Origin of the sequence: Chenggangzhangella methanolivorans (genome assembly GCF_042648545.1) — a bacterium.
In the GTDB taxonomy this organism is placed as follows: domain Bacteria; phylum Pseudomonadota; class Alphaproteobacteria; order Rhizobiales; family Methylopilaceae; genus Methylopila; species Methylopila methanolivorans.
In genome coordinates this window covers 1-53,707 of record NZ_JBHRXS010000018.1, presented here as the reverse complement: position 1 = coordinate 53,707, position 53,707 = coordinate 1, and the positions used below count along the sequence as shown (strand labels likewise).

General features: G+C 61.8%; 63 protein-coding genes, 1 tRNA gene and 2 pseudogenes (1 of these 66 cut by a window edge). 44 read left to right on the top strand and 22 right to left on the bottom strand.

Annotation, left to right across the window (positions count from 1 at the left end; all coding sequences use genetic code 11):
- The 5 genes from ACFOWB_RS25300 to ACFOWB_RS25280 all read left to right on the top strand — a co-directional run.
- Positions 1-147, top strand: the 3' portion of a protein-coding gene (locus tag ACFOWB_RS25300) for a DUF2188 domain-containing protein (RefSeq protein ID WP_378150102.1). It extends 93 nt beyond the left edge of the window; 147 of the gene's 240 nt are visible here — the last part of the coding sequence; its start codon lies off the left edge, out of view; it ends in the stop codon at positions 145-147.
- Positions 148-219: 72 nt separating this feature from the next.
- Complete coding sequence (locus ACFOWB_RS25295) at positions 220-1,500, top strand: nucleotidyltransferase domain-containing protein (protein ID WP_378150100.1); 1,281 nt, start codon at positions 220-222, stop codon at positions 1,498-1,500.
- A gap of 50 nt (positions 1,501-1,550) precedes the next feature.
- The gene (locus tag ACFOWB_RS25290) at positions 1,551-1,982 is read left to right on the top strand and encodes a hypothetical protein (RefSeq protein WP_378150098.1); all 432 of its coding nucleotides are present in this window, start codon (positions 1,551-1,553) and stop codon (positions 1,980-1,982) included.
- Positions 1,972-3,003: a CBASS cGAMP-activated phospholipase gene (locus tag ACFOWB_RS25285; RefSeq protein WP_378150116.1), complete on the top strand. Its 1,032-nt coding sequence runs from the start codon at positions 1,972-1,974 to the stop codon at positions 3,001-3,003. The genes ACFOWB_RS25290 and ACFOWB_RS25285 overlap by 11 nt, the downstream gene beginning before the upstream one ends.
- Positions 3,004-3,035: 32 nt before the next feature.
- Positions 3,036-3,416, top strand: a complete 381-nt coding sequence (locus tag ACFOWB_RS25280) for a hypothetical protein (RefSeq protein WP_378150096.1) — start codon at positions 3,036-3,038, stop codon at positions 3,414-3,416.
- A gap of 3 nt (positions 3,417-3,419) precedes the next feature.
- Here the strand turns inward: ACFOWB_RS25280 and ACFOWB_RS25275 are convergent, their stop codons facing one another.
- Complete coding sequence (locus tag ACFOWB_RS25275) at positions 3,420-3,986, bottom strand: DUF1612 domain-containing protein (RefSeq protein WP_378150114.1); 567 nt, start codon at positions 3,984-3,986, stop codon at positions 3,420-3,422.
- A 127-nt stretch (positions 3,987-4,113) separates the two neighbouring features.
- On the opposite strand from ACFOWB_RS25275, the gene ACFOWB_RS25270 reads away from it, so the two are divergent.
- From ACFOWB_RS25270 to ACFOWB_RS25220, 10 genes and pseudogenes are all read left to right on the top strand, one after another.
- The gene (locus ACFOWB_RS25270; protein ID WP_378150094.1) at positions 4,114-4,350 is read left to right on the top strand and encodes an IclR family transcriptional regulator domain-containing protein; all 237 of its coding nucleotides are present in this window, start codon (positions 4,114-4,116) and stop codon (positions 4,348-4,350) included.
- Positions 4,349-4,540 (top strand): annotated as a pseudogene (locus ACFOWB_RS25265) (SOS response-associated peptidase); the annotation flags it as partial. The gene ACFOWB_RS25270 and the pseudogene ACFOWB_RS25265, both read left to right, overlap by 2 nt.
- A gap of 517 nt (positions 4,541-5,057) precedes the next feature.
- Positions 5,058-5,717 (top strand): hypothetical protein, encoded by a 660-nt coding sequence (locus ACFOWB_RS25255; protein ID WP_261405446.1) that lies wholly within the window; start codon positions 5,058-5,060, stop codon positions 5,715-5,717.
- 2 nt (positions 5,718-5,719) lie between these two features.
- Positions 5,720-7,672, top strand: a complete 1,953-nt coding sequence (locus ACFOWB_RS25250) for an AAA family ATPase (RefSeq protein ID WP_261405447.1) — start codon at positions 5,720-5,722, stop codon at positions 7,670-7,672.
- Positions 7,669-8,115 carry a hypothetical protein gene (locus ACFOWB_RS25245; RefSeq protein WP_261405448.1) on the top strand — a complete coding sequence of 149 codons (447 nt, stop codon included), beginning with the start codon at positions 7,669-7,671 and terminating at the stop codon, positions 8,113-8,115. Before ACFOWB_RS25250 ends, ACFOWB_RS25245 begins: the two co-directional genes overlap by 4 nt.
- 167 nt (positions 8,116-8,282) lie before the next feature.
- Positions 8,283-8,783 (top strand): hypothetical protein, encoded by a 501-nt coding sequence (locus tag ACFOWB_RS25240; protein ID WP_261405449.1) that lies wholly within the window; start codon positions 8,283-8,285, stop codon positions 8,781-8,783.
- Positions 8,780-9,559: a TnsA endonuclease N-terminal domain-containing protein gene (locus tag ACFOWB_RS25235; RefSeq protein ID WP_261405450.1), complete on the top strand. Its 780-nt coding sequence runs from the start codon at positions 8,780-8,782 to the stop codon at positions 9,557-9,559. Before ACFOWB_RS25240 ends, ACFOWB_RS25235 begins: the two co-directional genes overlap by 4 nt.
- Before the next feature lie 59 nt (positions 9,560-9,618).
- A complete protein-coding gene (locus tag ACFOWB_RS25230) occupies positions 9,619-11,802 on the top strand; it encodes a Mu transposase C-terminal domain-containing protein (protein WP_378150091.1) in 2,184 nt (727 codons plus the stop codon).
- Positions 11,795-12,796 (top strand): TniB family NTP-binding protein, encoded by a 1,002-nt coding sequence (locus tag ACFOWB_RS25225; RefSeq protein WP_378150090.1) that lies wholly within the window; start codon positions 11,795-11,797, stop codon positions 12,794-12,796. Before ACFOWB_RS25230 ends, ACFOWB_RS25225 begins: the two co-directional genes overlap by 8 nt.
- On the top strand, positions 12,789-15,692 hold the full coding sequence (locus ACFOWB_RS25220; protein WP_378150088.1) for a hypothetical protein: 2,904 nt from the start codon (positions 12,789-12,791) through the stop codon (positions 15,690-15,692). The genes ACFOWB_RS25225 and ACFOWB_RS25220 overlap by 8 nt, the downstream gene beginning before the upstream one ends.
- A gap of 935 nt (positions 15,693-16,627) precedes the next feature.
- Here the strand turns inward: ACFOWB_RS25220 and ACFOWB_RS25215 are convergent.
- A complete protein-coding gene (locus ACFOWB_RS25215) occupies positions 16,628-17,008 on the bottom strand; it encodes a GSU2403 family nucleotidyltransferase fold protein (protein ID WP_378150112.1) in 381 nt (126 codons plus the stop codon).
- A gap of 22 nt (positions 17,009-17,030) precedes the next feature.
- On the opposite strand from ACFOWB_RS25215, the gene ACFOWB_RS25210 reads away from it, so the two are divergent.
- Complete coding sequence (locus tag ACFOWB_RS25210) at positions 17,031-17,978, top strand: toll/interleukin-1 receptor domain-containing protein (RefSeq protein ID WP_378150086.1); 948 nt, start codon at positions 17,031-17,033, stop codon at positions 17,976-17,978.
- Positions 17,979-18,234: 256 nt separating this feature from the next.
- Here ACFOWB_RS25210 and ACFOWB_RS25205 read toward each other — a convergent pair whose 3' ends face one another.
- The 4 genes from ACFOWB_RS25205 to ACFOWB_RS25190 form a co-directional block, all read right to left on the bottom strand.
- The gene (locus ACFOWB_RS25205; RefSeq protein ID WP_261405457.1) at positions 18,235-18,675 is read right to left on the bottom strand and encodes an FAD-dependent monooxygenase; all 441 of its coding nucleotides are present in this window, start codon (positions 18,673-18,675) and stop codon (positions 18,235-18,237) included.
- A 437-nt stretch (positions 18,676-19,112) separates the two neighbouring features.
- Entirely contained in the window at positions 19,113-19,409 is a 297-nt protein-coding gene (locus tag ACFOWB_RS25200; protein WP_261405458.1) for a PRC-barrel domain-containing protein, read from the bottom strand.
- A gap of 81 nt (positions 19,410-19,490) precedes the next feature.
- On the bottom strand, positions 19,491-19,820 hold the full coding sequence (locus tag ACFOWB_RS25195; RefSeq protein WP_378150084.1) for a hypothetical protein: 330 nt from the start codon (positions 19,818-19,820) through the stop codon (positions 19,491-19,493).
- A 114-nt stretch (positions 19,821-19,934) separates the two neighbouring features.
- Positions 19,935-20,237 (bottom strand): hypothetical protein, encoded by a 303-nt coding sequence (locus tag ACFOWB_RS25190; RefSeq protein WP_261405460.1) that lies wholly within the window; start codon positions 20,235-20,237, stop codon positions 19,935-19,937.
- 747 nt (positions 20,238-20,984) lie between these two features.
- Between ACFOWB_RS25190 and ACFOWB_RS25185 the strand changes: the two genes are divergently transcribed.
- Positions 20,985-22,178 (top strand): DUF2252 family protein, encoded by a 1,194-nt coding sequence (locus ACFOWB_RS25185; protein WP_378150081.1) that lies wholly within the window; start codon positions 20,985-20,987, stop codon positions 22,176-22,178.
- 160 nt (positions 22,179-22,338) lie between these two features.
- Positions 22,339-22,411 (top strand) — tRNA-OTHER (locus tag ACFOWB_RS25180).
- A 12-nt stretch (positions 22,412-22,423) separates the two neighbouring features.
- Here the strand turns inward: ACFOWB_RS25180 and ACFOWB_RS25175 are convergent.
- The gene (locus ACFOWB_RS25175; protein ID WP_261405461.1) at positions 22,424-22,636 is read right to left on the bottom strand and encodes a hypothetical protein; all 213 of its coding nucleotides are present in this window, start codon (positions 22,634-22,636) and stop codon (positions 22,424-22,426) included.
- A 601-nt stretch (positions 22,637-23,237) separates the two neighbouring features.
- Here ACFOWB_RS25175 and ACFOWB_RS25170 point away from each other — a divergent pair.
- From ACFOWB_RS25170 to ACFOWB_RS25130, 9 genes and pseudogenes are all read left to right on the top strand, one after another.
- Positions 23,238-23,543 (top strand): annotated as a pseudogene (locus ACFOWB_RS25170) (lysozyme); the annotation flags it as partial.
- Positions 23,544-23,582: 39 nt separating this feature from the next.
- Positions 23,583-23,927 carry a peptidoglycan-binding domain-containing protein gene (locus ACFOWB_RS25165; protein ID WP_261405463.1) on the top strand — a complete coding sequence of 115 codons (345 nt, stop codon included), beginning with the start codon at positions 23,583-23,585 and terminating at the stop codon, positions 23,925-23,927.
- A 57-nt stretch (positions 23,928-23,984) separates the two neighbouring features.
- Entirely contained in the window at positions 23,985-24,161 is a 177-nt protein-coding gene (locus ACFOWB_RS25160) for a hypothetical protein (RefSeq protein ID WP_378150079.1), read from the top strand.
- 177 nt (positions 24,162-24,338) lie between these two features.
- Positions 24,339-24,512, top strand: a complete 174-nt coding sequence (locus ACFOWB_RS25155; RefSeq protein WP_378150077.1) for a hypothetical protein — start codon at positions 24,339-24,341, stop codon at positions 24,510-24,512.
- 4 nt (positions 24,513-24,516) lie between these two features.
- Positions 24,517-24,936 (top strand): hypothetical protein, encoded by a 420-nt coding sequence (locus tag ACFOWB_RS25150; RefSeq protein WP_378150075.1) that lies wholly within the window; start codon positions 24,517-24,519, stop codon positions 24,934-24,936.
- A 33-nt stretch (positions 24,937-24,969) separates the two neighbouring features.
- The gene (locus ACFOWB_RS25145) at positions 24,970-25,092 is read left to right on the top strand and encodes a hypothetical protein (protein WP_261405466.1); all 123 of its coding nucleotides are present in this window, start codon (positions 24,970-24,972) and stop codon (positions 25,090-25,092) included.
- A 93-nt stretch (positions 25,093-25,185) separates the two neighbouring features.
- Positions 25,186-25,617 (top strand): hypothetical protein, encoded by a 432-nt coding sequence (locus ACFOWB_RS25140; protein ID WP_378150074.1) that lies wholly within the window; start codon positions 25,186-25,188, stop codon positions 25,615-25,617.
- Between the two features lie 1,392 nt (positions 25,618-27,009).
- Positions 27,010-27,201 carry a hypothetical protein gene (locus ACFOWB_RS25135; protein ID WP_261405468.1) on the top strand — a complete coding sequence of 64 codons (192 nt, stop codon included), beginning with the start codon at positions 27,010-27,012 and terminating at the stop codon, positions 27,199-27,201.
- A gap of 70 nt (positions 27,202-27,271) precedes the next feature.
- Complete coding sequence (locus ACFOWB_RS25130) at positions 27,272-27,421, top strand: hypothetical protein (protein ID WP_261405469.1); 150 nt, start codon at positions 27,272-27,274, stop codon at positions 27,419-27,421.
- 3 nt (positions 27,422-27,424) lie between these two features.
- On the opposite strand, the gene ACFOWB_RS25125 is transcribed toward ACFOWB_RS25130, so the two are convergent.
- Positions 27,425-27,655 carry a DUF2934 domain-containing protein gene (locus ACFOWB_RS25125; RefSeq protein WP_261405470.1) on the bottom strand — a complete coding sequence of 77 codons (231 nt, stop codon included), beginning with the start codon at positions 27,653-27,655 and terminating at the stop codon, positions 27,425-27,427.
- 184 nt (positions 27,656-27,839) lie between these two features.
- On the opposite strand from ACFOWB_RS25125, the gene ACFOWB_RS25120 reads away from it, so the two are divergent.
- A complete protein-coding gene (locus ACFOWB_RS25120) occupies positions 27,840-28,040 on the top strand; it encodes a hypothetical protein (protein WP_261405471.1) in 201 nt (66 codons plus the stop codon).
- A gap of 14 nt (positions 28,041-28,054) precedes the next feature.
- Here the strand turns inward: ACFOWB_RS25120 and ACFOWB_RS25115 are convergent, their stop codons facing one another.
- Entirely contained in the window at positions 28,055-28,279 is a 225-nt protein-coding gene (locus tag ACFOWB_RS25115) for a hypothetical protein (RefSeq protein WP_261405472.1), read from the bottom strand.
- Positions 28,280-28,398: 119 nt separating this feature from the next.
- Between ACFOWB_RS25115 and ACFOWB_RS25110 the strand changes: the two genes are divergently transcribed.
- Complete coding sequence (locus ACFOWB_RS25110; RefSeq protein WP_378150069.1) at positions 28,399-28,614, top strand: hypothetical protein; 216 nt, start codon at positions 28,399-28,401, stop codon at positions 28,612-28,614.
- A 73-nt stretch (positions 28,615-28,687) separates the two neighbouring features.
- Here the strand turns inward: ACFOWB_RS25110 and ACFOWB_RS25105 are convergent, their stop codons facing one another.
- Positions 28,688-28,876 carry a hypothetical protein gene (locus ACFOWB_RS25105; RefSeq protein WP_261405473.1) on the bottom strand — a complete coding sequence of 63 codons (189 nt, stop codon included), beginning with the start codon at positions 28,874-28,876 and terminating at the stop codon, positions 28,688-28,690.
- 1,092 nt (positions 28,877-29,968) lie between these two features.
- Between ACFOWB_RS25105 and ACFOWB_RS25100 the strand changes: the two genes are divergently transcribed.
- Positions 29,969-30,637: an outer membrane protein gene (locus tag ACFOWB_RS25100; protein ID WP_378150066.1), complete on the top strand. Its 669-nt coding sequence runs from the start codon at positions 29,969-29,971 to the stop codon at positions 30,635-30,637.
- A 402-nt stretch (positions 30,638-31,039) separates the two neighbouring features.
- Here the strand turns inward: ACFOWB_RS25100 and ACFOWB_RS25095 are convergent.
- Positions 31,040-32,229, bottom strand: a protein-coding gene (locus ACFOWB_RS25095) for an IS3 family transposase (RefSeq protein WP_378150064.1) whose coding sequence is annotated in 2 segments (ribosomal slippage) — positions 31,040-31,977 and positions 31,977-32,229 — 1,191 coding nt in all. Because the reading frame shifts where the segments join, the coding sequence is not laid out codon by codon here.
- A gap of 126 nt (positions 32,230-32,355) precedes the next feature.
- Between ACFOWB_RS25095 and ACFOWB_RS25090 the strand changes: the two genes are divergently transcribed.
- Positions 32,356-32,604, top strand: coding sequence for a hypothetical protein (locus ACFOWB_RS25090; protein WP_261405476.1), 249 nt, complete (start codon positions 32,356-32,358; stop codon positions 32,602-32,604).
- Between the two features lie 417 nt (positions 32,605-33,021).
- Here ACFOWB_RS25090 and ACFOWB_RS25085 read toward each other — a convergent pair whose 3' ends face one another.
- The 5 genes from ACFOWB_RS25085 to ACFOWB_RS25065 form a co-directional block, all read right to left on the bottom strand.
- Positions 33,022-33,228: a hypothetical protein gene (locus tag ACFOWB_RS25085; protein WP_261405477.1), complete on the bottom strand. Its 207-nt coding sequence runs from the start codon at positions 33,226-33,228 to the stop codon at positions 33,022-33,024.
- A 674-nt stretch (positions 33,229-33,902) separates the two neighbouring features.
- The gene (locus tag ACFOWB_RS25080) at positions 33,903-34,175 is read right to left on the bottom strand and encodes a hypothetical protein (RefSeq protein WP_261405478.1); all 273 of its coding nucleotides are present in this window, start codon (positions 34,173-34,175) and stop codon (positions 33,903-33,905) included.
- Between the two features lie 98 nt (positions 34,176-34,273).
- On the bottom strand, positions 34,274-34,765 hold the full coding sequence (locus ACFOWB_RS25075; RefSeq protein WP_261405479.1) for a hypothetical protein: 492 nt from the start codon (positions 34,763-34,765) through the stop codon (positions 34,274-34,276).
- 103 nt (positions 34,766-34,868) lie between these two features.
- A complete protein-coding gene (locus ACFOWB_RS25070) occupies positions 34,869-35,084 on the bottom strand; it encodes a hypothetical protein (protein WP_261405480.1) in 216 nt (71 codons plus the stop codon).
- Between the two features lie 86 nt (positions 35,085-35,170).
- Positions 35,171-35,359 carry a hypothetical protein gene (locus ACFOWB_RS25065; RefSeq protein WP_261405481.1) on the bottom strand — a complete coding sequence of 63 codons (189 nt, stop codon included), beginning with the start codon at positions 35,357-35,359 and terminating at the stop codon, positions 35,171-35,173.
- A 309-nt stretch (positions 35,360-35,668) separates the two neighbouring features.
- On the opposite strand from ACFOWB_RS25065, the gene ACFOWB_RS25060 reads away from it, so the two are divergent.
- The 5 genes from ACFOWB_RS25060 to ACFOWB_RS25040 all read left to right on the top strand — a co-directional run bounded on the left by ACFOWB_RS25060 (position 35,669) and on the right by ACFOWB_RS25040 (position 39,767).
- Positions 35,669-36,055, top strand: a complete 387-nt coding sequence (locus ACFOWB_RS25060) for a hypothetical protein (protein ID WP_378150060.1) — start codon at positions 35,669-35,671, stop codon at positions 36,053-36,055.
- Between the two features lie 613 nt (positions 36,056-36,668).
- Positions 36,669-36,914 carry a hypothetical protein gene (locus ACFOWB_RS25055; protein WP_261405483.1) on the top strand — a complete coding sequence of 82 codons (246 nt, stop codon included), beginning with the start codon at positions 36,669-36,671 and terminating at the stop codon, positions 36,912-36,914.
- Positions 36,915-37,005: 91 nt separating this feature from the next.
- Entirely contained in the window at positions 37,006-37,260 is a 255-nt protein-coding gene (locus tag ACFOWB_RS25050) for a hypothetical protein (protein ID WP_378150058.1), read from the top strand.
- Between the two features lie 50 nt (positions 37,261-37,310).
- Positions 37,311-37,766 (top strand): response regulator, encoded by a 456-nt coding sequence (locus ACFOWB_RS25045; protein WP_261405485.1) that lies wholly within the window; start codon positions 37,311-37,313, stop codon positions 37,764-37,766.
- Between the two features lie 1,335 nt (positions 37,767-39,101).
- Positions 39,102-39,767, top strand: coding sequence for a helix-turn-helix domain-containing protein (locus tag ACFOWB_RS25040; RefSeq protein ID WP_261405486.1), 666 nt, complete (start codon positions 39,102-39,104; stop codon positions 39,765-39,767).
- Positions 39,768-39,773: 6 nt separating this feature from the next.
- On the opposite strand, the gene ACFOWB_RS25035 is transcribed toward ACFOWB_RS25040, so the two are convergent.
- Positions 39,774-40,166: a Rid family hydrolase gene (locus tag ACFOWB_RS25035; RefSeq protein WP_261405487.1), complete on the bottom strand. Its 393-nt coding sequence runs from the start codon at positions 40,164-40,166 to the stop codon at positions 39,774-39,776.
- A gap of 12 nt (positions 40,167-40,178) precedes the next feature.
- Positions 40,179-41,522, bottom strand: a complete 1,344-nt coding sequence (locus ACFOWB_RS25030) for an NAD(P)/FAD-dependent oxidoreductase (protein WP_378150055.1) — start codon at positions 41,520-41,522, stop codon at positions 40,179-40,181.
- Between ACFOWB_RS25030 and glnT the strand changes: the two genes are divergently transcribed.
- From glnT to ACFOWB_RS25005, 5 genes are all read left to right on the top strand, one after another.
- Entirely contained in the window at positions 41,521-43,056 is a 1,536-nt protein-coding gene (gene glnT / locus ACFOWB_RS25025; protein ID WP_378150053.1) for a type III glutamate--ammonia ligase, read from the top strand. The two genes, ACFOWB_RS25030 and glnT, sit on opposite strands and share 2 nt — an antisense overlap.
- 27 nt (positions 43,057-43,083) lie before the next feature.
- Positions 43,084-43,983: a class II glutamine amidotransferase gene (locus tag ACFOWB_RS25020; RefSeq protein WP_378150051.1), complete on the top strand. Its 900-nt coding sequence runs from the start codon at positions 43,084-43,086 to the stop codon at positions 43,981-43,983.
- Positions 43,980-44,669, top strand: a complete 690-nt coding sequence (locus ACFOWB_RS25015; protein WP_378150048.1) for a GltB/FmdC/FwdC-like GXGXG domain-containing protein — start codon at positions 43,980-43,982, stop codon at positions 44,667-44,669. Before ACFOWB_RS25020 ends, ACFOWB_RS25015 begins: the two co-directional genes overlap by 4 nt.
- Positions 44,669-46,003, top strand: a complete 1,335-nt coding sequence (locus tag ACFOWB_RS25010; RefSeq protein ID WP_378150046.1) for an FMN-binding glutamate synthase family protein — start codon at positions 44,669-44,671, stop codon at positions 46,001-46,003. The genes ACFOWB_RS25015 and ACFOWB_RS25010 overlap by 1 nt, the downstream gene beginning before the upstream one ends.
- A gap of 208 nt (positions 46,004-46,211) precedes the next feature.
- Positions 46,212-47,834: an APC family permease gene (locus tag ACFOWB_RS25005; protein WP_261405490.1), complete on the top strand. Its 1,623-nt coding sequence runs from the start codon at positions 46,212-46,214 to the stop codon at positions 47,832-47,834.
- A gap of 447 nt (positions 47,835-48,281) precedes the next feature.
- Here ACFOWB_RS25005 and ACFOWB_RS25000 read toward each other — a convergent pair whose 3' ends face one another.
- Both ACFOWB_RS25000 and ACFOWB_RS24995 read right to left on the bottom strand, forming a co-directional pair.
- Positions 48,282-48,920, bottom strand: coding sequence for an NrsF family protein (locus tag ACFOWB_RS25000; protein ID WP_261405491.1), 639 nt, complete (start codon positions 48,918-48,920; stop codon positions 48,282-48,284).
- Entirely contained in the window at positions 48,917-49,477 is a 561-nt protein-coding gene (locus tag ACFOWB_RS24995) for a sigma-70 family RNA polymerase sigma factor (protein WP_315855194.1), read from the bottom strand. The genes ACFOWB_RS25000 and ACFOWB_RS24995 overlap by 4 nt, the downstream gene beginning before the upstream one ends.
- A 190-nt stretch (positions 49,478-49,667) precedes the next feature.
- Here ACFOWB_RS24995 and ACFOWB_RS24990 point away from each other — a divergent pair, with 190 nt between their 5' ends.
- The 3 genes from ACFOWB_RS24990 to ACFOWB_RS24980 all read left to right on the top strand — a co-directional run bounded on the left by ACFOWB_RS24990 (position 49,668) and on the right by ACFOWB_RS24980 (position 51,846).
- On the top strand, positions 49,668-50,225 hold the full coding sequence (locus ACFOWB_RS24990; RefSeq protein WP_261405493.1) for a chlorite dismutase family protein: 558 nt from the start codon (positions 49,668-49,670) through the stop codon (positions 50,223-50,225).
- A gap of 261 nt (positions 50,226-50,486) precedes the next feature.
- On the top strand, positions 50,487-51,092 hold the full coding sequence (locus ACFOWB_RS24985) for a DUF1223 domain-containing protein (RefSeq protein ID WP_261405494.1): 606 nt from the start codon (positions 50,487-50,489) through the stop codon (positions 51,090-51,092).
- A gap of 43 nt (positions 51,093-51,135) precedes the next feature.
- Positions 51,136-51,846 carry a DUF1353 domain-containing protein gene (locus tag ACFOWB_RS24980; protein ID WP_261405495.1) on the top strand — a complete coding sequence of 237 codons (711 nt, stop codon included), beginning with the start codon at positions 51,136-51,138 and terminating at the stop codon, positions 51,844-51,846.
- Between the two features lie 9 nt (positions 51,847-51,855).
- On the opposite strand, the gene ACFOWB_RS24975 is transcribed toward ACFOWB_RS24980, so the two are convergent.
- The gene (locus tag ACFOWB_RS24975) at positions 51,856-52,494 is read right to left on the bottom strand and encodes an NrsF family protein (RefSeq protein ID WP_261405496.1); all 639 of its coding nucleotides are present in this window, start codon (positions 52,492-52,494) and stop codon (positions 51,856-51,858) included.
- Positions 52,495-52,547: 53 nt separating this feature from the next.
- A complete protein-coding gene (locus ACFOWB_RS24970; RefSeq protein WP_261405497.1) occupies positions 52,548-53,648 on the bottom strand; it encodes a hypothetical protein in 1,101 nt (366 codons plus the stop codon).
- Between the last annotated feature and the right edge of the window lie 59 nt (positions 53,649-53,707).

Here is a 53,707-nt window from a genome sequence, read left to right as displayed (position 1 = left end):
GGTCACTTCGATGTCAAACAGACCGCGGTGGATTACGGACGCCAGGTCAGCCGCAACCAGGGCACCGAGCTCCGCATCCACAATCGCGACGGCAGGATCGGCCAGAGCGACAGCCACGGAAACGATCCAAACCCGCCCAAGGGTTGACGATCAGGACCGCGTCCGCCCGACGCGGTCCTTCTTTTTTCAGCCACGACGCCCAGCTTTGAGGAGATTGCGATGACCGAGCCCAACCCGCTCCTGAAGCCGGACACCGCGGACGAGGTGCTGCTGGACGTCGCGGCGCTGATCGAGCTCAGCCCGCGCGACCGTCGGGTAGCGGACAATCGCTATCGACTGCTGAAAACGCATCTGGAGCGTGAGCGCAGCAAGCTGCGCCCCTACCTGGTCGACGGCGAGAGCCGGATCTACTCCCAGGGGTCGATCGCGACGAGCACCACCATCGTCAGCGGAACCGATGACGACAGGTTCGACGTCGATGCGATCGTCGAGATCGACGTGCCGGCTGACTGGGACGACGATCATGCGCTCGACCTTCTCGAGGAGTCGCTCCAGGGGTTCCCCGGCGCGGCCGCGATCGTGCGCCGGACTCGCTGCGTCCAGATCCAGTTTCCCTTCATGCACATGGACGTGGCGATCCTCGACCGTCGAGCCCGGCTTGCCATCCCTCGCGCCGGCGAGATCTTCCATTCGCCCGACACCGGAGCGTCGATGCGTGTGTCGTCCAATCCTTGGGGTTTTACGGGCTGGTTCCGGCTCACTGTCGGCGTCGGCGACGCGCCGTTCACCGAAGCTCTGCGCCGTCACCGCCAGGACGTGGGGAGGGACCGCCTGCCGGTGCTCGACGCGAGCGAAGCGGTTGTCGTCGCCAAGGCCGAGCAGGACGACCTACCGCCGATGATCCCGAGCCGCCTCGACGCCCAGCAGGCCGTCGCGCTCAAGCTCCTAAAGCGCAATCTGAACATCAGCTATGCCGGAGCGGCGACGCCGCGTCCGCCGTCGATCTACGTCACCAAGAGGGCCGCCGATATCGGCTACATTCCGCAGGGGCTGACCGCGCAGCTCTATGTGCTGGCCAGTGACACCGCCAAGATCATGCGGGACCACCTCGATGCCGGGACGCAGCCCGAAGACCTCAACCCCTCCTATCCGCCTGATCGGATCACCGACCGCTGGCCGCGCGCGGGCAAGCCGGGCGAGACCGACATGAGGACGCTTGCCGAGGCGCTCGAACATCTCGGCGAACGACTTGCAGAGATGGCCACGGCGCCCCTGGCCGAAATCGCCGCCATCGTGGACGAACTGTTCGGCGAGCGCATCGGCAAACAGCAGCGCGCGGTTCTGGCCAAGCGCTACGACCGACGCGACACCGGCGCGCCCATCCTCTCGGCGCCGCGCACGGGCGGCATTTATGCGCCGGCGATTGCTCCGGCGTCGGCGCCGCTGGTCGAGGTGCCGCGGCACAACTTCCATGCCGGGCGGGCCGTCAAGATCAGATGAGTCGAGACCCGATTTCCCCAAAACGGTCGCCGCATGCGCAGTTGGGCGCCATGGCGTCGCTCTGGCCGGATTTCGCAGCGACGAAGCTCGGCGACGGAACGCTGATCTGGATCGGGCCCCTGCGGCCCAAGGCGCAGCCCTACACGGTAGGGATCGTCTGGCGGCCGTCGCTTGGCCTGCCCTATGTCACGCTCGAGGCGCCGAAGCTGACGCCGCGGCCGGGCGTGACCTTCTCGGCGATCCCGCATCTCCTCTACAACGGCGACAACCCCGAGCGCTCGGGCCTCTGTCTATTCGACCCGAAGGTCCGCGAATGGTCGGCCGGAGATCTCATCGCCGAGACCACCGTGAGATGGACGGCGGAATGGCTCACCTATTATGAACTTTGGCACATGACCGGCGAGTGGTTGGCGCCGAGCGTCGGTCCTGAAAGCGTGGCGCAGGCGGAGGCCGCGGGCGGCGATATTGGCGATGTTCACTGATCGACGCGCCAACACCCTACCGACGCAACGGGTTCGCCAGCCGTGGCCGACCGGCAAACCGTTCAAGATCCTGGCGCTCGACGGCGGGGGTATCAAAGGCGTTTACACCGCCGAATTGCTGCGCCTGGCGGAGGAGAGATTTGCGGGCGGACGACCGCTGGCCAGCTATTTCGACATGGTCGCCGGCACCTCGACCGGAGGGATCATCGGTCTCGGCCTGGGTCTTGGCCTGACGGTTCAGGATATCGCCGAATTTTACCGCGTAGACGGCCGACAGATATTTCCGCCCATGCCAAGCGGGCGCCTCGCGCGCTGGTTTCGATTCTGTCGCGCGATGCTGCGGACCAAGCTCGATCATCGGGAACTGGAGTCCGCCTTGAGGCGCCGGTTCGGCGATCGACTGCTGGGCGAGTCGAGCTGCCGCCTGGTCCTCCCGGCCTTCATGGTGCCGAAGACCGAGATCGCCGTCTTCAAGACCGACCATCACGCGGATTTCCGCAACGACCACGCGACGCCCGCCTGGAAGGTCGCGCGCGCTACGTCCGCAGCCCCCACCTATCTCAAGGGGATGGAGCATGAGGAGAGCGGGCGAATCTTCGTCGACGGCGGCGTCTGGGCGAACAACCCGGTGATGGTCGCTCTGGTCGATGCGCTGTCCGCCTATGAGCTCGGGTTCGATCAGATCGATGTCCTGAGTATCGGCACGGGCAACCCACCCTTCAGTTTGAGTCGGCGCCAGGCCGTCAGAGGCCTTATCGCGTGGCGGGAGGCCATCAGGGCCGCGATGTTTCTCACGACCGACAATGCGACGGCCCAGGCCAAGCTTCTTCTCGGTCCGCAACGCTGTCTGCGGATCGAACCCTCGGGATCGGACGCGGACGTCGAGATGGACGATTATGACGACGCCTTCGACAGGTTGCCGTCATGCGCCGCCAGAGATCTTGACGAGGCGGCGTCCGATATCGCCCGGTTTTTTGTAGATGTCGCCGAGCCGCGAGAGCGTCATCATACGCGGGCATGACATTGGGTGAGGCGGCGCAGGCCAAGGATCTGATGGTACCGAATGTCGACCTGTTCGCCGACGTCGCCGCGGCGCTTTTGATCAAACTCCATGCGGCGTTCCCGATCCCGCTCGACATCGAGATCGACGTTCTGGCCGATAAAGGCCTGCCGGACGCCGATCCGTCGGGCGCGACCCGCGAAGCGTTTGTCGAGGCCTCGCTGCTGTGGCTCGCCTCCGCCGGCCTGATCGCCTTCGAGCCGGGCCAGTTGGGCGCGCGCATGGTCGAGCGGGTCGGCCTGACGGCTCGCGGCTTTCTCGCGCTCCAGGCGTCTGACAGGGGCGACGACGCGATCGGCCTTTCGCTCGGCGCGGCGTTCTCGGCCGAGCACCGTCGCGACCTTATTGGGCTTGCGCTCGCCGCTGCGCGATGAGGCTCAGGCCGCGGCCCAGGCACGGTAGCGCTTGCGTCCTGTCGACTCGCGCAGCCCGAGCTCCTGCGCGAGGCCGAGCGCGGCCCGCGGCGTGACCGTGAGGCGCGCGGCGATCAGGGCCGCGGTGACCACCGGTGTCTCGATCGCGAGCTCGATCAGGCCCGGCAGGCTGGAGTTCGAACGGCGATCGCCGGCGCGCCGTGTGAGTCGCTCTCGGATGCTCGAGAGCCGGTAATGCTCCTTGAGACCGGCTTCTGCCCCGTCCCTAAGCGCCTCGATTGTGACATCGAGCCGGGTCGCTGGATCGCGCTTCCAGCGCCTCTGCTGGGGCGGCGCCTTGAGGCCCAGTGAAAGAGAGCCAAGGTGGGCGCGGGTCTTGCCGCGTCCGCGCAGCAGCTCGGCGGCCAACAAGCGGCCAAGGCAGCTTTGCGACTGCAGCGGCGCGATCTCGTTCCAGGCGTCGAGCGCGATCGCGCTCGCGAGCGTAGGCGGCAAGACCTTGGTCTCCCCGGCCACGCCCCGCCACGCGGCGAGGCGCGCGTCCTCGTTCCAGTCGAGATCGTAGACCAGGCTCGGTCGGTCTTGCAGAGAGCGGCGTCCGACCGGTGAAGACCATCGCGGACCTGGAGCAGCTTCGCGAGGATCTCGCGCTTGCGCGTTTGACCGAGGTTACGCCGTCGATGATCAGAAACGTACAATGGGCATGCGTTGCGTCGCGGCGCCGATAATGGCCGCTCAGGGAGAAGTTGTGGCGGGTATCTCGATGTCTGGACCGACGCATCGCTTCTCCGACGAGAAGATCAAGATTTTCGTAGACCTTGTTCGGTTGGGAGCGTTGGCGGTCTCTCGCTCGATCGGCGCACATGATGGCCGCCGCCGAAGACCACTTGGTCGTGCGTCCGAAAAGCGACCTAGGGTTGGGAAGCGAAATTGAACTCTACGGCTTTCTCACGACCGGGCAGAACGCAGTGGTGGCGCCAGTGCACCCCAAGGCCATGCCGATCATCCTCAGGACAGCGGACGAGATCGACGTATGGATGCGCGCCGACTGGGACGAGGCTAAAGCGCTACAGCGCCCTCTATCTGCCGCAGCGCTTGTCGTCGTGGCGAAGGGTGCCAAGAAATATCCGGAACGACAGATGCCTTGGATCTCGGGCGGTGACGGGTGGCTTCGCTTCAAAGGCACCCTACCGGCCCAAACGCCGTCTCGAGCTGCATCAACGTTTCGCCGAGACGCCTATATGGCCTTCGGCTTCGAAGAAGGTGACGCCACCCTTCTCCAGCGCATCGACGATCTTGGCGACCGTCGCCTCTTGGGGACGAGCGTCCCCGGACTCGATTTTGATCAGCGTAAAGCGCGCAACTCCTGCGCGCTCAGCGAGCTCATGTTGCGACCAGTCCAGAAGGCTTCGGGCCGCCTTGATTTGCCGTTCGTTTACCATGCCTTCGCTTCAGTTGACATATTGTCAACTTGGCTCTTCTCCACTCTCGGCAGTTGATGTAATAAGATCTTACCCGGCTCCAAGACCGGAACGACGTAGAGCGCGCACCCGACGATACCGGCAGTCCGCTCAGACTCATTCGCGTGTGGATCGGCCGTCCCGAGTTCCGTCACGACGCCCCCAATCGAACTTTCCGGCCATGCAGACCGAGGAAGAGGGCGCCGTGCTTCTCGACACACCCATCATACGTCCAATCCCTGATTACGATGGAAAACGGTCCTTCCGCGAGCGCCAAAGGCGCCGCCAGAAGGATTTGAATCGTCTGTCGTATGAGGTTCACGCCGTAATCCAAGCGCTGCCCCAGTACCAGCTGAGGGACTGCGATTTTGAGAGCGCCGCCGAGCGCTTGAAATCCTTGCTCGGCACGACGGAGATAATTCCGATTCCCGTCCGCGGCCCCCAGGGCGTCATGGTCGTAATCTTGGCCCCGATGCGGATATGGTACGACGCAAAAATCCGCAAACGTCTGTGGAATTTCAGGAAATCCTCGGCCATCAATGGGGATAAGCCCGTTCGCCTACTCAGCCAGAGATGGATCCGCCGAAGGCCCTTCCTGGACAACTGCAAGCTTGTTGCCCGCTGCGCCAACATGTCCGTCGCCGCCCGCGACCGGTTCTCGGTCCTGACTCTGGTGCGCGAAGACCCTCTCGCCACACTCGAGGACTGCGCTGCCGTCGTCCGGGCACCGGATCCGGTCGGGGTCGTGTTCGCCCTCATCGCGGGCGGGCTGCTGACCATCAACTTCGAAACGGCGATCACGCCGATGTCCTCGATCTCTGAACGCCAAGTGGAGCGGTGACCATGCGTCCTGCCGAGAACGACGAGCTTGATGAAGCGAATGAAAAGGAGCTCGGAGAAACGTCGTTCGCCAAGCGCCTGGTCCAGCACGCCATAGCTGAAGCGACGGAGGCCGAGTCTTTCGAGCGGCTTCTGAAGCAACCGCTTGCATGGGTGATCGAGGCGCCCTCGGAAAGCTGGGTCGATCCCATCGTCGAGGTTATCCGCGAACTCATCACTCGGCGTATTTCGGACACGTCCCGCTCGGACCCGCACCTTTTCCGCTCCGAGGCGAAAACCTCAACTCGCCGATCGACCTTCCTCGACGACAAGGCCCAGGTTATCGCCGGCGAGATTGCGCGGGGCAGATCCGTGATCGCGGTAGCGGCAGATCCGGAACGGCAACTGCCGGGGATCTTGGTACGGAACTGCGATCGCTGGATCGTGGTGCCGAAACCGACGCCTGCCGACGTCGCTCGCGCCCTGGGTGAATTCTACGAAGAAGCCGCTCCCATTGATGCAATAGGCGCTCCTGACGTCCTCAATCTGGCAGCGATCGCATTCGCCGTGAGACCGGGCGCGTCTCTGGCCGAAACTATAAAGCGGCTGAAAGGAACTGCAGCGGCCCGGACGGCGCAGACCTCGGACGGCATTCCCGAGCTTTCCGAGCTCGCCGGCTATGGAGCGGCCAAATCCTGGGGCTTGGCGCTCGCGCGCGACATACAGCGGCTCCGCCGGGGAGATCCCGGGATTTCGCTGAAGGATCTTCCCAAGGGCATCCTCCTAGAAGGCCCTCCTGGGGTCGGCAAGAGCATCTTTGCCATGGCCCTGGCCAAGACCACCCAGCTGCCTCTGGAGACCACCTCAGTCTCACGTTGGCTTTCTTCGGGTGAAGGTCACCTCGACGACGCGCTGAAGGCCGCGCGTGCGGCCATCGAAGCCGCTCGAGCGCATCGCCCCGGGCTCCTGATGATCGATGAGATCGACAGCATCGTCGATCGAGACAGCCAGGAGGGAAGGTACGCCGCTTGGTGGATCAACTTCGTCAACGGCGTCCTTGATCTGATCGACGGCACGCTGAGGTACCCCGGCCTAATCACAATCGGAGCATGCAACAACGCCAGCCGGGTGGACCCGGCGCTGAGGCGCGCCGGTCGCCTCGACAAGGTCGTCAGAATACAGCTGCCGAACAAGGCCGACCGTGAGGTGATCTTCCGGTGCTATCTCGGACGAGATCTCGCGTCGGACGATCTTGAGCCGTTCGCTCAGATGACCGAGGGCATGTCGGGCGCCGACATCGTGAGGATCGTCACCGAAGCTCGCCAGATCGCCCGAGACGCCTCCCGGGAGCTTCGTGTCGAAGATTTGGCGATCGCGATTGCGCCGCCGATGAACATCGAAAAGGAGCTGCTGTGGCAGACCGCTTTGCATGAAGCCGGCCATGCGGTGATCGCATGCGTTCTGGGCCTCAAAGTCGGCGCGGTCCAGATCGGTTCGAGCGGCGACGGACTCGGCCTCACGAACTTCTCCCGCCGCCGCCGCCCGATGACCTTCGTCGACATCGAAGACTACGTCATCGTCACCCTTGCCGGGCGTGCAACTGATGAAGTCCTCTGCGGCGCCGCCGATGCTGGTTCTGGCGGTGTCGAAGCGTCAGATCTTGCTGTCGCCACGTCGCTGCTGGCGGGCGCACATGGATCGTTCGGGCTTGGCGAAAAGCTGACATACCTTGGAGCTGCCGATCGGGTGGCATCTACGCTATCAACCAATGAACAGCTTCGGTTCGGCGTCGAGCGCGATCTTGTACGCTTGCAGCAGCGGGCGAATGACCTCGTTCGCCGGCACCGAACCGAGATTGAAGCCGTCGCAACGCTACTCGCCGAACGTCGCTTTGTCCGCGGAGAAGATGTCGCTCGGCTGTGCGGTGGCGTCCGTCTGCCGGACGGTGAAGGCCTTGCCGACCGGAGGCCTTCATGACGCGGTCGCTGCAACCGATATCCACGCTCAAGGTTTCTCAACGCGCTTATGCGGGGCAGCAGGTAGATCCGCACGCCTGGCTGCTGGATCGCTACCGCCGCGGACCAAGCATTTCGTGCCAAGCTTTGTTGATACCTATGGCCGGGCGGCTGGACGTCGAGCTTGATGGGGTCTCGCCCTTCGAGACATCAACACGCCTCATCCTGCGCGCTTTGAACGTTCACGACCGGCCAAGCGCCGTAATCACGGACAATTCATCGGACGCGACCGCGCTGCGCGTGTGGCTATCCTCACGAGGAATCGCTCATGCGACGGTCCCTAAAGCCCTTCGTCGGATGGAGAGGATGCGTCCGGCCATGTTCGAAATCGCTGGAACGCTCGCGCGTTCGGCTGCTGAATTGCCGGAGCATAATACCTCATTAACGCTGACCTCAGACCGCTGAGGATGGGCCCGGACTTATAATCCGGAGCGCCGGACTGTTTACAACCCAGAAAGAGGGATTGGTCCAATCCCACATCCTAGAGCTTAGCTTTTTCCCCGGCGAGCTTCATCGAACTGCCGACCCGACAACGCGGCCAAACCCATTGTCCGCGCGAGGAGAACTGCGCCATGATGGCGGCTACACAGAATCGTACCGAGTTACTGCCTGACGCCAAGCTCACCGAGCTGACGGTTGAGCACTTCGACGCTGCAGCGCGGATTTCGGATCGCCGGTGCTTCCAGCTGCACGTCGTGTGCGAGGTGCGGACCGCGGAAGACACGCGCGCTCTCGTCATGCCTTGGGTGCTGTGTGATCGCGAAGCCTCCGGGCAGCTCGCACTCCCACACCTGACGGTCCCTCACGTCATTGCTTTTCACCCGATCGAGGGGGGCGATCTCGCGGATCTGCGGCAGCGGATGATGTGGCTTCGCCTGGCGGATATCCTGTGTGGCGAGACTTACGCGCCGAGGAAATCAAGGTCACTTCTTGAGACCTTCGTGAAGCTTCATGGGCTCTCCAGCGCGCCGGTCGACTCCGCCGTCGAGTGGCGCGACCGATGGACCGCCACCGGGCGGCATATGTCTCAGCTGTTCGAGATCATCGCCGAAAATGGTGCGCCGGTCCGATGAAGGCGCGCTCGGATCTCGATCCATACGGCCCGCCCGCGCTCGAGGAGATCCTCGCGCGCTCGGAAGGCATCATGGAAGTCGCTGACGATCGTGGCCCCGTCAGGACCATTTTCAACGGCCGGCGGAACCGGCCGGTAGGACTTTACCCAAGCGTAAAGTGTCGCCGAAGCATCGCATGGGAATCCCGGCTTGAACGGCGAACGATCCGCTGGCTCGAGGTTGATGACACAGTCATCAACTACATGGAGCAACCGCATCGTCTGCGTTTCTTGTTCCGCGGCCAGCGCACTCACTACACCCCAGACTTTATTGTCCAGACGGAGAACCGCACGGTCTTTGTCGAGGTAAAATACCGATCCGACATCTTCAAGATGCGGCCCGAAGATCGCGACCGCTATCGACTGGCACGCTCTATTTACCGCAGCATCGATCGGGATCTCGTTTTCGTAACCGACTTACGCTTCAAAATGCAAAAGGTCTGGCACGAGAACGCGCAAGTCGTCGAAGAATCACGGCGTCTGCTCCCATCAGACGACCAACTCACCATCATCATCGACCATCTGGTGTCGCGACCAAGATCGACGCTGGGTGCTTGCGCCGCCGCCTTCGGGAGCCCGCTCCATGGGCAGCGTTCCTTAATGGCGCTCATGCTTAGGCGGGTCGTTCGAATTGACCTGAATATCCCCCTTGGGCCGGATAGCGCGATCGAGCTCCGCAAGGACTACGCGGCCAATCTTCACAATCTCGTAGCAGCCAAGACGGTCCGCCATGCATGACTTCTTGGTTGAACAAGCGACCGCATCACTTCGGCTTTGACTAACGAGTGTATTACGCGATGAATGAAATGGTAGCCTCTGCCCAAATTGCTCAGCCGCAGCAGGTGAGCCTGAACCTGCGGCTACGCAAAGACGGTGTCGTTGTCATCGATGGGCGAAACTTCATCTTCGTTCGTCTATTTGAGGATGGTCGACTTGCATTTGACGATGAGGAGAACGCTAGACGCCGGAGCATGACCGAGAAGGAGTTTGTTGAACTCTATATATCCGGCCGCCTTTCGGTTCGCGACTGGAGCGTCCTGCCTCCGAAATTCCGCGAAGAAGCAGGCTCGTCGCTCGAGCTTCTCCCCGAGCTGAAAATCACCAAGGCAAAATGGCGCCACGCCTATTGCTTGGCCTATGATTCTCGACCGGTCCCAAAGACCGAGAGCGCCATGACGCCCTTCATCGAGATGGTCGCGGTAGCGAACGATCACGAGACCAAACCTGACTGGAGATCTGTGACGCGCTGGCTGCGTGAGCGCGGAGTGAAGGGGCGCCGAGAGCTCCGCACCATGCGATCGTTCGACGAGAGGAAGGGCCGCAAAAAGGGTGTTGGAGAGGAAGCTGAGTCAATAATTCAGGACGCCATCAAGCACGTCTACATGTCTCGTCAAATGCTGCCAGCTGGGGCGGTCGTCGCAGCGGTCATCGGCGAAATTAACAAGCGAAAAGAGCTCTTCGGCGAGACAACTATCGCGGCCCCTTCACCTGCCACGATCTACCGAAGGATCACCGAGCACTCGTACTACAAGACGTTGAGAATCCGCTGGGGCAAGCGAGCGGCCGATCGCGAGCTTAAGCCGCTTCAGTCCGCTCCGGAAGCAACTCGCCCGCTCGAAACGATCATCATCGATCACACGAAGATCGATGACTGGATGTTCTTCGAAGACGGCACCGAACTGCCCTGCGGTGGACGGCCGTGGCTCACATTTGCAATCGATGCTTACTCTCGCTACCCACTAGGTTATTACATTGGCTTTGAACCCCCGAGCGTTTACTCGGTCATGATGTGTCTCCGGCAGGCCATTACGCCGAAGTACGCAGTATTCAAGAAGTTTAGCGGCTTGAACTCAGATTGGCGTGCGGCTGGCCTTCCTCTGAAACTGGTCGCCGACAACGCCAAAGAAGTCATTGGCCTATCGTTGCCTCAGGCTTGCGCTGAACTCGGCATTGAGCTCGAGACCTCGCCCGTGCGCACGCCGCATTACAAGGGAATTATCGAGCGCTTCTTCGGCACGCTAAACACAACGTTCCTACACCGTTTGCCGGGAACGACTTACGGCAGCGCCAAGACGCTGCGCGACAAGGAAATCGATCCGAAGAAGAATATGTCAATGTCTTTCGACACGTTCGAATATATGTTCCTCAAGTGGCTTACGCAAGATTACTGCAAGTCTCGCAATAGCACGACCCGCCGCACTCCAGAGCAACGCTGGATTGAGGGCACCGAAAAGGTCCACATCGAGCTCCCCGAGCATATCCAGGATCTTCAGGTCGTGTTGTCGCGTTATGCGACCGGCACCGTTTCAAGAGCGGGATTGCGGTACAAAAACCTTTTTTACCGAAATCCGACGACAGTCAGTGCAATTCTTGATTTGTCGCGCAAGTCGCGTGCGCCCGTCACGTTCCGATTTGACCCCACGGACATATCGAAGATCTACGTCCTCGATGCTTCTGGACAGTACCGTCCCATGGAAGCCGAAGGGGACTACGCCAAGGGCCTATCTCTTTGGCAGCACAAGATCATTCAGGAGGAGGCTCGTCGACGAGAGCGCGATCCGCGATCTCTCTCTGAACTCATGAGCGTCCGCTACGAACTCATGATGGAGGTCCACGAATCGATCCGCACAGGGATGGCCAAATCATTCCACGCGCGACTTCGCGGTATCGGATCACAGAGGCCCGCGCCCAGTTCGCTGCCGATCATTGTTGTCCCTCATTCTGGCGCTGCAGAAGAGCCCGTGAGCTCGATCCGAGCCGTGACCGCGGCCGACATGATCGAGACGCCGCCGCCGCCCGCAGAAGGTGCCGCCAAGGACCCTAAGCTTCCGAGAAAAAGCAGGCGGAAGCGGGATGAATACAACCTCGAGCCTTTCCCGACGAGCGCGAATTACGCGCCGCCGTCACCTCCGCCAAACCGCGAAGAGGATGAACAGCTCGAGTCATTTCCTACAAGTTCATGGGGTAACGCTGATGCTTAAAGTTGCAGAACAGATCGTGCATCCGGAGTTCCGCGCACTTAGCGATCGCTTTGCCGAACGCATCAATGCGATCAAGGGGATTCGTATCCGGAATGACCGAACGCTGGAGCTCATTCAGCGCCTTCACCTCTTCAAAGATACAGCGTCGGGCACCGGCGACAGCGCAGGCGGCGCACTCACGGCTCCGACCAGAGCCGGAAAGACCACTGTTATCCAAGAGTTTCTGGCCGATTTCCCTCCAGTCAGGCTTGGTGAGACCGACTGTAGCCCTGTGATATATTGCGAAATGCCAAGTAATGCGAACACCGTGTCCCTTGGCGCCAAGCTTTTGTCGGCTCTCGGAGATATCGATCCCGAACGAGGAACCGCTGCATTTAAGCAAAGGCGCGTAATTGAGGCCGTGCGTGAGCGAAAAACGAAGCTTCTGATCATTGATGAGGTGCAGCGGCTGGTTGCCAAAGACCAGGGAAAAGTTGCTCACGCGGTCGCTGATTGGATTCAGGAGCTAATGAACGAGATTAGCCGCTCCTGCGGCATCATACTTGTCGGCACGACCAGGGCTCGCCGCATCTTTATCCGTAACGGCCATCTTATTGGCCGCAACGTACCTGCGCTGGAGATGAAACCCTACGCCACGAGACATGATGATCCGAGCGACTGGAAGCTTTATCGATCGTATCTGATGACGTTCGACAGTGAGCTTCAGAGACTGGGCGGCTTCCAGAAATCACATTTGCATGAAGAAGATATGGCGAGCCGAATTCATGCGGCTGCACGCGGCTACCCTGGTGCGACTGCTCGTCTGATACACATCACTTCAGAAGCTGCTATGAGACTTGGCGATCAGCCAACGTTATCGCGTGAATTATTCGCCCATTGTTTTGATGAAATGTGGAAGTTTTCTGATGCCAAAGTCGTGAACCCGTTTCTGACGCCAAAACCTCCGGCTGTAGAACTCGTTTGGACGAAGGACTGGGAGACGTCCTTTGACTGATACGGCGTCTCCACGAGTTCCGGTGCCTGGCGATGCACTTCAGAGAGGTTTCGATTTCGTCATCGGCGAACGCACCGTACAAAACCGCGTCACGCCATATTACGACGAAACCTTGCTTAGCATTTTGACGCGCATCGTCGGTCGCACTGGCCACTCCTACCTGGTGGCTTTGTGTCCGAAACTCGGAATGACGAGGGCTGAAGTCCACAGAGCTCCTTGGCTTGGCGGTCACACTTCCAGGATCGCTGAAGTCTGTGGCTTTCCGGAGGACGAGGTAACGCGCCGAATGTATGGCTTCGGAGGATCGAAGCTCGGCCTTCAGCATGCGATGTTCAGTGGCGGCCCTATCGGGCAATCGTATGTCTCAACGAAACGACGGGCAGTCTCTCCAGCTTCTCTCAGGATCGCTCCCTATCACCGAATGGCGTGGGATCTGGTTCAGCTGGGCTTTTGCCCTGAATCGAACGAGCGACTCATCGATCGATGCCCGCTATGCAGCAAGGAGCTCACTTGGCTCGGTACCTCCGTTTGCCACTGCCATGCTTGCCGTTTCGATCTCCGGAAGCACGTGGAAAGCGGCGGTGACGTGAAACCGCCGATGTATCTCTCTAAGCTGGCAAACGCGCTTTCCCCCTTCCCTTCCTTACGAGCAGAGACCGTCGCCCAACTCCCTAGCGATCTTCGTTCGCTCACCGGCGGGGAGCTACTCCAATCGGCCATACTCATCGGTCTTGCTACTCGTCGCCTGCTCGATCCGAAGGCGCCAAGCATGCGACGGAGTATGGGTAAAGGATCATCCAGAGCCGAGTCGGCTGAGATTCTTGGATATGGCTCACAAGTATTATTTGATATGAGAGAATACTTCTCCGATATTTTGACTGAAACTCGGAATATTGGAGGAGGCAGCAAGAGCAACTCGCCCATTCGGAACGAACTAGGAGATCTATATGACCTGATCGACCCCAGCGTCGTGGGTCAAGCTATTTCAGACGTATTTAGCGCACGCATCAAAGATCACTATCAAAAATCCTATTCTCCTTTCGACAAAACTACATCATCGACGGTTCTATTGAAGTGGTGCGATCAGGTCATGAGCTATGACGAAGTCATTGCGAGCGTCACCACAAAGCAATTCCACGCTGAGAAAATGCGATCGCTTCGCACCCTTAAAGTCGGTCGCGGCGCAAAATCGCTAGCCTACCGGCGTGATAAGGTCAGAGAACTAATTATCGATTTGGAGAACTCTACACTTCAGACGGTTCTAAAGAAAAAGTACGGAATGCCCAATGTAATCCTGGATGGCTTGATCCAAAAAAAGGTCATCAAGCGCTCTCCCTCGCTCGTGGAGGAAATCCTTGGCCCAGGAAGGCTAGACGAAGCGGATCTCAGGCAATGGGTTCGGTCGATCGAGGCGAAGCTCGAGGAGCCCCGAGACTCGGAACCGGTCAGGCTCAAGGAGGCAATCCGGCATCTCGGGACTGGTGACGCCGCCTGGCGTCGGGTCATAGATCTCATTCAAACGGGGCAAGTGCCGCTTGTTGGGGTGCGCGAAGACGTAACGGCTTTGACGGTTCGGTGGTCCCTATGCCGACGCAGCCTTGCTTCACACCTACCTGTCCCGACGGCAAAATCCGGCACCGCGTTGACCGTGATGCTCGCCCATGTTGGGCTGCGGGCACGCAAAGCTGCCGAACTCGGAAGACTACAGGTCATCCGGACAGCTCCCTGTCCCAAAAACAGCCGCGTGTCCACGGTCGATCAAGCTGAACTGGATCGGTTCAGGAGCAGCTTCACGACGCCAGTAGCCTTAGCGAGCGAGTGGGGCGTGCCGGTCAAATTCGTGATTGCGTGGCTACGCGAGGCGAACGTCGAGGTCATTGGAAGCGGCCGCCCTAACGTCTATCGTCTTGATGACGTCAAACGACTTTTGGCTTCCGGCAAAGAACAATTTGTTCGCTTCAATCAACATTCGGAAGATCGTACTGTCTTTCTGCTACAATATCTTAGAATTCCGATCGGGCTCGAAATTAATAACATCAAGACACGCATTAGCACGGTGCAAAAATCGAAACAAAAATCCTTGATAATGTTAATAAAGATTATTTCTGGCTTCAAACTTTCTGACATCATAAAAGATCACGGAACCTCTTGTGTCTTATACTTTCTCTCTTCTATCCGCAGGCGTGGAATCGAAAGGCATCTTATACGTAAACAGAGAAATCAATATATTCTGTCATCCAAACAGAGAGCGGATCTTATTTCAAAAGCGCAGGAATTTATTGCTCGCAATAAAGCGGGTGAGCGCTTTAGTCTGTTTGATGTAAGACAATTTATCATAGATGAGTTTTCAATTGAATATAGCGTGACGAATATCTCGACCTATCTACGGAGATCTGGGGTCAAATGGCCGTCTGTTAATGAAGGGCCGAGGTCATTAGATGGATTGCAGCTCAAAAGGTACGCGCAGTTCAGTAACGACGTGGCTACTCGTATCAGAAATGGAGAGCGGGGCCTGACGCGTAACACTGTTAAGGACTGGGTACTCTCAGAATTTGGGGTAACCATATCCGAGAACGCAGTTAGTAAATACAATAAGGAATGTGGAGTCCTTTGGCCTGAAATGACGGGCAGGAAAATTGCGCGAAAGACCGGCAGACCGGAAAAATATAAGGGTCAGCAGAAATTTAGTGCTGATCAGTGGGAAGCATATAAATCGTTTTCGCGCCAATCTGCCGCCGCCATATTAAGCGGCGATCGGTCCATTTCGAAAACTACGATTCAGCGCTGGGTGAAGTCAGAGCTCGGGATTGATATTTCGTTAGGATCGGTCAAAGCCTACAATAAAATTGCGGGCGTTGAGTGGCCACGCGGTTCGTTAAAATTTGCTTCAAATTAAGTGGAAAATGAGTAATCAATAGGGGCTAGCTCGATGCTTGCGCTTATTCAAGTTGACTCATTTTATCTGCGTTAGACTCATTATTTCTGACGCATGACACCCGCTCAGTGTCGAATTCCAAAATAAGCGAGTCTGTCTGATCATCTAACTCATTGAATTATCAGGCACTCGGCGCCCAGAATAATCGAGTCCAGTTCCTCAATTATTGAGTCTAGATGACGCTATTTCGCAAAGCCGAGTCTAAGGCCCGAATTTTTGTTCAATTTTGAGGACTTTTGATCGAACCGTACTGCAGGACGGAAACCCCGTGTGACGGGGCTGCGTCGCTGCGATGAACCAGGGCGCTGAGGTATCGCATCCGCAAATGGCCCTCGATTAGGAAGTGGCGGACGTCGGAATTTGGGTTCTGAGCATCGACCAAGCCCGTGGGCGTGTGGAGAAGCAAGACAGGGATATCCCACGCGTTCATCGGCCTGGCGGTCGGAACGTCCGGATACATATTGAAGACCCGATGGTGCTCTGGATTGAACTCCCAGAATGAGCAGTGAGCCCTAGGGAGTTCATCGCTCGTCCGCGTCTCCTCCGTCCGAATCAGACCGGTTAAGGGGAGCGAGCAGTAAGGCGAGAGGTCCCGGTGCCGGTATACTCGGCGGCCGGCGATAAGCGGGTGACGATGGCCGACTCAATCAAGATAGCGGTCGTACCAGCTCTCGGCCGGCTCCTTTTCGTATGTGCCCTCACCCCGTGGCCGAAGACCTTTTGGCCACGCGAGACCCTTGTCCCGCCAGATTTAAAGCAGGTACCCGAGCCAAAGCAATTCAGGCTATTTTCAAAATAACCGAGATTTACCGCACTTAAAATATTGATTATGATAGATTTAATCAGAATACGCGAGTCTGTAGATCCATATTAAACGAGTCTTGTTTCAGAATTAGTCAGTCCCAAGGCGGGCTTGGCGGGACGGGCGCCTTAATCCTGTTCCCGCGCCGCTCGCGCGCTTGGCCTTGGCGGAAGCTGGACGAGGCTTTTGGCGCTTTCTCGCGCCAGGAGGCTCCGCACGAGGCCAGCTTCTCCCATGCGTCTCTCAGGCTGCCCGGCCACTGGCGAGCCAGCGCTTCGATCAGGGCGCCAGCTTGCTGGACGTTCTTTCGTAACCTCGCCGCGCTGCGGGCGTCTGCGTGTCGCCGAATCTGGGCAACCATGAGCTTATGGAGGACGAACCGTGTCGGCTCAGGCCCATTGATCGGTACGCTGGTTCCACAGGAGTCTTCGGCGAAAGCGTCGGTCGTCTGGATCGAATCCCTCTCGTCACCCATCTTCCTTCTGACCGGAGGAGCCATGGCGACCGTATTCTTCTCTTACTCTCATAAGGATGAGGAGCTTCGCGACCGGCTCGAGGTCGCGCTTTCTGCGATGAAGCGGCAAGGGTTGATCGATGCCTGGCACGATCGGCGGCTGTCGGTCGGGGATGACTTCGACAAGGGAGTCCGATCAGAACTCGAGCGCGCCGATGTAATCCTCTTGCTGGTTTCTCCCGATTTCATCGCGTCCGACTACTGCCACGACGTCGAGATGGTCCGGGCGCTTGAGCGCCACAAGCGTGGCGAGGCGCGCGTCATCCCCGTGATACTGCGCGCGTGCGACTGGAAGCAGACCGCCTTCAAGAAGCTGCTCGCGGCACCGACTGATGGAAAGCCAATCAGGAGTTGGCCCGACCTCGACGAGGCCTTCCTCGACGTTGTCCAAAAGATCCGTCAAACGCTGAGCGTCCCGGTGGCAAGCACCTCGAAGCCAGATGTCCTCAAAGCTGGGGCGGACACGGCTCCGTCCAACGCGGGACTACGGTCTAGCAACCTTAGGCTTCGCAAGAATTTCACCGACGTCGACCGCGACCGCTTCCTCGACGAGGCTTTTGACTACATCGGTCGGTTCTTCGAGGGGTCGCTTGCGGAGCTGGAGAAGCGCAATGGCGGTATCGAGACCAACTTCCGGCGCGTCGACGCCAACCGCTTCACCGCAGTCATCTACGAGGACGGCAATGCGGTTGCGCGCTGCGCGGTCTTCATGGACGGCTCCATGGGCCGTGGGATTTCCTACTCATCGACGGACAGCATGATTGGAAACGGCTTCAACGAGAACCTACGCGTGGAGGCCGACGAGCAGGGCATGTTCCTGAAGTCGATGGGCATGGCCATGACAGGTTCAGGTCGCGAGCAGAAGCTAACATATGAGGGCGGTGCCGAACTCTATTGGGACATGCTCATCGGACCGTTGCGGACGCGGTAGAGAGCGCCGCGCCTGACCCGTAGCGGACGTTCGGAAGGCCATCTTTCAGTAGGCGGGGTTAGGGTCGCGCGTCGAACTTCTGTATCCATTCGACTTGCAAGCGCGTTGAAAGAGCCAGACCGTCCGCGCTCTTCATCCTTCATTGACCACGCTTCAGCAGTCTATGGCCGGCGCCCCCTTTTCAGTCGCGCCACGGACCGCTCGAGCACCGCGTCGCGTATCGTTGCTCGAGCAGTCTGCGTAAGGGCTCTGCCGGCTACGGTGTGCTGGAGGTTTTCCCAGTCGGGGAGCCATATTCGGGCAATTCAAGCTTCTGCGAATCTCTGACGAACAGCTTCATTGCGGCGCCTTTCACGACAGGCTGATCGATGACGCGCAACGCGCCTCGCAGCATCGCGACGCCTATCCGGCTGTGAGGGTTCAGAAGTCGCGGCATTATCTTGGGCACGCTTTGGCCCTCCTCTACGAACGGTCTCATGATCCGCTCGTAGGCGGCGAACCCCTCGCTAGGATCGGTCGACTTGGATAGCTCGCCGGCCAACACGTAGGCTCCGACGATGGCAAGCGTCGTGCCGATGCCGGAGATCGGCGTCGCGCACCACGCGGCGTCACCCGCCAGAACGACGCGGCCAGCCGACCATCGATCCATTCGAACCTGCCGAAGCACCTCGAAGTAAAAGTCGTCGGCGTTCTCCATGCCATCGAGGACGCGCGACGCTTCCCATCCTGCATCGGCGAAGCGCTCGCGAATGAATGACCTCTGGCGGTAAGCTCGGGTAGCGCAGACCGCTTAGTCCCCGAGTTTTCGGGAACCTTCGGCTGCGGCAGCGCTTCCAGACTTATGATGGAAAAAATCACTGCTCTCGAAGCCGCTCGCCACGACGTCGCAAGACGGCACATGCGCGTGGTTCGTTTAAAGAATCTGCTCGCTGTCGCTAACGCGATAGGTGCCAGCGCCCAAAACGTAGAGCGGAAGCTCAGCCTTGCTGAAATTCAATTGGCGGAGTGAACTGCCCGGCTCGAGGCGATGAAAACCGGCACTCGCCACTAGGTCGAGCTGTCACTTTCGCGAGGGAACCCCTGCTCGCTTGGGCGGAAGATTTGCTCCCGCCCAAGCGATGAGTGACAAAGTATTTAGTGGTGGTGCTCAGGCATAGCCTTCAGCTGGTCCTTGGTCCACGTCGTGACTGCGTGAACGTGGCCGCTTTCGTCGCGCATGAAGTCAAGGTCAGCGACTGGAACCGCCACGGGTTTCGCGCCGATTCCCAAAAAGCCGCCTACGTCAATCACGACCTGGGAGTCAGTTCCGGTGCCGTGGACGTGAGCGACGGAGCCAATCTTCTCGTCCTCGGGACCGTAGATCGTCGCGCCCTCGAGCGTCGACGGGATGAGTTCCTGAGGGGAAAGTCGGACGTGCTTGCTGTGATCCATAGCTTCGCTCCCATGCGTGGCTTGTCTTAAGCAAACCCACGCGGGGCTCTGTCTGTTCCAGAGCAGACGCGCCGGCGCTCCTTAGCGTCTCATTGGAGCAGGCATAACGGCGAGGAGCTCGTTGTGCTGAGGCTGAAGGCAGACCGTCCAGCTGAGATCGTCGACCTTCGTCAGATCGAAGATCCACCGCCCGTGAAGGCTGACGTCAGCGTCGACTTCAACCTTTCCTTCCTGGCTCGACCGCACGTGAAGCGTGAGCTCCCTCTCATCTGAGAAGTCGATGACGATCATGTCGTCCGGGCGCAGGTCTTTCGGCGACTGCTCAAACCGCAAAAGCAGGCGATCTCGGAAAGCCTCACCGTTTGGGACGCAGTGCCTGATCCTGCCGAGGTTCGTCCGGTCCGTGATCATCTCGCTCTCCTGATATCGAGAATGGATCACGGTCAAAGTTCCCGAGTCGAGCGGGGCTTGAGCCACTCAATACCGCCAACCGCGCGAGGGCGCAGCGTCTTTTGATGGAAGCTGTCAGGCCGGTTCCGGCATTTCTTCGGCCTTTGCCGTGGGTGCGTCGCCCAAAATCATTGCGCGGCCAATCGCGGCGATCCTCGCTTCCAGATCAAGCTCGATCTGAAGCGCTACGGCGCTTTCAATCTTCAGTTCTTCGAAGGCCTCAAGCATCTCGTACAAGGCGGCCGTCTGCCCAAGCGGCGAGTGAGTATGCATCTCAAGATAACGATCGACGGCGGCCTTGGCCACGCTGCGCGCTTCCGAAGAACCCAGCAAAGCAGAGGTGGCGAAAGTTGCGAGGCAGTCTTTTACCGTCGTCATGCTGTGGATCGTAAGCGAGGCGCGATCTCACGCACAACAAAAAAGCCCGACGCATTCGCATCGGGCTGGTGCTCCGCGGCTGAGGGGCGGGAAATCCGAATAGCTTCGTCAGAGGTAGCGGCGATCGCCTGCCGCGGGCGCGAGTTGGGAACTATTCGATCCCAAGCGCATATGTGATCGCCGCGCCTAAGATAGCGCAGATGACTCCCCAAACGACTTCTTTGCCCGGCGCCCAAAAACGAATCCGGGTGGAGACGGGCTTTTCGATAGCTCCCAGCGCTGCCCATCCCGCCCGCGTGAGGCGGTATTGCGCTGAACGCAGTTCCGACAGAAGCCCCTCGGCGTGGTCCTGCGAGAAGCTCGCCGAGGAGGAGCGCCGCACCCTCTGGGCCGATGCGTTCAGCATCGTTTCCAGGAGGTCATTCTCCGAATGGTGCAGCAAAACCGGGCGGGTTTGTCGGACAGTTTACCGCCACATGCACCATGCACTTGAGGGACTTTCCATAAACCTAAGCAAGTGCAACATTTTCTTGCGCCTGCCTGATCTCGAAAGGTGTCACAACTCGCCGGATTTGATGCTACCGATGCGTCAGGGTTGGAAAGCGTTGCGCGAGCAGCGTAGACAGCTCCGGGCCTCGGGGCGTCACGCTCAGAGGCTGAGGCTGGTGAATAACAAGCAGCCGGAACGTTTTTAGTCGACCAAGCGCTTAAGGCTCACAGTTGCGTGATCCATGCGGTGCTGCGTTGATGCCCAGATACTCCGAACGAGAGCGCCTGCTCGAGGCTGCGCGTGTCTACAAGATGGCGCGCTCAGCTCATGCCTATGTGCGCGGCAATACCGACAGATTCTACGAATGGCTCGCCGGCTCCGCCGTAGCGAAAAGGATTCCTGTCGGGCCCGCGGTTTGGATCTGCGGAGACTGTCACCTTGGCAATCTTGGGCCGCTGTCCGATGGCGGCGGAGGTGTCGAAGTTCAGATCCGCGACCACGACCAGGCGGTGATAGGCAACCCGGCGTTCGACCTCATTCGTCTAGCCCTTTCGCTTGCAAGCGCCAATCGCGGATCGGATCTTCCGGGGGTCATTACCGCTGAGATGATCGGCGAGATCATCGAAGGTTATGAGTCGGCGATGAATGATCCATCGGCTGACATCGAGGCTGCTGGAGCGGAGCCTGGAGTCGTCAAAACGGTTCGACGAAAAGCGCTCGGGCGGAAATGGAATGACCTCGCTCGCGAGCGGTTCAAGAACAAGGATCCAAAAATCCCGCGCGGGCCGAAATTCTGGGATCTCGAACCCGCTGAGGCTCGCGATCTGTCCGAAGCGCTCGAACGGCCGGAAGTCGCCAAGACCGTCCTTTCGCTTTCGGGCAACGACTTCAAAACCAGGTTGGTTGACGCGGCCTACTGGATGAAGGGCTGCAGTTCTCTTGGCAACCTGCGTTACGCCGCAATAATTGCGGTGAAGGCTGGCCCAAAGCGAGAGCGGTTCGCTTTGATCGACGTGAAGGAGGCAGTCGCGCCAATTTCGCCGACCAGGCATCTCGCCGAGATGCCTGATGACCACGCCGAACGCGTCGTGGCTGGGGCGAAGGCTCTCTCGCCGCATCTCGGCGATCGAATGATTGCCACTAGGGTCGGCGGTCGGTCGGTCTTCATCCGAGAACTGATGCCGCAGGATCTAAAGCTTGAGGTGGAGCAATTCTCGCGCAGCGAAGCGCTGAAGGCCGCTCGGTATCTTGCATGGGTCGTCGGCCGTGCGCACGCGCAGCAGATGGACGAGAAGGTGCGTCGCGCTTGGCGTAAGACGCTCCTCGACCATCGACGCCCCGATCTCGACGCGCCGCTTTGGCTTTGGAGCGCAGTGGTGGAGTTAGCGGGGCGGCATGAAGCGGGCTACCTCGAGCATTGTCGGAGGTACGCGCTCGATCAGGCGGCCTGAGGATCGACGCGAATAGGGGTTTCAAGCGCTAGATAGCCGGAGATCAGGCAGGGTATGACTTAGATCGTCATCACCATTCCTGGGCCCTACGATCACGAGGGTTTGGGTTCGGGCGGTGTTGAGGCTTACGGGGCCCGTTCGCACCACGGCTCTTCGTTTCGCGGCTCTAGCTCTATTGCAGAGCTCCAGCCTTCCAGCTGGTGACGCCGGTTCGATCCCGACGAGCCGCTCCAACGCAAAGCTTGTCAGTCGTCAGCGTCGAGGCGCAAGCGTCCGATCTCATCCAGAAGCTCGTCAATCTCAACCTGGTTGCGAGCGATGGCCTCAGGTGTCCGATCGACCTCCGGTGGCCCCATGTCTTTGTAGGACATCTCACCAGCACGGAATTGGCGGTTGGCCTCTTCGAGAAGGCCGATCCGCTTGGCCAAGTCGGCAATTGCCTCTTCGAGATCAGTCATCGTTAGGCTCGCTACCGTGCACCTAAACGTAAGCGTGGCGGAGAGTTCCGCGCAAGCGAGCCGAGATCCAGACAGTGTCCTCTTGGGAAGGGTTCTGCGCCATGCGCATCGCTGAGCTGATCGTCGCGATCTGCCTTCAGGCAGAGCCCAGCGCTTGCCTCATCACCCGCGACCACGATCCGCTTTCCGCTGCCGGCGCTGCGCAGGGCTGATCTCTAATGCGCGGTGTTGTTGTCGGCCTTTGGCTTGGCTTCCCGCTTTGGGCGCTGATCTTCGTGGCGCTCGCATGGGCGGACAGTTTACCTGAACCCGCAGCGCATCAATGTCTCGGACACGCAGCCGTACATCTGCAACGTCTCGACTTCGACCGCGACGATGGCGACGGGCAAGTGCTGGAAAACCATGCCGACGACGCTGGGCGGGACGCTCGCGCTTGATCGGCGCGATCATCAATCCGACGGTGCTCGGCACGTCCATCCCGGGCCGCGACCTGACGCAGTGACCCCGCCGCCCTCGAGGCGGCTTTTCCATATCCGGAGATCACGATGAAAGTGTCCGACCGCGGGCTCGCCGAGCTCGCGAGCCATGAGGCTATCGTCACGCGGCGCTAAAGGACTCGGTCGGCGTCTGGACCGTCGGCGTTGGCCACACCAAGGCGGCGGGCGGGGTTGACCCCGTCACGGTGACGGCTGACAGGCCCGTGGAAGAGTGGATCGCGCTGTTCCGGAAGGACATCGCGAAATACGAGGCCGGGGTCACGGCGGCGCTGAAGGTGCCGGTGACGCAGCACGAGTTCGACGCGCTGACCTCGTTCCACTTCAACACCGGCTCGATCGGCCGCGCGAGCCTGATGGCCTCGCTCAACGCCGGAGATCGAGCGACGGCCGCGGCGCGGTTCATGGCCTAGGTCAAGCCGCCCGAACTTGTCGGCCGCCGCACCAAGGAGATGCTGCTGTTCCGCGACGGAACCTATGCGGCCGAGCCGATGGTCACCGTCCTTCCTGCGAGCGATGCCGGCGCCGTGCTCTGGTCGAAGGGGCGACGCGTTCCAATCCTTCCGCTCCTCGGCGCGGGCGACGCCTCGGCCCAGCCGACCGTTCCTGCGGACAGGATCACGATCCGCCGCGGCGACAAGGGGCCGGTGGTCGCCGAGTGGCAGCGCATCATCGGGGTTTATGCCGACGGCGACTTCGGGTCAAAGACCGAGGCTGTCACCATGGCGTTCCAGAAGGCCCGCGGCCTCGTGCCTGACGGTATCGTCGGCTCGAAGACCTGGGGCGCGGCGGCGTGATGCGCGCGCCTACCCGCGGTCCGTCTTGAGTTCGACGTTCTTCATGGCGTCGGGGTCGTGAAATGGGATTTCGTCAATCGCGCTTTGAAGCGCCGCTCGGACCAGAGCCGCAATGTGTTGGCGCTTTTCGTCGGCGGACTCAGTCGGATCATTGGGGAGATCAATCCGAACTTTGATCTCGCGCCGCTTCCCCCGAATGTGCGCATGCGCTGGCACAGCTTCAGCTTCATCTGAGGCGGCAGGGTCAAGCTTCAAAGAGAATTTCCACTCAGGCACGCTGGTACTCCAAGCCCCACCGAGCGGCACCATTATACTGTCGCAGCGCCTTCCTCAACACTCGCTGAAGGCCTGCATTTAGCAGTCCCGCGCCCGGCCGGCAGCCGAGCACCCTCCTGACATCGGAGATCTGGCATGACCCGCATTTTCGCGGCGCTCGCGCTCGCATGCGCGCTCGCCGGCTGCAGCGCGAAGGAGCAGCGGCTCTGGGGCGCGGCCACCCCGATCATCAGCGCGATCATCGCGCCTGCCCCTGCTCCGAAGCCCGAAGGCCAGCGCAAGGCGCGCCGGTCGGTCACCAAGGACTGACGCCATGGAAGCCTTCCTCAACGAAGTGTGGGCCGAGTTCCGCCCGCAGGCGGTCACCGGCGTCGCGTCCATCCTCGGTTTCGCCCTCATGATCATCGTCGGCTGGCTGTCGCTGAAGGCCGCCGCCGCGGTCGACGCGGTCAAGCAGGACAAGCGCGCCGCCAGCCTCTACCGGACGATCCTCAACGTCCTGACGATGATCGTCACCGTGAAGTCCGCGCAGGGCGTGCCCGGCGTCCTGAAGGGCGTCGACAGCGGGATCATCGCCGACGCGCTCGCCAAGGTGAAGGAGCAGAACCCGGAGGCCGTGAAGGGTCTCAAACAGGACGACGACAAGCTGCGCACGAAGATCATTGCGAAGCTGCCTGAGGTTCAGGCGTCGGTCGCCGAGTCCGCGGCCAAGGTCCAGCAGGCGGCGCAGTAACAGGATATCGCGGTAACAGGCAGGGTGAGCACGATGGGCAACGGCGCATTCGATCCTGAAGCTCGATACGCTCAGCTGGACGAGCGCGTCGCCAACCAAGGCGCGCGCATCGGCCAGCTTGAGCAGTCGATGAACCTCGGGTTTCGACAGCTTTAAAAGTCGGTCGCCGACATCGGCGCCGAATTTCGGTCCAACCAGAAGCCTCAGTGGCAGGCGATCAGCGTCGCGGCCACGATCACGATCGCCTTCATGGGACTAATCGGAACGCTGGCCTACTTGCCTGTGACCGCGGGCCTGCGGGACGCGCGGGACGACATCCGCTCCAACGCCAAGGACGCCCTCTCGGTCGAGGGGTTCAAGGACTTCAAGGCGACGTATGAGAACAACCGGATCGTCTATCGCCAGGACGTCGAAGCGAAGATCGCGGCCGGCGCGGCGGATCTACGAGCCCTCGAGGCGCGCATCCGTAAGGACAGCAAGGCGATCGTGCCACGCGGCGAGCACGAGGAGCACTGGCGCAGCCAGAATGCGCAGATCATCAACCTGCAGCGCCAGGTCGACGAGGTGAAGGCGCAGGCCGGGTCGACCTACGGCGTTCGCGACGTCATCCAACGGCTAGAGAAACAGGTCGAGGATCTGCGCGAGGAAAAATACCGGGCGATGTCTCGCGGCGGCCCGTGAGCGGTAATCACCCCTAATCACCGATAATGACGCCCCGCCCGGCCGGAGCCGGGACGGGGCGCTTTTTGCGTCTGCGTGCTACCGAGCTCGGAACACCGCTAGGCTGGCAGCGACCCCGGCCCCATACATCCCCGCAATCACCGCGAACAGTTCGACCGCCTCAATCCCGTACACCGCCACGCCACTCTCCCGCTTGCGACGTTTTATAAGCTCGATGCACGCGCGATAGTTCCGCCGCGCACTACCGGATCGTGCAGGCGCTGAGGATGGGTGCGGGTCGCGATACTAACTGCATTGGGCGTCAGTCGTCGGCCCGACTAGACCCCCCCCCCCCGGGGGATGCCTGCCTGGCGTCCTGCTTCTCCATCAGCGACAGCGCCGCTAGCGCGTTCACCAGTGGGGCGACTGCGTTTCCAAACTCGTAAGGGTCAAATTTTACCTGAGGTATGCAGCCTGTACTCCTCGCCGATCAGCGCCACGATAGCCTCACGAGCGGCCTCAATCTCGGAATGATCAGGGATTTCTGTCACGGTAAGGCATCTCCAAGAGACCCTCCAATTGTGGGGTCGCGGTTTATACAAAACGCCGCCTCCGATCGGAGGTTCAGATGGCTGGCGGCCCGCCGAAACTGCCCGGCTCTATGTCGACCTCACTCTGAAAGGCCCCTCTATTCCATCGCAATCCGCTAAGTGCCACGGGGCGAACGCTTGTCTGCTTCCTTTGGAACGGAATCAGTCACTGCGCGCTTAGCCCCGGATCACCAAGGAGGCTCCGTCATGCTCGGCCGCATCATCAAGACCGTCGCGAACGAGTTTCTCCGAAACCGGCAGGCCAGAGCGCTGGCGAAGGCCTGCGAGGTCGTATCAAATGGACGAGCCGCGGCCCTGCAGCCGGTCGTTGGTACAGTCAGCAGCCATCTTCGGCGCCGTGAGCGCCAGCGCGGGAGCGCTGGTGGCCGCTGCGGCCTACGAGCCATGCGATCCTGAGATCACACGTAAAAAACAGCGTTGGATCGTAACGTGCATTAGTTTCGGAATGGCGCGAAAAGGATTTCCGTCAAGCATCAAGCGCGCCGTGATAGCGCCGCGCAGGTAGTCGGCGGCGATAGGCCACGCGCCTCGGCGGCCTTGCGGACTGCGTCCGCGAGCCTAGTCGGGACGGCGACGGTCAGTCTGGCGGGAAAGTTGCTGATCTCGACATGCGCAGATCGCGCCGGTGAGGCCCTTGGGCCGACTACCCACAACCGGACTTGGGGCGGACAAAACTGCGCAAGCGCAGAGCGACAACACCCTCGTTATCTAGGCTGGATTTTCCTAAATTTCTTGCTTTTCGAGCAACTTAGCTGAAGCGCACCAGGCGCAATCTTTCGACTGCGCAAGAAAGGAGGACCCAATGCAAATCGACGATCTGGTTCTCAAGGCTCTTAGAGAAGACCCTGGTGCCTCCGAGGAGGACTTGGCCACGAAGGTCTTCAACATCCGCACGAGTGGCGACAAAAATATTGGCGCGCTACACAAGCGCGCCAAAGAAGTTGGTGATGCGATCAAGCGTCTGACGAAATTGCCCCGGCCCGCAGTGAGCTAGGGCAATCCACCCCCAAGTTGGATCGATCTCGGTCTTGCTGTGTTGATCTCCGAACCCTTTGGAGATCAGCATGACCGAAAACGAGCATGGGCAGATTGTCGAGACCCCAGTCGAAGCCAAACAAGGCACCGATGCACCTAAGGGCATGCCGGTCGTTTTGGTTGTCAGCACGGTGGGCGCTGCACTAGGGATGGGGCTTGTTTGGGCCTATTTCTTTTAGTGCTTAAGGCAGCAGCGCTGACGGCGGATCGCTCGCCGGAATGGTGTCTTCCAGCTGTTTCTCGAGCTCTTCGGCCGGCGTCAGGGCCGCGCCCTTGCCCGAAGCGGCAGGGTCATCACCATCGATTTCTTTCTCGGCCTGATACCAGAATTGGTCAGAGCTTCCTTCCGGTTCTCCGGCCTGGATCCAGAGCTCGTAGGCACGCTGTTTAATCTGGGCTTCTCGATCGCTCATAGCGCTGGCTCTCTCGAATGATTTCCGACCGCGTCGGATCATCCGCAAAACACACGCTGAACGCCTTCGTTCCAGCTAAGTCTTCACAGGTCGAAGCCGGAATTCACGACACCGGCACCTTCTGTCTGCACCGGAACGAACGACCCTCCCCTGAGCTTCTCATCGGTAGCCGAGGGAGGAAGACGTGGAGTTTCGTGAGAAACTGAAAGAGGACCTGGCGATTTTTCGGCAGCGCCTGATCTGGCTCGAGGACGGGACCATGCGGTCCTACGAATATTCCCGTGGCCAGCAAATGGACCGTGTCACTGACGCCGTCAACTACACCAAGCGCATTATTGCCGAGATTGAAAAGTGCCTCGCAGAGCACTCGGAGCGGTCAGGCTAGTCTTCCTGATCGTCCTAGCCCGCCAAGCCGGTAAAAGAGGCTGGAGCATCTTCCGGCAGATCGCCGCGCTGCTCCTCGGCGTCGTCTTCCGACGCCCCCTTAGGAGGCGCTTCCTGCTCGTCCTGCGCTTCCTCGACTGCGTCGTCGCCGGGCGTCACCAAAGCCTTGATGTTCTGCCCTTTCGGCGGCGCCGGCGTCTCTTCCGTCTCCGTCGACGGTCGGTCCTGATCGTTTGGCATGTTGGCCTCCGACGTTGGCAGGAGACCTCGACCGCGGACGCCGCTTGGCAACCCCTCGATCAAAAGGAATGGGAACTCCGGCCAAACGCGTCCGTTGCCCCTTTAACAGGGAGAAAAGCATGTCGAACGAGCGCTACGAGATCATCAAAGTGGACGGCGGTTGGGCCTACAAGATTGGAGACGCTGTCTCGGCCTCCTACCCAAGCGAGCAATCCGCTCTGATCCACGCAGATCTGGCGGTAGGCACGCCAGGCGCGTCGAGTTCGGAAGAGGCCGCGCCCGGAGCAATCCCGCCCGAGAAACTCACGACCGAGACGGACGACGGAGCGGCGTGACACGGGACTTGGCGACGGCGCGCCAAATTTTATCCCCTCGGACTGCCCGCTACCGTCGTTGCAGCTAGCTCGCTCAACGCCTGCCACACGCCGACATCGAGAACCGTCGCATCGCCGCGATTGATCTCGCCCCGACAGCCTGCGGTGCCAGCGCGGCCGGCAGCGCCGAGGGCTTGGCGTGGAAGCGATCGAACGCGGTCGCGACCGCCGTCCGGACATCGCTGCGCGCCATCCGGTTCACTCGCATCGCGACATTCTTCATCGCCTAGGCGTCAGCTTGTTCGCTGGCGAGACGCGCGCGGGCTTGGCTGGGCTTGGAGGCGTCGGCTCAGGCGCAGACGGCGTCGGCCGCGGCACGATGTCGGGACCTAGCTCTGGAATATCGTCGACGATGGAGGCCTGGTTACAGGTCCGCCGGGAAGCGGCGCTTCCGGCCCTCCGAGGTTACCGACATCTGACATTGAGGTCATATTGCTTGCTCTGAGAAGCAATCGGGTAGGAAGCCAGAGCCTAGAAAAACTAGACCCAGGCGAAACCCATCGCCAAAGCCGCTCCCGCTCTTCCAACGATGAGAACGACCGACATGCCCATCGGTGCGTCTGTGCCCTGCTTCGCCTCGACAGCAGTTTCGACGACACGTCCGGATTCGTTCTCAACTTATTTGTTCTTTCTCAGCATGATGGAGAAACCCGAGGCTCGGTTTCGATCCGCTCACGTGTCTAGGCGGGCTAAACGCGTTTAGTCCTCCGGACGCCTCGAGCGCAGGATGAAGGCGCGCAGCGAGTGCGATTGCTCATCGGACAATCCGGCTCCTTTCGCCAGCTTGTTCCAAAGCACGTCGGGCGCATCCGCGGCGTCGATTAGGGCGGTTCCTCGCACCGGTCCCATTTTGGCTAGCAGCCCAAAAAGCTCTTCATCGGTTGGCGTCAAGTTGGAGACTGAGCCTCGTCTGCCTCTAGCGGGCGAGCCACGTCACCCTCAATAGTGTCATCGCCATCGGAAGTGGCGCCCTGTTCGTATGCGGCCTCGGCTTCCTCCGACGCATCATCCCCCGGGGTTACGAGGTTCTTGATGTTCTCCCCGGCTGGCGGCCTGGGAGTGGCGTTCGTTTCAGTGGAAGGGCGGTCGTCTTGATGGTCCATGAAGCACTCCCGTTTAACCGCACAACCATGAGCGCTCGCGTCTGTTCCGGCGACGGCTGTCTGGTTCGTTTTACGAATATGCGCGAGACCAAAAGGCCACAGCGCCGCCAAACATGCGGCCACAACTTGACGGCAATGGGGTGCCCGGCGTTCATCCCGGAAGTTGCGTAGCGAGCCGCCGGCGCCTCCGGGGTATTTTTAGAGTTCCCATCATGAAGACGAAACTTGCTCTCATCGGCGGCGCGCTGCTGCTGTCGACGTCTGCCTATGCGGCGGACCTTCCTATGGAGGCCGCGCCCGCAGTCGTGGCGGTGCCGTCCTTCAGCTGGACCGGTGGCTATATCGGCGCTCAGGTCGGATACGCCTGGGGCGACGCCAACTTCCGCGCGGCCGGCGGCAGCCTCAGCGCCAAGCCTAAGGGTTGGATGCTCGGCGGCTATGCCGGCTACAACATTCAGCTCGACAACTCGCCGCTCGTCCTCGGCATCGAGACTGACTTCAACTGGGCCGACATCGACCGCACGCGCGGCGCGTTCGGCGCGACCGCGAAGACCCAGACCGATTGGACCGGCGCCACTCGCGCTCGAGTCGGCTTCGCTGTCGACCGCGTCCTCTTCTACGCCGCGGGCGGCGTCGCCTATGCGGATCGCGAAGTGAAGGTTCGCGCGGGCCGCCTTGGCGCCAAGGACAACAAGACCGCGGTCGGCTGGACGATCGGCGGCGGCGTCGAGTCGGCTGTGACCGACAACGTCGTGGTTCGTGCTGAGTACCGCTACACCGATCTCGGCAAGGACACCTTCCGCCTGGCCGGCGTTCCGGTTCGAAGCAAGTACGACGAGCACCGCGTGATGGCGGGCGTCGCCTATAAGTTCGGCTGGTAACGACTAGCCGCCGTTCGAACGAACTCGTTGTTGGTTCGTTGGTCCCGCAAGTTCGATGCGGATAGCTCCCGCCCCGCTGGCCCATAGAGGTCGGCGGGGCGGTTTTCGCTTTAAGCCTTAGAGTTGGCCTCGACCCGCTCCTCACCATCCATCAGCAATGTGATATGCGCCTCGACAAACATTCTATTGAGTTCAAGGAGCCGCAAAGACGCCCGGGCCACTGCGGCGGCACCCTGCTGGCCATGAAGCCGCTCCACAGCGTTCCGCTGCCTCTCAATGCGCCTATCGAGATCTGCGAGCTCGCGCTTCACCTCGGCAAGTTCGGCTTCAGCGGGACTCAATAGAACCTCGATCGACGCAGAATGCAGTTAGTGACGCCGCCTTTGACGTGACCCCCGTTTTTCATCCATCGGAAGCGAGAGTCCTGTCGTGATCTGAGCCATCGTCGATGGCGGTTTCAAGAGGCCGAAGCGCGGAGCTGGCAGGTTGCGCAACGCTTCTGCCGGGGATCTCGAGGATGGCGTTGGCGTAGGCCCAAGGCGTCATCCAGCCGAGTTTCGAGTGCGGTCGTTCTTCGTTGTAGTCGCGCCGCCAGGCTTCGAGCACGGCGCGGGCTTGAGGGAGTGACCGGAACAACGTCTCGTTGAGAAGCTCGTCCCGCAGCCGGCCGTTGAAGCTCTCAATGAAGCCGTTCTGCTGCGGCTTGCCGGGCGCGATGTAATGCCAGCCGACGCCCATATCGTCTGCCCAGGCGAGGATCGCGTTCGAGGTGAACTCCGTGCCGTTGTCGCTGACGATTGTCGTCGGTCGGCCGCGCCGGCGTACGATGTCGTCGAGCTCGCGGGCGACCCGCAGGCCGGACAGCGAGGTGTCGGCCGCGAGCGCCAGGCACTCGCGTGTGCAGTCGTCGACCACGGACAGGATGCGGAAGCGGCGCCCGTCCGTGAGTTGGTCGGATAGGAAGTCCAGGCTCCATCGCTGGTTGGCTGCCATCGGCGTCTCGATCGGCCGCCGCGTTCCCATCGCCCGTTTGCGGCCGCCGCGACGGCGCACGGCCAGCTTCTCCTCGCGATAGAGCCGCTGCACGCGCTTGCGGTTGACCGCGTGCCCCTCCCGCTTCAGCAGGACGTGCAGTCGCCGATAGCCGAAGCGGCGACGCTCGGCCGCCAGCTCGTTCAGCCGTCCGCGCAGGACAGTGTCATCGCCACGCGTCCCTTCGTAACGCACGCTCATCCGATCGGCGCCGACCACCCGGCACGCCCGCCGCTCGCTCATCTCGAAGGCCTCGGCGAGATACGCCACGGCCTCCCGTCGCGCTGCGGGCGTCACCACTTTTTTCCCAGAAGATCCTTCAGCGCCGCGTTGTCGAGCATCGCGTCCGCCAGCATCCGCTTCAGCCGACCGTTCTCGTCCTCGAGCCCCTTCAGGCGCCGAGCCTCCGAGACGTCGAGCCCGCCGAACTTGGCCTTCCACTTGTAGAACGTCGCCGAGCTGACGCCGTGCTTCCGGCAGACCTCAGCGGTCGCAACGCCCGCCTCCTGCTCGCGCAGGATCGCGATGATCTGCTCTTCCGTGAACCGAGACTTCTTCATCCGTCCGTCCCTCGTGCTGGGGCGGACTCTAGCTATCCGTGGAGGAGTTTCAGGGGGTCACGTCAGATGTTCGCGCGTCGTTCACCCAGATCCAAGCCGATTTCACTGCGCGATGGGGGTACAATCTTGAACGCGATTAGTCTGACGACCAATGTTCCTTCCGCCCGCCAATTGGAACGACGGAAGGAAATGTTGTCGTATACGGCCATTTCTGAGGGCATCGATGCGCCCTCGGCGGCGGTCGTCGATAGCGTCCTCGACGCTTTGAAACTTGCCGAGTTCGAAGCCAGAGAATCTAACGGTATGGTGACTATCGCTGCGGAGAATAGTGGAATCCTGACCCTCGACGAACCCGAGGATATCGTCCATCAGTAGCGGCGCGCGCGAAGCCTCGGTGGCGCCCGATTCAAATTGACCGGTGTCACCCAGTCCGCTCCTCTTATTCGCGCGCCACGCGACTGCGGCCCTGATCGCTCTGCCGGCCTTATAGGTCCAATCGTTTGAGTGGCGATCACGCTGATATTGGGAAACGTCGATGTCGAACTGCTTTCACTGGCAGCACTCATGGCCGCACGAAGCTGTGCGACGGGGCGACCTTCATGTGCCAAGCGGCCAACTTGCGCACGAGGGTGACATCGTTCGGGTCATCTGCATTGCGCGCGGACAGTACGAGGGACGTTGGTATTGGGTAGCGTGCCGGCAAGATCACGACGCCAGCCGCGCCGACGGCTTTTGCAAAACACGCGACCAAGCGAGACTTAGCGCTGAAATTGCTTATCTTTATGCAAGAGGTTAGATTCGCGCATCGACAGCAGCCCGCGTCTGCTTCCAAGCAACAAGCTCTTTTTCCAGACGGTCGAGGCGATCCTTGGCGTCCGTCGTATCGTATCCACGCGTCTCTAGCCGGAATATCGTCTCCATCAGAGACGACATCTGATCGAGCGTTGCGTCGATCTTGTCACTCACAAACGCGTAGTTATCGACCGAGCTGACCACCATGGCACGCCCTCCGAGTTCCGCTGCTACGAATCGTAGGGCGAAATTGGTCGTCAAGCAATCGACAGGCTAGCGATTCAGTTGTGTCATGGCCACCGGAACAACTTGGTTTGTTTGCCCGCCGCGGGCTGCGCCGCCCCTCGAACCACGACGGGTTCTGTGCGTCGACCGAAGAGGCGCAGGCCGGCTTATTTGGGAGTGTAAACGCAGAAAAAACCCCGCCGCGGCTGGGCCGGGCGGGGTCGAGGTTGACAGTTGGATCATGCAACCAGCCGGTGAAGTGGGGGAAGCTGACTGGTTGTCTGACCGCAATATTATACGCGCCTAGATAGCACTCGGATCGCCGTGGTACTCACAGAGCAGTGAACAAACCGGAATGTTCCGGTTGCGCAGGCGTTATCGAATTACGCGCAGTTGTATCAATCGAGTCAGGGTTGGCGCTCTTCGCAAGAGGGGAGCGCAGTTCTGCGGCCTGGTCAGTACGGCTTGTCCGGAATGACCGTTGGTGGGGCGTTTAACATCGACGTAAAACCGCCCCGCCGACCTCTCGGGCCAGCGGGGCGGGAGCTATTCGCTTCGAACTTGCAGACTGAACGCGCCTCTGCCGGGATGGTTCAGCGCCGGTGCTGAGTAAGTCCGATCTCAATCAACCATGGCGCTATCCAGTCGCATTGAGTTCACAGGCTCGTGTTCTCTATTTTAGCGTAGAGCAGGTCTGGAGGGACGTGCTCTGTAGCGAGCCCGTCGACACGGCCCGAACTGGTCGGCAGGCTCGCCTTCTTCTTTTTTTCCGAGAGTGCGGAGCAATGCTCACGATCGACGAGATTTCGTCTGAGTTTCAAGCGCAGAAGGCGGCCGCCGGACGGTTTGCTGGCCGACTGCAAAGAGCCATCGACGCGATCCACGAGGGGCGGATCGATCTCGATCTCGCTGATGCGCTGGATCGACACGCCATTCACCTTGAGCGTGGACGCAAACACGAGGCTCGATTTATTTACGCATGCATAGCGGCCGCAAGACTGCTTCGAACCGGTGACGACTTTTTCGCTTAACGGTTTAATGCTCGAACGGGGTTCAGGGCACCGCGCAGGTCGGCGGCCCGGCGCAGTAGGTCTCGATCCGTCGATGGTGGAACGCCGCCGCGATCGACAGCACGGTAAGCGCGAGAAACAGCGCCATCAGCCGTGAGCCGCGATGCTTGCGCACTCCACATGGACCACACCTGTTGCGCCGCGATCGTCAGCACGAAGCCGCGCGTGAGCGCATACTCGGTGTAGTTCTGCGCCGTCTTCACCGCTTGGATCATCTCCACCGAATGTTCGGTGTTCGAGGCCCGGACCAAGATCCACTTCGTCGCGTCGACCATCAGCCCGACGTCCATCGCCGCAATGAACGGCAGCAGCCACCAAAGCGTCGGCCGCGGCGGCGTCCGGCTTTCCCACGCCCAGAAGGCGCAGAACACCGCGCCAGTCGCGCAGATCATGAACAGCAGTGACTGGATCGCCGCGTAGACCCAGTAAGAGAATTTAACTTCCATCATTTGCGCTCCAACGCGGCCTCGAGCTTCAGGAGGGCCCGGCGAACCCTCTCCGAGCCCGCCATGGTCTCCTGCGCGATGCGGTCGATCATGCTGGTGATCCACTTCATCGAGCGCGCCCTCTCGGGAGCCCCTCGACCTTGTCGGCGAGGTCCTCGAGCGCCTTGGCGACGGCGAGATCCGCCGTCAGTCGTTCCCCTGCAATGCTGGAAAGGCGGTCGGTCGATCGGTCACCGACCGCGAAGAGTTTGTCCGACAGCGCCTCGATCCGCCGATCAGCGCGGTACTTTGCCCAGCCGAGATAGATCGCAACGATCGACACAACCGCGCCGCCGGGCCGAGCTGTTCGAACAGAAATCGGACGAAGTCCTGCACCAGTTTGCCGAGCTCGGTCATGGGCGCGCCGCCTCAGCCGATCGGCCGCGTGGTGTTGACCCGGCCGTTGACCGAGACGACCGCGCCGACTACGCCCCAAAGGACGCCAACGAGGGTGACGGCGGCGTTCCACCACTTCACCTGCTCGGGCGAGGCGAGATCGACCACGACGGGCGTGAGCGTCGGGAGCGCAGCGACCAGCGCGCCCGCGCTGGCGTTCACCGCCCCTGAGGATCGCCGCGGACTTGTACCAGGCAACGGGCTTCAGCGCGGCCGCGATCCGATCGTCGGTCACCACATCCGCCGCGATCTCGCGAGCCTTCGCCAGCTCCTTGCCGACGGTGACAGGTTTGCCGTGGGACGCCTGAACGATTGCGCTCGCGGCCGCATCGGCAACGACGTCGACGAGCTTGGGGCGGGTGATGGATTTGGACATAGCTGTCTCCATGGCGCGGGCAGAAAGGCCGGCGCGGGCGCGGTGGATAGATGTGAAAGCAGCGCGAGGCTTGATCAGAGCGGCGTCAGTTCCAGATGCCGGCGCAAGCACCGACCGAGGAGACCCAGATGAGAAGAGGTTCGCACGATACCGCGGCCGCGCTCGCCAACGCTCGGTTGATCGCCGCTACAGTTCAAAGCTTGCTGGAATTCGAGAGCGGACAGAGCCGCAGCTATAAATGCTGCGCGCCGCTCATTGCTGAGTTCGCGCAGTCTCTCCGAGGCGAGCGACGCGAAATGTACTCAGCTTGGGTATCGCTGAATTTAGCTATCGGAAGACGGCTCAAACACGGACCGATCAAGCGGACGGCCATGACCTGTAGCCAGACAGCGTTGAAAAAGATGATGTCTGAGGGCCGCTTCGTTCAAGGTCGAAGGGTGAGCTTCCAAGATCACGGCACCGACGCGTCGATCAGGCTATGATTTAAGATGAGCGCGACCGCTAGAATTCCCCTCTTCAGCCAACTCTTCACTAATTGCATTGCGGTGAATTGTCAGCAGTTCTACCGCAAACTCAGCGTTCATCAATGACACTCTCGCGCGATCTGTCAACTGTCCGCGAGCGTCGAGGGCTATGATTCGCGTCCGGTGATATGTCACTTCCCCTCGCATCTGGGCTAACTCCGCTTCAGCCTTCGCGAGGTCCGTCTTCGTAAATTTTGGCATCAGACGCAGGGCTCAGTTCTGCAACGGGTAAGCGGCCGAATCGCTCCCCAACGATCTGACCAACTTCATGCCGTCCGGAAGCCGCTAGGGGCATAACAGCGCCCGACGCCGTTTCATGGCGGGGGTCAGCGCGAAGCGGAACTATCTTACCTGATCACCCGCGAAAAAGCCCGACGCGTCGGGAGGAGCGCGCCGGGCTATCTCAAGCGGGTGACAGCGGTTGGGGCTGCGCTATTGGATGCTATACGCGCGAGGGGCGTCTTCGTTCCAGGATGATACGTTCGGCGAGGTTCTCTGCGGCGAGCCACCCTAACGTCCATGCGGCGCGCGGGGCGATACCGTTGTGAGGGCAGCCTTCCGGAGCCACGCCATGCACGAAAGCGAGCTGTCCTTCCTCAAAATCGGACGCGAAAGCAGCGCGGTCGTTATCTGCCTTCAAACGGTATCCCTGAGTCGAAGAAGCCCGACGCGGGGCTATCGCGCCGGCTTCCACATGGCCTTCGGGCGGATCGAGGTTCCCGCCTTGCCTGCCAGACGCCCCAGCGCGATCATGGGTTCCCGATCCAGCAAAGAGCCGACGCTTGGGCGGATGCGCCAACGACCAGAATTAATGTGATTGAGTTGGCAATGCCGTCGGCTCGCTTGACGCGGCAGCCTGGCATCAGTCGCAAAAGTGTTTACGCACAATGCAATTGGGGATTGGCTTCATGGCTCAGGGCGCACATAAACCCATCACGGAACTGAGCATCATCGTCTACGAGTTTCACAACGACGGACGGGAGATCGTCCGAGGGACATTGGCAGCGCTCACCCGCCGCCTCGACAGCGCGATGCCAAAGGGGCGCAGCGCGCTCTTCGACCCGGCTTGGCGCGGCGCAAATGGCTTCGTAATCACCGATGGTCAGGGCAACGAGGTTGGCCGGTGGACGCAGCAGTTGGTTCGCGATCGTCCGCTGGCTTAGCAACGACTCCCGTTCGACTGCGTTGGGCTTCGTCAACCGGAGCGCAGTCAGTGTCCAGCCATGTTGCCCTTATCGCCGAAGATGACGCCATCACGCTTATGGCCGCCGCAGCGACTTTCCAGGACGCAGGCTACGAGGTTCTGGAAGCAGGCGACGCTCACGAAGCCTGGGACATCCTGTCCGGACGAGACAACGTTATTCTCCTGCTAACCGACATCGAGATGCCAGGCACGATGAACGGGCTCGAGCTTGCCAACAAGGTTCATAGGAGCTGGCCACACATAGAGATCATTGTTTGCTCCGGACGGGTGAAACCTGTTGACGGGGAGCTGCCCGAGCCGGTGATGTTCCTTGGAAAGCCCGTTGATTTGATGACGCTCCAGCAAAAGGCTCGCGAAACTGTCGAGGCCAAAGCCAACACCAGACTTTTGGCCGAAGGCTTTGCCGGTAAGGATCGTGCAGTTTCAGGGCCGGACGATTTCGAAGAGGCCCAGTCGCCGACCTGAGACGCCAGCCGAACGCCGAGGAATCATGCCCACGCTGCACGAGTACGAAGTCGCCTTCAACGAGGGCGGATCCGACAACGTCAGGAAACTCATTCAGCGACAGAATGCGACTGACGCTGACACGCGACGCGAGGTTGATCGGCTAGAAGACGCTGGCTGGAACATCGACCGGCGCGAGACAAGCGCGTCAGGCGGCGAACTTGGGAATGTCCGGTTTGTACGGCCTCGCCACACACAATGACATAGCCGTCTTCGCGCATTGCTCTGCCGATCACGGGAGCACGTTCGCCAGCGATCACTTGGCCTGCGGTACCTGCCGTAGCCGATACCGCGGTCCGAGCAAATATGACCACGAAAAAAGACAACCGCCGCCGCTTGCCACCTTTTGGACCAGGTCCCTATCGGATGGTGAGGACGCGGTCAGTGGCGAACGAATGGAAGATCGTTCACACTGACAGCGGCGAGCAGGTGACGATCGTCGGCGGCCGTGCGTATGGTCTCACACGATTGCAAGCGGTCGATCTTCTCCGACGCCTTATGCCGTTTCAATAAGGTGCGTCGGGTTCAATGGGCTCGCCGATCTGCAACGGAACGATCGGCGAGCCTTTGGGACTGCCCCCCAGCAGGTTCCCGGACCTAAATATCAAAAGCTCAAGCGACGAAAAAGCCCGACGCGTGCTGACGTGCGCGCCGGGCTTCTTTCGCGTCAGCGGGCGGGGTGGGATCCGCTGCCTTCCATAGACGCGCGGGCGGCAGCATAGTTCCCAGTCAGTGCGGCCGGGCGAGGACGGGAATGAACCACCCGGCCGCTGCTCGCCACGACCCAGCGAAGGTCACGAAGCAAGCGACGCTGGGGTAGCACGTCGTCTCCGAAAAAGCCTGACGCGTTAGGGGAGGCTAGGGTAGCGCGGAATTACCTCCAGTCCGCTTACCGGTGTCCGAACCGTGGCCCAAAATAAGCTTGGTCCGCTTTGCCTGGCCATCGGCTACAGAAATCATCCATGACATCTTTCAAAAAGCCGTTGTGCGATAGTCCGCTTATTGATCGTACGGTAAAGCGCGCTACTCACAGGCTTCGGCCGAACTAGGTGTTCGCGGGTGACCCTTTGCGGACGTCCAGTAAGTCCGCTCCAGGGTGGCTTCGCGCAAGATGATCGAACACCGCAGATGCGAGCGACGAGGCCGCGCCTATCGAGAGGGCGTGTTGAGCGACCCATCCTCAGAGCTACGAAATAATCTCACCCGCGCGGGCGCGGACGCGCGCAGCTTCAGGAATTAAAGTAGGCTGATCTGCTAATCGATCGCAGTGGCTTCCCATGCGCAATGCGGAATTAGATGGCTGATCGCAAAAACTTGACCTCCCAAAAGAGCCGGTCGGAGATGGTTGCCGCCGAAAAGGCGGCTGTCGAGAAAGCGGAAGTCGCAACCGCGGTCGTGCCAATCGATCACCGTGCTGGAGGAGCGATCCGAGAGCACCGTCTGGAGCGCTCTTTAACGCTCGCTGAACTGTCCTCCGCAGCCGGTATGTCGGTCGCGATGCTAAGCCGGATCGAGAACGGCCAGTCCGCAGCGAGCTTGGAGGTGATCGAAAGGGTCTGCGCGGCTCTGGGCGTCGACATGTCCACGTTGTTTCGTGCAATCGAGGACACCGCCGGCTCCGCACAACTCTTGAAGGCCGGCGAACAGATGGAGGTCGTGCGGACCGGCACGAAGCACGGCCACACCTACCGCCTGCTGTCCTATCACAAAGGCCCGAGAAAGATCTTCGAGCCGTTCTTCATCGAGATGGACAAGCTGAGCGAGGTCTATCCCCGCTTCCAGCATCCAGGAACTGAGTTCATCTACATGCTCAGCGGACGGATGGAGTACCGTTTCGGGGATAAGACGTTCTTAGTCGAGCCAGGAGACGCTTTCACGTTCTCCGGCTCGGTCATCCACGGTCCAGAAACATTGCTCGATGAGCACATCCGGTTCCTTGCAGTCATCATATACGCGGAGTGATGACGCTCAAGTTTTCAGGGCATAAGCCTCGATCTCAACCAACTGCCAAGGCCGCAGCATCGAGGTGACCTGCACCAGGGTCGAGGCGGGCCGGACCTTGTCGAAAGCCTCGAGATGGGCCTTCGCGACCCCGTCAGCGTCGCTTATGTCACGCACGTAAACCACCGTGCGCACGACGTCCGAGAGCTCCGCTCCCGCCTTCCTGAGCGCGTTCTCGATGGTCAGAAGCGCCGCCTCGGTTTGTTCGAAGGCCCCGAGCTTTTCATGGCTTATGGGAGCGCAGGTGCCAGACACGTGGATCTGGTTACCGAAGGCGACGGCGCGCGAGTAGCCGAAGACGCTCTCGTAGGGACCGCCGGACGAGATGTTCACGCGCAGGTTCGGATTGGAAGTCGTCATTGGTCGTCTCCTTCACAGGTTGGCGGCGTCGCGGATGCGATACCAAGTCTCGACGGCCGGCACGGCGTGCTTGGCCACGAAGTGGAAGGGATGGCTGGGGAACCCGAGATCGCTGAACGCGCTCTGGCCCTCTGGGCGTGACAGCAACTGCAGGGCGATCTTTCGGCCGAAGTGGGTGGACCGTGATACACCGGTGCCGCAGTAGCCCATGGCGTAGTGCACGCCGTCGGGTGAACGCCCGAGATGCGGAAACTCGTCGAACGTGTAGCCGATCAGGCCGCTCCAGGCGTGCGTCACTGGCACGTGCTCAAGATCCGGAAATGTGTCCAGCAGATCCCTGGCGAGATGCTGGAACGATGCCGCCGATCCCTCGCGCGCAACATGGCTCGAGCGTCCTCCCCAGAGGATCCGGTTTTCGCCGGGCGCGGGCCTGAAATAGAAGAAGACCCTGTTGGAGTTGCCATAGACGCGACGCTTGGGCATCGCGGCCTCGAATCGATCCTGCGGGATGTGGCCGGTGGCGATCTGCGACGAGGCGATCGGGACGATGCGTCTGGAGAAGTAGCCGCCGACGCCTTTCGTGTAGCCGTTGGTCGCCACAATCACGTCGCGAGCCCTGACGTCGAACCCATCGAAGCGGACGAGGTGCCCGGACCCGCTCGAGACGATGTCGCGGACCGGCGCGTTACCCGCGATCAGCGCTCCGGCGTCCCGCGCCCGGCTCAGAAGCCCGGCGTGATAGCGGCCGGGATGGATCGAGGCGTCCTGCGGCAGCACCGCCCCGCCGTGGAAGCGATCGCTGCCGATCTCGGATCCCTGCTCGCCCTTCGGGACCATGCCGAATTCGACCCCGGCGAACCGGTGGAGATCCGACATGTCTCGGGCCATCGCCTCGTAATGCTCCGGGCGCATCGCGCCGCGGAACCGGCCGCACCGTTCGAAGGAGCAGTCGATGTTTTCGTCGCGAACGAGGCGTTCGATGCCATCGAGCATCTCGACGCCTTCGTGCAGAAGCTCGACCGCCTTTTTCTCTCCCTTCATCTCGATCAAGGTTCGGACACGGAACTTCTGGTTCCCGCTGCCGACCTGCCCGCCGTTCCGGGTGCTGGCGCCGTAGCCCGGCACGCCCGCGTCCACGACGAGCACCCCGCGCCCCGCGCGCGCCAGGACCAGCGCTGCGGATAGACCTGAAAATCCTGCACCGACGACCAGCACATCGACTTGGCGCGGTACGGCGTCGAACCCTGCGGTCGGTGGCTTCGCGGCGTCCCACCAGAATGGTTCAGTTTCAAACTGGCCCTTGCCTTCGCCCTTGGCCAAAAGTCCAACGGTCATCTCAAGGCGCTGGTTTGACATGGTTTTTCCGCGATTCAACGGGTCGCCGAAGGCTTTTTGTTTTCTTCTGATACAAATTTGTTGCATTAGACGCAACACGGGAATTAGGGTGCGTTCAACGCGGCAATCAATAGCCGCCTACAATGGGGAGCCTTGGATGAAGCCGATCGACTACATGGGAGGAACGTTATCTCCCGGCTGCATGAAAACTCCCGAAAGTCTAGATCTCGAAAGCGCCAAGAAATTTCTGAATGAGCACGCCGTCAATTATTTGCTCGCTCAGTTCGTAGACATCCACGGCGTGGCGAAAAGCAAGTCCGTACCCGTCCAGCACCTGGAGGGACTTCTGAGCGAGGGCGCAGGGTTCGCCGGCGCCGGAGCTTGGGGTCTCGGAATGGCTCCGCATGAGGCCGAGTACATGGTCGTCTGCGACTTGGACACGCTGACGCTGACGCCGTGGGCGCCCGGCTATGCCCGGATGATGGGAACTGGTCAGGTCAAGGGCGAGGCGCATGCGGTCGACACCCGCAACGTACTGAAGCGGCAGGTCGAGCGGCTCGCGGACCGCGGCTGGACTCTGAACACAGGCGTCGAACCGGAGTTCATCCTTGTCCGGCGCTCGGCTGACGGTCAGGTTTCCGTCTTCGACGAGACCGACACGCTCGCCAAGCCCGCCTACGACTACCGCGGGCTGATGCGGGGACGCAGCTTCCTGGAGAGGATCACCGCCGCGCTTCAGGCCGTAGGGGTGGACGTCTACCAAATCGATCACGAGGACGCGAACGGCCAGTACGAGATCAACTTCAAGTACGCCGACGCCCTGAAGTCGGCCGACCAGATCATCCTGTTCAAGATGGCGGCGGCCGAGATCGCCCACGAGCTGGGCGCGATCTGCTCGTTCATGCCGAAGCCCCGGAGCAATGCGACCGGCAGCGGCATGCATATCCACTGCTCGATTGCGGATGCGGACGGCAAGAACATCTTCCATGACAAAACCGACCCTCGCGGTCTCGGCCTGAGCAAGCTCGCCTACCACTTCCTGGGCGGCGTGATGGAGCACGCAAAGGCGCTCACCGCTCTGCTCGCTCCGACGGTGAATTCCTACAAGCGCCTCGTCGTCGGCCAGAACGCCTCCGGCACGACCTGGGCTCCCGTCTTCATCGCCTACGGCGACAACAACCGGACCGCCATGGTCCGCGTGCCTTATGGGCGGCTAGAACTGCGGACCGGCGACAGCGCGATGAACCCCTATCTCGCGAGCGCGGCGCTGATCGCGGCAGGCCTCGACGGCGTCGAGCGCGAGCTCGATCCCGGTGAGCCCCACAACGTCAACTTCTACGGTCTCTCGTCCGGGGAAGTCGCAGATCTGGGCGTGGAGGTCCTGCCGCAGACGCTCGGTCAGGCGCTCGACGCGCTCGAGGCCGACGAACTGTTCTCGCGGACGCTCGGTGAGCGCGTCGTCGGCGAGTTCCTGAAAATCAAACGGGCGGAATGGGGCGAGTATTGCCGTCACGTCTCTCAATGGGAAGTCGAGAGATACCTCAGCTTTTACTGATCATCGGTCCTCTTCTGGAGCCAAATTATGTGTGGAATTGCTGGCCTGTTCTTGAAGAATGGCCGACTTGAAAATGAACTCGGGTCACTGCTCGCGACCATGACCTCGTCCTTGTGCGAGCGTGGCCCGGACTCCGCTGGGTTCGCCCTGTACACGACCGGGGCCGCCGACGGCGTCAAGCTCACGGTGACGACCGGAGCCTCGGCCGACCTCGAGCGGGTCGGGGCGGAGCTCGGGCGCGCGATCCAAGCCGCCGTGAAGGCCAACGTACGCTATACGCATGCCACTTTCGCCATCCCCGCCGACAAGGCGGACCAGGCTCGCGCATGGCTGACCGAGAACACACCTGACGTATCGATCGTCAGCGAAGGCCGTCGCCTGGAGATCTACAAGGAGGTCGGCTACCCGACCGAGGTAGGGAAGAAGTTCGACCTCAATTCGATCGGCGGCACCCACGCCATCGCCCACACCCGCATGGCGACGGAGTCGGCCGTGACGACCAACGGCGCGCACCCGTTCTCGACGGGTCGCGACCAGTGCCTCGTGCACAACGGCTCGCTGTCGAACCATGCCTCGCTGCGGCGCGAGCTGCGCAAGGACGGAATCCGCATCGAGACCGCCAACGACACCGAAGTCGCCGCCGGCTACATCAGCCGTGAGCTCCGTCGCGGCCGCAGTCTCGGCGACGCGCTCGAGTCGAGCCTGTCGGACCTCGACGGCTTCTTCACCTTCGTGGTGGGGACCGAGAACGGCTTCGGCGTCCTGCGCGACCCGATCGCCTGCAAGCCGGCGGTCATGGCCGAAACCGACGACTACGTCGGCTTCGCCTCCGAATATCGGAGCCTGACGTGCCTGCCCGGCATCGCCCAGGCTCGGCTCTTCGAGCCAAAGCCCGCCACGCCCTACTTTTGGGAGAGCCGCCAGTGAGGTCGATCGATCTTTCCGTCACGCCGCTGCGTGAGCTGAACGCCGAACTGCAGGCCCTGCAAGAGGGCGCAAATGAAACCCAGTGGCGCATCGAGAACCCGTTCGGCTTCCACGCCATCGCGGTGGGCGTCGCCGCCCCGATCGACATCGAGATCGCAGGCCCTGTCGGCTACTTCTGCGCTGGCATGAACAAGCACGCCCGCGTGCTGATCGACGGAAACGCAGGTCAGGGCGTCGGCGAGAACATGATGTCGGGCACGATCCAGGTGAAAGGCGACGCCGCGCAGTCGGCGGGAGCGACCGGCCGAGGCGGACTGCTTCTGATCGAGGGCAACGCCGGCGCGCGCTGCGGCATTTCGATGAAGGGCGTCGACATCGTCGTGAAGGGCGAGATCGGCCACCTGTCGGCCTTCATGGGCCAGAAGGGCCGCCTCGTTTGCTTCGGTGACGCCGGCGAAGCTTTGGGCGACTCGATCTATGAGGCGCGCCTTTACGTGAAGGGCAAGGTCGCGAGCCTCGGCGCGGACTGCGTCGAGAAGGAAATGCGCGACGAACACAGACACGAGCTGTTCGAGCTGCTGAAGCAGGCTGGCGAGAACGGCTCGATCGATGTCTCCGAATTCCGCCGCTACGGGTCCGCCCGCAAGCTTTACAACTTCCACGTCGACAACGCGGGTGCGTACTGATGACCGCTCATGAGCGTCACTGGGGCGCGACCCTGCCTCGCCAGTCCGCGACCTTCGACCAGCACACGCTTGCCGAGATCCGCCGCGCGGCCGCGACCGGAATCTATGACATCCGGGGCGGCGGAGCGAAGCGAAAGGTCCCCCATTTCGACGACCTGCTTTTCCTCGGCGCCTCGATGTCGCGCTATCCGCTCGAAGGCTACCGCGAGAGGTGCGACACGAGCGTCACCCTCGGAACGCGTTTCGCCAAGAAACCGATCAAGCTCGACATCCCGATCACCATTGCGGGCATGAGCTTCGGCGCTCTGTCGGCACAGGCGAAGGAGGCGCTGGGTCGCGGCGCCTCAATCGCCGGCACGTCGACGACGACGGGCGACGGCGGCATGACACCGGAGGAGCGCGGGCAGTCCAAGACCCTCGTCTACCAATACCTGCCGTCCCGCTACGGCATGAACCTGGATGACCTGCGCAAGGCCGACGCGATCGAGATCGTCATCGGCCAGGGCGCCAAGCCAGGCGGCGGCGGAATGCTGCTCGGCCAGAAGATCTCTGACCGCGTCGCGGAGATGAGGTCGCTGCCGAAGGGAATCGATCAGCGCTCGGCCTGCCGCCACCCGGACTGGACCGGCGCGGACGACCTCGAGATCAAGATCCTCGAACTGCGCGAGCTGACGGGGTGGGAGAAGCCCATCTACCTCAAGGTCGGCGCCAGCCGTCCGCAGTACGACGTCGCGCTTGCCGTAAAAGCCGGCGCCGACGTCGTCGTACTGGACGGCATGCAGGGAGGGACCGCCGCGACCCAAGACGTGTTCATCGAGCACGTCGGCATTCCGATCCTGTCGGCGATCCGCCCGGCGGTGAAAGCGCTCCAGGACCTCAACATGCACCGGAAGGTGCAACTGATTGTCTCCGGCGGCATCCGCAACGGCGCTGACGTCGCCAAAGCCATGGCTCTGGGCGCGGACGCGGTCGCAATCGGCACGGCGGCGATGGTCGCGCTTGGCGACAATGACCCGCATTTCGAGGCGGAATATCAGAAGCTGGGCTCGACCGCCGGCGCCTATGACGACTGGCACGAGGGGCGTGATCCGGCCGGCATCACGACTCAGGATCCGGAACTTTCCTCCCGGCTAGATCCGGTCGCTGCCGGCCGGCGGCTCGCCAATTACCTCAAGGTCATGGCGCTCGAAGCGCAGACGATCGCCCGCGCTTGCGGGAAGAGCAGTCTGCACAATCTTGAGCCCGAAGACCTGGTGGCGCTGACAATTGAAGCGTCCGCGATGGCTCAGGTGCCGCTCGCGGGCACCACCTGGATCCCGGGATCGTCATTCTGAACACATGACTGCGAGGGCGGCCCGAAAGGCCGCCTTCGCTTTTAGGCAGGCCGCCAACCATTCCCCGTTTGTCTGATATGCAAATTAATTGCATGCTGAACAAATACTGGTAGCCTTCCCGTGCTCGCGCGTAATGCGCCCCGGAGAGGGCGGAGTAGAGCAATGATCTCAAAGTAACGCTGGCCTACTGTCCGGCGGAGGAGAGGAAATGAGCAACGCGGACGAAGTTTCGCGATCGGGGGCTGCTGTCTTGAGCGATCCTTTGATTTCTAGCAGTGAAGGGCATCAACTCCATCGGTCGATCACATGGAAAGATGCGTTCTGGGTGGCAAGCGGCGTTCCGGCGCTCGTGTTGTTCTCGATCGGCGGCCTGGCGGCGACGGTCGGCGCGCCGTCTTGGCTGTGTTGGACGGCGTCGGTGATTTTTGGGTTCCTGCAGGCCTTCGTCTATGCCGAGATCGCAGGCCTGTTCCCAGGCAAGTCCGGTGGCGCGTCGGTCTACGGCGCGGCAGCGTGGGTGCGTTACTCGAAGATCGTCGCGCCTCTGTCGCTCTGGTCGAACTGGCTCGCCTGGACGCCGGTGCTAACAGTCGGATCGACGATCGCCGCAGCCTACATCCTTACGTCGCTGTTCGGCCCTGACGCCGCGATCAACACCCAGAAGCTGACGCTCCTGGACCTCGGCTTCCTGAAGCAGGGACTTGAGATCAGGATCAACGGCACGTCGATCGTCGCGACGGTCCTCATGCTCCTTACCTTCGCGGTCCAGCACAAGGGCATCCTCGGGACCGCGCGCATTCAGTTCATCATCGCGGTAGTGGCGCTGACGCCGCTTCTGCTGATTGGCATCGTGCCGTTCTTCACCGGCGACATCGCCGTCTCGCACTTCCAGCCCTTCGTTCCGATCTCGGGCGCCTGGGACAAGGCGGGCTGGACACTGTTTCTTGGCGGCATCTACATGGCGGCCTGGTCGTCCTACGCATTCGAAACCGCCGTCTGCTACACGCGCGAATTCCGCGATCCAAAGACCGACACCTTCAAGGCGATCTTCTGGTCGGGCGTCCTGTGCGTCGCTGCCTACACCCTCATCCCGCTTGCCTTCCAGGGCGCGCTCGGCACGGAAGGCGTGGCGTCGCCAGGGATCGTCGACGGGTCGGGCGTCGCCGGCGCGATGGCGGGAATGGTCGGCGGCGGCGCGACGGTCGGGAACATCCTGATCGCCATGCTCGTCCTGTCCCTGCTGCTGGGCGTGTCGACCTCGATGGCAGGTTCGTCTCGCACGCTCTACCAGGGTTCCGTCGACGGTTGGCTTCCGAAGTATCTCAGCCACGTCAACCACCACGGCGCACCGACCAGGGCGATGTGGACCGACCTCGGCTTCAACGTCGTGCTGCTGACCTTGTCGGACTCCCTGTTCGTCCTCGCGGTGTCGAACATCTGCTACCTGGTCTTCATCTTCCTCAATCTGCATGCGGGGTGGATCCACAGGATCGACAACGCGCATGTCGAGCGCCCCTACCGTTGCCCGAACTGGCTGATGGTCGTGGGGTTCATTCTTGCCTATGTGAACGCCTTCATGCTCGGGGCGGGCGCGAACGTCTGGGGTCCGGGGACACTCATGACGGGCGTGTTCGCGTTGGCGATCATCCTGCCAGTCTTCTGGTATCGGCACTACGTCGTGGACAAGGGCAGCTTCCCGCAGGCGATGCTCAAAGATCTCCATATGACCGACGGCGTTCTCTCGGCGCCCAAGGCCGGGCTGCTGCCTTACGCGGCCCTTGCCGCCGGTGTGCTGATCGTCTTCAGCGCAAACTCCTACTTCCACGGCTGACGACAAAGATCGGGCTGGCCCCGACGCCTCCGGCTCCTCTCAATTCTGTCAGGGAACTTGAGCTGCTCCGTCACCGGAGCAGCTCTTTTTTTGGGCACAGTTCTCCACAACTCAAAGATTTCGGAACTTCGGGAAACATGACGCGTCGCGCAGGAGCTATCAGTACGCCTTCATGCCACAGCTTCTTCGGGGGTAAGGTCCACAGTCGGGGCTCGATCTCAGGTCCGCTATTTGGCTGAGCCTTGGTGTCTGGTGTTGGCGCTTCGCGGCTTTGAGCGCGGTTGAGCCGTTGCCGACAGCCAAAATGTCCGCGTTTCCAACGAGTAAGTCGCATCTCGAGCTGAATGCATCGAGACACTCGCGCTCTTGGCATTATAAAGACCGATCCGGCGGCTCCGCACGAAAGCGGCGGGGTAGTCAATCTTGAGAAACTTCGCCGATCTTCAGTCACCAGCGGAGCATGCGGGCACCCGCCGCGGAGCCGATCACAGTCATGAGGGCGACGGCCAGCGAATACCACACCGCCAGGAACAGTGGAGAATCGTCTGGACAGTGCATGGCGTAGAATGTTGCGCCGACGGCTCCAGCTAGAAGGCCGGCGGCGGCTCCGAGCGCGCCGGGAGAGTTGGGCGCGCCGCGTCTGAGAGCGATCAGTATGACGGCGAGCGGGACGGCGGAGATGATCGGCACGCAAGCGAGGCATAGGAGCGCGTTCCGGCCGACCGTCCGGCTCCACCAGAGGGCGCTCGGGGTCACGGCCAGTTCGACCACCACCGTGATCGCGAAGACCACAACCGCGCCGATGAGCGCGATTCGCGCAGCGCCAAGTCGAGCGCCGGGCCGGGCCAGCCGCATTACGAGTAGGCCGGCGCTCGCGACGAATGATCCCGTGATGACGAACTTCAGCGGATAGCGGATCGCCGCGAACGCGGGGTCGACCGGCGGCCTCGCGCCCAAGAGAGTCCACGTCGCGAAACCCGCGAAGACAGCGGCTAAGGCGACCGCCGCGGCAACCGCCGGCAGAAGCCGCTTCCGCGGGGCGTCCGCGTCCAGCGCTATCGTCCTGATCAGATCCTCCGTCCTCATTTGCGAAAACTCCTATAGGCGTCGGCCAAAGCCGACAGACCGCGATGAAGCGCGACCCTTACGGCGCCTTCGCTCATGTCGAGGTCTTTCGCCGTTTCGCGGATCTCCTTTCCGTCGATCGAGATCGCCTTAACCACCGCGTGTTGTTTGCCCTTAAGAACGGAGATCAGCCTACTAGCCTCATCCGGTCGCAATCCCTCGTCTTCAGGTTCCGTCGGCAAGGTTTCCGCAAAGTCGTCGATCGGAACATGGATGCGTCGCCCTCGGCGGCGGAGCGCGTCTATGATCTTGTTGCGTGCGATCGCCGCCGCCCATCGCCCGACAGGCTGCCCCTCATCCCAGGTGCCGCGCTTGAGATGGATCGCAAGCAGCGTCTCCTGGACCACGTCCTCGACATCGGCCGAGCCGAAGCCCCATGCCGACGCCCGGCTTCGCGCCACGCTCCGGATGAAAGGCGCCAGAGCCGCCAGAAGCCGCTCATATGCAGCGGCGTCGCCTGCGATCCCCGCTTTCATCCAAGCGATCCAATCGCTTTCAGCCGCCTTTCCGCCGATCATCCGCCCTCAATACGTTGGGGTAAGCGCCTTCGTTACGCGGAATGACAGGGTCAGGCGCCCGTCCACGGCTCATGAATGTAACGAATCCGCTCTGGTCTGCGAAAGTTACCTGAGAGCACAAGCCTTTAGGGATGTCCCAAAGCCGCACCCTGCGAGCCGACGGGACGGCCATGAACCAGAAGGGACGGCCATGTCCGGATCCACACGTGTGAGCTTCATCGGCGGTGCATCGGGCCCATGGCGCGTGGAGCGCATCGAAGCGATCGCTGGCGCCGCGCTCCCTCCTGTTCGTTTCGTCGATGTCGTCACGGTCGAGCCCGGCGCGCCGAAGCCGCCGGGCGAGTGGGTCCTGACCGGCGCGACCAGCAATACCCGCTACACGACGCGGATTGAGACGTCGGCGCTCACTGCGAAGCAGGAGCCGCTGGGCCGATCTGACGCTACCCTCGCAGCGTTGATACCAATCCGAAAATCCCCGTCTTGGTGGAGCCTCGCGCAAGACGAGCGTCGGTCGATCTTCGAGGCGCAGTCGCGGCATATCGCGATCGGCCTCGACTATCTTCCCGCGATCGCACGCCGGCTACATCATGCCCGCGATCTCGGGGAACCATTCGATTTCCTGACCTGGTTCGAATTCCGGCCTGAAGACGAAGCCGACTTCGATGCTCTGGTCGCGCGTTTGCGCGACATCCCGGAATGGTCGTTCGTCGAGCGCGAAGTCGACATCCGGCTACGGCGCCCTGATTGATCCGGCCGGCGATGCCATCGTGCGACCCGCGTAACGATCCGGATCCCTCGAGCGTAATCGATCGTGTAGCCGGCGGCGGAGGCCGGTCCCGATCGGTCGCGACGATCCTTGTCCTGGCCGAAGGCTACGGGTGAGCGCGTCCGGCGCGCGCCGCCCGTCACTCTGGTCAGGAGCTTGACGATGGGTGGACGCTCGCTTGCCGCAGCCCTCGCTATGGCCCTTCTTGGCGCATCTCACGCTGCGCGCGCCGAGCAGCCTATCGTGGTCGAACTGTTCACGAGCCAGGGCTGCTCGTCCTGTCCGCCCGCCAACGCCAATCTGATCCAGCTCGCCGACCGGCGCGATGTGCTGGCTCTCAGCTATTCCGTGACCTATTGGGATCGGCTCGGCTGGAAGGACAGTTTCGGCAAGGCCGAGTTCACGCGCCGGCAGGCCGACTACGTGCCGAAGCTCGGCCTGGACGGCCCGTTCACGCCCCACATGGTGGTCGACGGACGCTTCAGCGCGGTCGGCCAGGATCTGAACGAGGTGCTCGGCCTTGTCGCGCGCGCCGGCGACCGACGCGGGCCCGAGGTCGAAATCTCGGCTGGCAAGGTCGCGATCGGCGCCGGAACGCCGCAGCTGGGCGGAGCCGACGTCTGGCTGGTGCGGTTCGATCCGAACACGGTGCGCGTCGCGGTGGGGCGCGGCGAGAATTCGGGCCGCACCCTGCCGCACGCGCATGTGGTCCACGAACTGCGCCGGCTGGGCGGGTGGACCGGCGAGGCGGCGACGCTGCCGCTGCCCCCGGCCGTCGACAAGCTGCAGACCGCGATCCTCGTCCAGGCCAGAGACGGCGGACCGATCGTGGCCGCCGCGCGTCGATGACCTGAAGACACAGGATCTCTAAAACAGCGCGAAGGGGCCTTGCATGACCGTGCGCGCCCTTGGCCTTACGGCCATCATCTGCACCGTTTGGGCCTTGCCGGCCTCCGCTCAGTTCACCGGGGATCTGGCGTTCGACCCCGACGGCTGCATGGCGGAGCGAAAATGCATCCTGCGGTCGCCGCTGCTGTTTATCGACGGCGCCAAGCGGACATGGCGGGCCGAGGCCGGCGATGTCACGGACGGGGCGAGCATACCGGACTGGGCGCAGAGCATTATCGGAGGCCCATGGGACGAAGCCTACCTGAAAGCGGCCGTGCTTCACGACCACTATTGCGACAGGCGGACGGCGTCCTGGGGCGACACGCACCTGATGTTCTACGAGGCGCTGATCGAACTCGGCGTGAGCGTCTATAAGTCGAAGCTGATGTATTACGCCGTCTATGTAGGCGGGCCGCGCTGGATCGACATGGTCGCGCCGACCTGCGGCGACGGCTCGGGGGCGCCATGTGCCGACGGCCAGCAGCCTACGATGAAACGCATCGGCGAGATCGTCCGGGGCGAGCGCTACGACCGCTTGGACATGCGCGCGGAGATGGCCGAAGTCTCGGCCCGCATGGACGCGGACCCGGACATGTCGCTCGAGGACCTTCGTTCGATGGCTGCGAAGAACCATCCCGAGGATCCGTTTCTCAAGCAGGACGGGCCGGTCCGGGCGGGCGAGCCGGCGGATCGTTTCATGCGCTCGATGAGGTGACGCGCCGGCCTACCATCTCAGCAGGCGAGACCCCGCAAGCGCGCCGGCGGCCGTGACCAACCCGATCGCGATCATGTACCAAATGGCGACGAAGAGCGGCGAATCGTCGGGACAGCTCGTGGCGTAGACCATCGCCGCCATCGCGCCAGCCAGCAGCCCGGCGGCCGCCCCGGTCAGGGCGGGCGAGGCCGGCGCACCGCGTCGAAGCGCCGTCAGCAGCGCGACGAGGGCCGGCGCGGCAAGCAGCGGAATGTGCGTCAAGCAGACCGTTGACATGGTCCCGACGGCGCGCGTCGTCCATCGATCCGCGGGCGTGACCAGCAATTCGATCGCGACCGAGACCAGCAGCGGCATGGCGGCCGCCGCGAGCGCGAGACCCTCGGCGGCGCCGGCCCGGCCGGGTCTGGAAAGCCGCAGAGCGATAGCCGCGGCCGCGAGCGCGAACCCCGCCATCAGCGCGAATTTCAGAGGGAAGCGCACGCTCCCAAAAGCTTCGACGATGTCTGGGCGGATGGAGAGCCGCATCGCGAACACGGCCGCCGCGCCGGCCGCGCCGAGCAGCAGCGCGCCCGCGACGGCGCGTCCGACCCTCCTCGGGGGAGAGCCCGCATCCGCGACGAGCGCGTCAATGAGCTGGGTCGTGAACATCCTGTCTTGGTTACGCGACGGCCAGCTCAAGCGTTACGTTCGGGATCTTCGACCTAGGGTGGAGGCCGGGTCGGCAGGAACCGGTAGATCCGCCAGGCGCCGGGACGTTCGTTCAGCAACTCGAAGGCCGGGTCTTTGGCGAAGGCGCCGGACGCCCACGCGCCGTCGGCGGCGGTGACTACGATGACACTGCAGTCGTGCGGCTCGAACAGCGCGTGCACGGCAGAGGCCGAAGCTGTTCCATCGAAGACGGCGCGGAACTCCGTGTCCGTGCGATCGACCTCTTCGGCCGACTTCCCCGAGAACGGACGCGCGAACTCCCATCCGGCGTAGCAGGAGCGCCGGTCGGAGAGGAGCGCCCATGAGATGTTGATCGGGTGCTGCGTCATGTCCGCAAACAAGCCCGGATTGCTGGCGATCCGCTCGGTTAGGCCGGAGTGCGCCCGCGCCTCGCGCCAGAGTTCGGGAGACCGGGCGAATGCGGCCGCGGAGCCGGACGGACGAGCCGCGAGATCGTCGCGGAAGAAGAAGAACCCGCCATAGGCTCCGGCGAGAACGCAGGCGATCGCAAGCATCGATGGTACGGCCTTTGTCGGGCGAGCTGTCCAGCGCGACAGGCCTGCGGCCGCGAAGGCCGCGAGCACGAGCGTTCCGGGCAGGACCGCGCGCCAGCCAAGATCGTTGTTGAGGATTTTGCTCACGAGCAGCCAGGAGACCGCGAATGAGGCTGCGGCGCCGAGCGCGAGGACCGTCGCGACGCGCCTCCGCCCCGGATCGCCGCCGGCTGTGGCGAGCGCCGCCGCAAGCGCCGCCACGCCAATCGGAAAGGTCGCGGGCAGGTCGACCGGGAGCTGCACGGGCCAGAACCCGATCAGGTCGAGCGGGCGCCGGATCGCGTCTGCGACGGACGGGCCGAACACCTCGTAGGCGTGGAACGCGACAGGCGGTCCGCCGCTCCGCTCCGCCGCCGCCCGCGCCTGTTCAATCAAGATCGGCGAGGCCGCCGCCAGCGCGATCCCGAGCGCCAGGGCCGCGCGGGCGATCAAGCGGCCTCTTCGTTCCGAGACGGCCGCCGCATAGAAGCCCGCCATCGCGGCCGCGAGCGCGAACGTCACGCCGCCGACCCAGATCGAGCTGCCAAACGCAGCGGCCACTGGCCGGCCCCCATCGAGTGGTCCGGTTGCAATGTTAGTTCATGAGCGGCGCTGACGCG

Excerpts from the sequence above, each read along its gene's own strand:
- ACFOWB_RS25295 (WP_378150100.1), top strand. The coding sequence starts at position 220 with ATGACCGAGCCCAACCCGCTCCTGAAGCCGGACACCGCGGACGAGGTG.
- ACFOWB_RS25290 (WP_378150098.1), top strand. The coding sequence starts at position 1,551 with ATGGCGTCGCTCTGGCCGGATTTCGCAGCGACGAAGCTCGGCGACGGA.
- ACFOWB_RS25285 (WP_378150116.1), top strand. The coding sequence starts at position 1,972 with ATGTTCACTGATCGACGCGCCAACACCCTACCGACGCAACGGGTTCGC.
- ACFOWB_RS25280 (WP_378150096.1), top strand. The coding sequence starts at position 3,036 with ATGGTACCGAATGTCGACCTGTTCGCCGACGTCGCCGCGGCGCTTTTG.
- ACFOWB_RS25270 (WP_378150094.1), top strand. The coding sequence starts at position 4,114 with ATGGGCATGCGTTGCGTCGCGGCGCCGATAATGGCCGCTCAGGGAGAA.
- ACFOWB_RS25255 (WP_261405446.1), top strand. The coding sequence starts at position 5,058 with ATGCAGACCGAGGAAGAGGGCGCCGTGCTTCTCGACACACCCATCATA.
- ACFOWB_RS25250 (WP_261405447.1), top strand. The coding sequence starts at position 5,720 with ATGCGTCCTGCCGAGAACGACGAGCTTGATGAAGCGAATGAAAAGGAG.
- ACFOWB_RS25245 (WP_261405448.1), top strand. The coding sequence starts at position 7,669 with ATGACGCGGTCGCTGCAACCGATATCCACGCTCAAGGTTTCTCAACGC.
- ACFOWB_RS25240 (WP_261405449.1), top strand. The coding sequence starts at position 8,283 with ATGATGGCGGCTACACAGAATCGTACCGAGTTACTGCCTGACGCCAAG.
- ACFOWB_RS25235 (WP_261405450.1), top strand. The coding sequence starts at position 8,780 with ATGAAGGCGCGCTCGGATCTCGATCCATACGGCCCGCCCGCGCTCGAG.
- ACFOWB_RS25230 (WP_378150091.1), top strand. The coding sequence starts at position 9,619 with ATGAATGAAATGGTAGCCTCTGCCCAAATTGCTCAGCCGCAGCAGGTG.
- ACFOWB_RS25225 (WP_378150090.1), top strand. The coding sequence starts at position 11,795 with ATGCTTAAAGTTGCAGAACAGATCGTGCATCCGGAGTTCCGCGCACTT.
- ACFOWB_RS25215 (WP_378150112.1), bottom strand. The coding sequence starts at position 17,008 with ATGGGTGACGAGAGGGATTCGATCCAGACGACCGACGCTTTCGCCGAA.
- ACFOWB_RS25210 (WP_378150086.1), top strand. The coding sequence starts at position 17,031 with ATGGCGACCGTATTCTTCTCTTACTCTCATAAGGATGAGGAGCTTCGC.
- ACFOWB_RS25205 (WP_261405457.1), bottom strand. The coding sequence starts at position 18,675 with ATGGAGAACGCCGACGACTTTTACTTCGAGGTGCTTCGGCAGGTTCGA.
- ACFOWB_RS25200 (WP_261405458.1), bottom strand. The coding sequence starts at position 19,409 with ATGGATCACAGCAAGCACGTCCGACTTTCCCCTCAGGAACTCATCCCG.
- ACFOWB_RS25195 (WP_378150084.1), bottom strand. The coding sequence starts at position 19,820 with ATGATCACGGACCGGACGAACCTCGGCAGGATCAGGCACTGCGTCCCA.
- ACFOWB_RS25190 (WP_261405460.1), bottom strand. The coding sequence starts at position 20,237 with ATGACGACGGTAAAAGACTGCCTCGCAACTTTCGCCACCTCTGCTTTG.
- ACFOWB_RS25185 (WP_378150081.1), top strand. The coding sequence starts at position 20,985 with ATGCCCAGATACTCCGAACGAGAGCGCCTGCTCGAGGCTGCGCGTGTC.
- ACFOWB_RS25175 (WP_261405461.1), bottom strand. The coding sequence starts at position 22,636 with ATGACTGATCTCGAAGAGGCAATTGCCGACTTGGCCAAGCGGATCGGC.
- ACFOWB_RS25165 (WP_261405463.1), top strand. The coding sequence starts at position 23,583 with ATGCTGCTGTTCCGCGACGGAACCTATGCGGCCGAGCCGATGGTCACC.
- ACFOWB_RS25155 (WP_378150077.1), top strand. The coding sequence starts at position 24,339 with ATGACCCGCATTTTCGCGGCGCTCGCGCTCGCATGCGCGCTCGCCGGC.
- ACFOWB_RS25150 (WP_378150075.1), top strand. The coding sequence starts at position 24,517 with ATGGAAGCCTTCCTCAACGAAGTGTGGGCCGAGTTCCGCCCGCAGGCG.
- ACFOWB_RS25145 (WP_261405466.1), top strand. The coding sequence starts at position 24,970 with ATGGGCAACGGCGCATTCGATCCTGAAGCTCGATACGCTCAGCTGGAC.
- ACFOWB_RS25140 (WP_378150074.1), top strand. The coding sequence starts at position 25,186 with ATGGGACTAATCGGAACGCTGGCCTACTTGCCTGTGACCGCGGGCCTG.
- ACFOWB_RS25135 (WP_261405468.1), top strand. The coding sequence starts at position 27,010 with ATGCAAATCGACGATCTGGTTCTCAAGGCTCTTAGAGAAGACCCTGGT.
- ACFOWB_RS25130 (WP_261405469.1), top strand. The coding sequence starts at position 27,272 with ATGACCGAAAACGAGCATGGGCAGATTGTCGAGACCCCAGTCGAAGCC.
- ACFOWB_RS25125 (WP_261405470.1), bottom strand. The coding sequence starts at position 27,655 with ATGAGCGATCGAGAAGCCCAGATTAAACAGCGTGCCTACGAGCTCTGG.
- ACFOWB_RS25115 (WP_261405472.1), bottom strand. The coding sequence starts at position 28,279 with ATGCCAAACGATCAGGACCGACCGTCGACGGAGACGGAAGAGACGCCG.
- ACFOWB_RS25110 (WP_378150069.1), top strand. The coding sequence starts at position 28,399 with ATGTCGAACGAGCGCTACGAGATCATCAAAGTGGACGGCGGTTGGGCC.
- ACFOWB_RS25105 (WP_261405473.1), bottom strand. The coding sequence starts at position 28,876 with ATGAAGAATGTCGCGATGCGAGTGAACCGGATGGCGCGCAGCGATGTC.
- ACFOWB_RS25100 (WP_378150066.1), top strand. The coding sequence starts at position 29,969 with ATGAAGACGAAACTTGCTCTCATCGGCGGCGCGCTGCTGCTGTCGACG.
- ACFOWB_RS25085 (WP_261405477.1), bottom strand. The coding sequence starts at position 33,228 with ATGGTGGTCAGCTCGGTCGATAACTACGCGTTTGTGAGTGACAAGATC.
- ACFOWB_RS25075 (WP_261405479.1), bottom strand. The coding sequence starts at position 34,765 with ATGATGGAAGTTAAATTCTCTTACTGGGTCTACGCGGCGATCCAGTCA.
- ACFOWB_RS25060 (WP_378150060.1), top strand. The coding sequence starts at position 35,669 with ATGCCGGCGCAAGCACCGACCGAGGAGACCCAGATGAGAAGAGGTTCG.
- ACFOWB_RS25055 (WP_261405483.1), top strand. The coding sequence starts at position 36,669 with ATGCACGAAAGCGAGCTGTCCTTCCTCAAAATCGGACGCGAAAGCAGC.
- ACFOWB_RS25050 (WP_378150058.1), top strand. The coding sequence starts at position 37,006 with ATGGCTCAGGGCGCACATAAACCCATCACGGAACTGAGCATCATCGTC.
- ACFOWB_RS25040 (WP_261405486.1), top strand. The coding sequence starts at position 39,102 with ATGGCTGATCGCAAAAACTTGACCTCCCAAAAGAGCCGGTCGGAGATG.
- ACFOWB_RS25035 (WP_261405487.1), bottom strand. The coding sequence starts at position 40,166 with ATGACGACTTCCAATCCGAACCTGCGCGTGAACATCTCGTCCGGCGGT.
- glnT (WP_378150053.1), top strand. The coding sequence starts at position 41,521 with ATGGTTTTTCCGCGATTCAACGGGTCGCCGAAGGCTTTTTGTTTTCTT.
- ACFOWB_RS25030 (WP_378150055.1), bottom strand. The coding sequence starts at position 41,522 with ATGTCAAACCAGCGCCTTGAGATGACCGTTGGACTTTTGGCCAAGGGC.
- ACFOWB_RS25020 (WP_378150051.1), top strand. The coding sequence starts at position 43,084 with ATGTGTGGAATTGCTGGCCTGTTCTTGAAGAATGGCCGACTTGAAAAT.
- ACFOWB_RS25010 (WP_378150046.1), top strand. The coding sequence starts at position 44,669 with ATGACCGCTCATGAGCGTCACTGGGGCGCGACCCTGCCTCGCCAGTCC.
- ACFOWB_RS25005 (WP_261405490.1), top strand. The coding sequence starts at position 46,212 with ATGAGCAACGCGGACGAAGTTTCGCGATCGGGGGCTGCTGTCTTGAGC.
- ACFOWB_RS25000 (WP_261405491.1), bottom strand. The coding sequence starts at position 48,920 with ATGAGGACGGAGGATCTGATCAGGACGATAGCGCTGGACGCGGACGCC.
- ACFOWB_RS24995 (WP_315855194.1), bottom strand. The coding sequence starts at position 49,477 with ATGATCGGCGGAAAGGCGGCTGAAAGCGATTGGATCGCTTGGATGAAA.
- ACFOWB_RS24990 (WP_261405493.1), top strand. The coding sequence starts at position 49,668 with ATGTCCGGATCCACACGTGTGAGCTTCATCGGCGGTGCATCGGGCCCA.
- ACFOWB_RS24980 (WP_261405495.1), top strand. The coding sequence starts at position 51,136 with ATGACCGTGCGCGCCCTTGGCCTTACGGCCATCATCTGCACCGTTTGG.
- ACFOWB_RS24975 (WP_261405496.1), bottom strand. The coding sequence starts at position 52,494 with ATGTTCACGACCCAGCTCATTGACGCGCTCGTCGCGGATGCGGGCTCT.